The organism is Microbacterium aurantiacum (assembly GCF_002872075.1).
GTDB classification, from domain to species: Bacteria; Actinomycetota; Actinomycetes; order Actinomycetales; family Microbacteriaceae; genus Microbacterium; species Microbacterium aurantiacum_A.
The window spans coordinates 105,137-161,456 of the sequence record NZ_PGGU01000025.1 but is presented as its reverse complement, the minus strand read 5'-3'; the positions used below and the strand labels follow the sequence as shown (position 1 = coordinate 161,456).

The window sequence follows — 56,320 nt, the reverse complement described above, 5'->3', positions numbered from 1 at the left end:
GATGCCGCGGTGAGTTCGGCGACCTCGGCGGTGTTCAGTTCGATGGCGGCTGCTCCCGCGTTCTCGTCGAGGCGATGGATCCTCGTCGTGCCGGGGATCGGGACGATCGATGGATGCCGGGCCAGCAGCCACGCGAGTGCGATCTGCGCGGGCGTGGCATCGCGGCCCTTCGCGACCCGCGTGAGCGCATCGACGAGCTGCCGGCTCGACTGCAGGTTCTCCTGGCTGTACCGGGGAAGAGTGCTGCGCGTGTCATCGTCGCCGAACGTGGAGGACTCGTCGATGGCTCCGGTGAGCACGCCGCGGCCGAGCGGGCTGAACGGCACGAGCCCGATGCCGAGCTCGTCGAGGGTTGGCAGGATCTCCGCCTCGGGCTCGCGCCACCACAGCGAGTACTCGCTCTGCAGTGCGCTGACCGGCTGCACCGCATGCGCGCGCCGGATCGTGGCGGCGCCGGACTCGGACAGTCCGAAGCGCGACACCTTGCCCTCGTCGATGAGACTCCGGACGGTACCGGCGACGTCTTCGATGGGCACTTCGGGGTCGACGCGGTGTTGGTAGAGAAGGTCGATTCGCTCGATGCCGAGCCGTTGCAGGGAGGCATCCACGGTGGCGCGGATGTAGTCGGGCCGGCTGTTCAGACCCGACGAGGTCGAACGTTCGAAGTCGAAGCCGAACTTCGTCGCGATCACCACCTGGTCGCGCACGGGGGCGAGTGCCCGGCCGACGATCTCTTCGTTGGTGAAGGGCCCGTACACCTGGGCGGTGTCGAAGAACGTCACGCCCAGGTCGACCGCATGGCGGATCACCGAGATCGCGTCGGCCTGGCCGATGTCCTGTCCGTAACTGTGACTGAGGCCCATGCATCCGAAGCCGATCGCGGACACCTCCAGGCCGGGAGCGAGCGTGCGAGTGATCATCTGTCTCTCCTTCTGCGGATCTGCTTCGGGTGTGCGTTGTCTTCGAGCCTACGCATGCCGGCGGAGCCGGGACCGGCGACGCAAGGCTTCGTCCGGTGTTCCTAGACTGGGGCGATGCGAGCGCTCACCGAAGCCGACGTCCGTGCGTCGTTCGTCAACGCGGATGCCGACGAGCAGCGCGTCATGGCGATGCCGCACGACTTCGTGCTGGTCGACTGGGACTACCTCGACTTCTTCGCCTGGCGCGATCCCAGCGCCGGACGCCGCGGCTACGTGCTGATCGAGCATGACGGGCGCGTCGTCGGCGTGGTCCTGCGCGCCTCCGACCCGGGTCGAGGGCACGCGGGCATGTGCAACATCTGCCACACGATGCAGCCGGGCAACCAGGTGGCGTTGTTCTCCGCGCGCCGCGCCGGAGAAGCCGGAGCGCGAGGAGGCTCCGTCGGAACCTACCTGTGCACCGACCTCTCGTGCCACGAGAACGTGCGGCTCGCGCATCCGCTCGCTCCGAACGAGATCCGCCCCGCCGGCCAGGTCGACATCCGGCTCGACGGCACGCGGAGGCGGATGGAGGCCTTCGTCTCCCGTGTGCTGGAGCAGGACTGATCGGCGATTACGCTGAAGACATCCGTCCTGTGCTCGAAGGAGAAGCCATGAGCGATGCCATCCTGTTCTCGGTGACCGACGGGATGGCGCGACTCACGCTGAACCGTCCGGCCCGGCTCAACGCCTTCAACGCCGACCTGGCGCACGCCTGGCGCGATGTCACCGCCGAGGCGACGTCGAGAGCCGACGTCAAGGCGATTCTGCTCGACGCGGCGGGCCCGGCTTTCTGCGCCGGCGGTGACGTCATCGACATGGCGTCCTCGATGGGTTCGGGCGCCGACATCACCGCGCTCGCCGAGGTGATCAATGCCGGCATCCGCTCGCTCACCGGGTCGACGATCCCGGTCGTCGTGGCGGCCCATGGCACCACCGCCGGCGGCGGGCTCGGCATCCTGCTGTGCAGCGACTACGCCGTCGTCGGCTCGCGCTCCCGCCTCGGCAGCCTGTACGCGAACATCGGGCTGACACCCGACCTCTCCGTCTCGGCGCAGCTCGCACGGGCCGTCGGGGAGCGTCGTGCGCTTCAGCTCGTGCTCCAGGACCGCCTCCTCACAGCCGACGAGGCCCAGGACTGGGGCCTCGTCGCCGAGGTCGTCACCGGTGCGGATGCCGCGAGCGAGGCCGAGCAGGTGCGTGCGCGCGCCGAGGAGATCGCCCGCTTCTGGCTGGCCGGCGCGGCCGACGCCTACGGTCAGGCGAAATGGCTCGTGCGCTCGCAGCCGCAGCGGAGCTTCACCGAGCAGCTGAGCGAGGAAGCCCGCTCGATCGGAGCCTTCATGGAGACCGCCGAGGCGCAGGCGAGGATCACCGCGTTCGCGGCGGCATCGACCAAGGCCCGCTGAGCCAGGACGCGTCCGGCGCTGCCCTGACATCGGAAGAACTTTCCACAGCCGGGACGGCGGCCGTGGTTCCGCGGCCTCTGCGTGCGAGGATGAAGGCAACGCCGCTCAACGAGAGGATCGCCATGTCCCAGCCGGATGCCGCGAAGGCCGAGAAGAAGAACACGTCCCTGCTCATCAGGGGCGCCATCTGGATCGCGATCGGCGCGCTGATCGCTGCGGCCATCGTCTGCGTCATCTGGGTGCTGATCGGAGATCAGGACGGACTGATCGGCCGCGCATTCCTGACGATCCTCCTGCTGGCCGGGTTCGCCGGGATCGCGATCCTGGAGGCGGGGCTCGCCCCGAACCGTCCGGACTGGCTGGCCTTGTCGAGCATGGTCACCTGGATCGTCGCGCTTCTTGTGGGGGCTGTGAAGATCTGGCTTCCCGAAGACGGCGAGGACTTCGGGGGAGCGGAGCGCTTCTTCCAGCTGCTGCTGGTCGTCGGCATCCTGCAGCTGGCGTTGCTGCACGTGCGCATCTTCACGCCGGCCGCCGAGCGTCATGTCACGACCTTCACCCGGGTGATCTACATCCTGACGATCGTCTTCCTCGCAGCTCTCGTGGGCATGCTCGTCTTCTTCCTCACGTTCCCGCACTCCTTCGACTACGTCGAGCTGTACTGGCGCATCGTCGTGGCGCTCACGATCCTCGCCGCCGTCGGCACCACGCTCATCCCGCTGCTGAACGCGCTGTTCGCGCCGAAGAAGCGCCCCGCGTTCACCCATTCCGCACCTGCTCAGGCGCCGGCGTGGCCGACCTACGCCGACGGCTTCACGCCGCTGCCCGCTCTTGCAGACGGCCAGCCCGACTGGAACGCGTACTACACCGGCTACCCGACCGCCCAGCCGCAGCAGGCGCTCGCGATCGCTCCGGCCGGTCAGTTCCCGGTCGTTCCGGCAGCGGCGACGAGTGTCCCCACCCCGCCCGCACCCGAGGCGCCGGTTGCGCCCCCGGTGCCGGTCGCATCCGACGTGCCCGCCGTTCCCGAAGCGCCGGCGGCGCCCCCGGTTCCGCCCGCTCCTGAATCGCCCCCGGTTCCCCCCGTTCCCCCGACTCCTCCGGCGCCGGGCGATCACATGGCGTTCCCGCCGCCTCCTCCGCAGGCGCCGCAGGCTCCCCAGTGAGCCTCGAGCTCGACCTCGGAGAACTCGCGGCCGACATCGCCCGCGAAGCCGGCGCACTCGCGCGGCGTCGTCGCCAGGAGGGCGTGAACCTCGCGGCGACGAAGTCGACGCTCGCCGACATCGTGACGGATGCCGATCGCGAGGTCGAAGCGCTGATCCGTGCCCGCCTGCGCGCCGAGCGTCCGGGCGACGGCTTCCTCGGTGAGGAATCGGGCGCGGAGGCCGGCGAGACCGACGTGACCTGGGTCGTCGACCCGATCGACGGTACCGTGAACTACGCCTACGGCATCCCCGCGTACAACGTCAGCATCGCGGCGGTCCGCGGCAGCGCCGACCCCACTACCTGGGAGGCGCTCGCCGGTGCGGTCTTCGCTCCGGCGCTCGACGAGCTCTTCACGGCGGTGCGCGGGCGCGGCGCATGGCTTGGCTCGGCGCGGCTCGCGGTCACGACCGACAGCGCAGCCGGAGCTCTGCTCGGCACCGGATTCGGGTACGACCCGGCCACGCACGACGGAGATCTGGCGACGGTACGGCGGGTGATGACCATGGCACGGGATCTCCGGCGCATGGGCGCGGCCGCTCTCGACCTCGCCTACGTGGCGGCCGGCCGGCTCGACGGATACTTCGAGCGAGGGCTGTCGCCCTGGGACTTCGCCGCCGGTGCTCTGCTCGTCAGCGAAGCCGGCGGAAAATTCTCCCGGCTCGACGTCGATTCGGCTCGGCCGATGGTGATCGCCGGCGGAGCCGATGTGCACGACCGTCTGCGGACCCTGGTCAACGACATGGCGGCGGTGACAGGCACGTGAACAAATTCATGGCATTCCCAGGCGGAGCACGATAGTGTTTATCCGATCGTTACTTTCACCCGCCCGAACAGGTGAGAGTTGAGTAAGCGCCCCCGAGCTTGACGCACGACCCGAGAGAATCAGTTTTGCCCTTCGAGAATCCCCAGGCTGCCCCTGCGCCCACGCGCCGTTCCAGCCGACTCCGCAACGCGGCCGTCGAGGCCTCTGCGGTTCCAGCGACCGAGGCCGCCTCCGCTGGGCCGGAGAGCGTTCCCGCCGTGCCGGCGCCGCCGGCACCCGTGGCGATCTCCCGTCGCGCAGCGCGTCAGCGCGTGACCGCCGAGACCGTCGACACGACCACCACTTCGCCTCTCGAGCCCGCCGTTCCGGTCGAGAGGCCCGCTGAAGCCCCCGCCGCCGAGACGATGTCCGACGAAGACGTCGATGTCTTCGAGCAGGCGGCTCGCGCGTTCCGCATCAAGCAGACGACGGATTCCGCGGCATCCGCCCCGCGTTCCACCGACGACGAGCCCGTCGCGGTCACGCACGTCGCGTCCCGCCGTTCTCACACCATGCGTCGCGTCGTCACCATCGGCGCGACCGTCGGCGTGATGAGTCTCGCCGGACTCCTCGCCGTCTCGATGACTCTTCCGACCGAAGCTGTCGCCGCCGTGCAGGCCCCGCAGGCCGCCGCGGCGACTTCGCTCGTCACTGCATCCAAGGCTGCGAAGGACGACGCACCCGAGGACGAGATCCAGGCGTACGTCGCCTCCTCCGATGTGCAGAACGAATCGCTGGCACGCGCAGAGGACTTCTCGACGGTGTCGTACCTCGACATCGCTGCCGAGCAGGGCATCCGGTACTCCGGTGAGGTCTTCACCAACGACCCGGATGCGGCGATCCAGTGGCCGTTCCTCGTCGGCGTCGGCATGACCTACGGCTACGGCATGCGCGACGGCCGGATGCACGAGGGCATCGACTTCGTTCCCGGCGACGGCGCTCCCATCCAGGCCATCGCCGACGGCACCGTGCGCCTGGCGACCGAGCAGGGCGGCGGCTACGGCGTCACGGCCTACATCGACCACGTCATCGACGGCAAGGTCATCACGAGCCACTACGGCCACATGCAGTACGGCTCCCTGCGGGTCAAGACCGGCGACAAGGTGAAGGTCGGCGACATCGTCGGTCTCACCGGCGACACCGGCCAGTCCTACGGTGCGCACCTGCACTTCGAACTCATCGTCAACGGGGCGACAATCGACCCCATGCCGTGGCTCAAGGCGAACGCCGGTCGAACCTCGTATTGACCGCCTCAGTTTCATGAGAACGCCACAGTGATGGTAGTCTCGTGTGGTTGCCCCGCGAGGGGTGGCACGCTCCGATAGCTCAGTGGTAGAGCACTTCCTTGGTAAGGAAGAGGTCGTCAGTTCAATCCTGACTCGGGGCTCGCAAAGCATCTTCTCACGTGACGGATGCCTCGCGGCAGGGTAGCTCAGCTGGTTAGAGCGCACGACTCATAATCGTGAGGTCGCGGGTTCAAGCCCCGCTCCTGCTACAGACGAAAGCCCCCGAGAAATCGGGGGTTTTGTCGTTTACCAGAGTGTCCCGGGGTATGTCCCTGCCGCGACGGAGTGCAGTCAGCCATCCGCCGCACCTCGACCTCCTCACTTCGTCTCACGTCTGTGGCTGACTCGGATGCCTATAACAGCAGGACGACTTGGCGGTGGCGCTGATCCGCTGCTTGAACTCGGCATGATCTACGCGTCGGGTACATTGACTTGACTGCTGATGTCGGCCAGGTGGGGGAGCCATGACGGACAAGAATGTGAACACGCTCGGCGACTGGCTCAAGCGGCCCATCACATGGGTTGTGCTCGCGGTCGCGGGTGTCATCTTCGTTGTGCTGCAGGTGTTCGCGCCGGGAGTGTTCAGCGGTTCCGACCGTGAGGCGGCGACGGGAACGGAGATTCGCGTGGAGCGTGCTCCCGGCGTCGAGGTGCCGCAGGGGGCCGACGTCGTCGCGGTCTATCTGGCGGAGAATCGCGAGGACACCGCCGTGGAGATCTCGTCGGCAGAGATCACCTACCTGCGCGTCGAGGGCGGCGGTCCGGAGTGCACGGGGGCGAGCCGCGCCGGTGTGCAGGCCAAACTCGAGAACCATCTCGTCGGCAAGCGGATCGACCGCAGGAGCGGGTACGAGTTCGAAGTCACCTACACCGGGCGCGACGAGCCGGTGCCGGACTGCGTCGGGGCGACGATCCAGGCCGAAGTCGAGATCCGAGTCGTCCCCTACAAGTGACAAAGAGACGGAGCTCCGTTCGTTCCCGTTCGGCCGAGTCAGTAGCGTCCGCTCGCCGCGTGCGCAACCCCTTGCCTCAGGACAGGATCGGGGGCGTATGTTCCCGGCATGGGTTCGGTGCAGACGACGATGCGAACGTACGCGATGATCGATGGTGTCCCCTATGCGCTCGCGCAGGGGCAGGATCTGGCTGAACTCAAGCGCACTTTCGAAGCGGCGATGAAGTCGGGAGGCGCCTTCGTCGATTTCACCGCCGAGGGCGACCGGAAGATCAGTGCACTGGTTTCGGCTGCGACTCGCGTGGTGTTCGCGGTGGCGACCGTCGAACACGACGAGCGCGACGCTGGAGTTCCGGACTTCCCGAACGGCGACCCCTATGAATTCTGGGATGCGACGTGACGGAACTCCTGACCATCGGTCGCAATGAGAAGGGTGCACACCATGGGAACACTCGAGTACAACAGCGGGCGGCCCCCGATTGAAGTCGATGACGAAACGCTCGCATATCTGAAGATCGTGATCGGCACGAAGCTCCGCCGCCACGAGAGCTTCATGATGACGTGGCTGCCCGATGAGAAGAGCCCCACAGGTCGCCTCACCATCTGGATGCATCCCAGCATCCCGCTTGTCTTGGAGTTCAAGGGCTCGTCGATGCCGCGAATCGACCCGAAGCGGATCGAGCGCATGATGGAGCACCTCAGCGCTCGCGGAGAACTCATCCTCGACCAGATGCCGAAATGAGTCTCATCGTTCAGGTGGCGGACGGGTGGCCCGCGAACGGCTACGGGTGACGGGAAGTTCTGGTGGGCGATAATGAAGACCCCGGGATCCCGGGGGTTTCCGTCCTGTCCGGGTTCTCCTCGAGATCGCCCCGGCAGCCGATCCGGAGGAACGCGATGACCGCCGCCCACGATCTCGCCCTGCACCTCGCGGACGACGGACTCCTCGTGCTCGACGGCGCCCTCGCGACCGAGCTCGAACGTCGAGGGTGCGACCTCAACGACGCGCTCTGGTCGGCGAAGGTGCTCCTGGAGCAGCCCGAGGTCATCGAGGCCGTGCACTGTGACTACTTCGCCTCCGGCGCCCGCATCGCCACGACGGCGAGCTACCAGGCGACTCCCGAAGGATTCGCCGATCGCGGGCTCGATGAGGACGCCGCGCTCGACCTCATCGCCCGCAGCGTCGACCTCGCGGCATCCGCTCGCGCAGCACAACCGACCGCTTCCGCACCACTCGCCATCGCCGGCGCGATCGGTCCCTACGGGGCGTTCCTCTCCGACGGTTCGGAGTACCGCGGCGACTACGACCTGACGCGTGACGAGTTCCTCGCGTTCCACCGGCCGCGCGCGGCCGCACTGGTGGCGGCCGGCGCGGACCTGCTCGCGTTCGAGACCCTACCGAAGCTCACCGAGGCCCTCGCGCTCGCCGACCTCTCCGACGAGCTCGGCACCCCCGCGTGGTACTCGTTCTCGCTGCGCGATGCGCGGCACATCAGCGACGGGACTGCGCTCGCCGATGTCGCCAGAGCTCTCGACGGCCGCCCTGGTGTGGTCGCGATCGGCGTGAACTGCGTTCCGATGGGCCTCGTCTCCCCAGCGCTCGACGAGTTGGCCGCGCACACCACGCTGCCACTCGTCGCGTACCCGAACTCGGGCGAGGTCTACGATCCGGTGACGAAGACGTGGGGCGCGGGGGAGAGCGCGTCCGCGAGGCTCGCCGACCTCGCGGACGACTGGCGCGATCGTGGCGCGCGCCTCATCGGCGGATGCTGCCGCACGACGCCGGCCGACATCGCCGAGTTGGCGGATGCGCTGGGCCTATAGCGCCTGTGAGATGCAGAGGAAGTTGCCCTCTGTGTCCCGGAACCAAGCCGCCTTGGAATCGTCCATCGTGGCAACGCCGTTCTCCGTCTTCATGCCGGGGATGTCATAGTCCTCGAAGACTACGCCGCGCTCGCGCAGGCGTGCCATCTCGGCGTCGAGGTCGTCTGTCATCCAGACCATCTGGGTGTTCTTGGCGGTGCCGGCGTTGCTCGTCTCGTAGATCTCGAAGGCCGAACCTTCGGCTGCGTGGTACATGAGCATGCCGTCATGCATCTCGTCAGGGTCGAGGTCGAGCTTGTCGTGATAGAAAGCCCGTGCGCGTTGCAGGTCTGCAGCAGGCAGGACGGGGTGGAGTTCCTTCAACATTGTGGCTCCTCCTTTGGAGCGCGTGAAAGGGAGGTGAAACGGGTGGGAGTGCCGTACACCTGAGCTGATCGCGCGACCGGTGGCCGGTATCCTCGTCCGCCGAACGGCGGGAGACGCATCAGCGGGCGGTGGCTATCGCATTCCCTGACACTCTACGCCTGGTGCACTCTGCGAGAAAGGGCTCGACGTCGGAGCCGGTCAACCCTTCGTCGTCGGCGGGTGGCTCCCGGCATCGAGCGGATCGAACGCGGCGCCGGGGCACCGGGTCTCAGAATTCATCGGCCCGAAACACCGTGCCGTCGTCCCTTCAATAGGGTTGTGGCAATGTAGGGCGCCCAGCTCGGCATTGAAAGGCATCCAGTATGAGTGAATCCTCGAAATCCTCATGGGACCGTCCGGTTTCGCCGGAGACGACGGCCGGCTTCGTTCCCGTGGAGAGACCGCAGGCGAAGAAGCTGCGATCGCGCCACGTGACGATGATCACCCTCGGGGGCATCATCGGAGCGAGTCTCTTCGTGGGCTCCGGGAACGTCATCCGCACCGTCGGTCCGGCGGCGGTGCTCTCCTATCTCATCGGCGGGCTTCTGGTCTTCCTGGCGATGCGGATGCTGGGAGAGATGGCGGCCTCGCGACCTGCGATCGGCTCCTTCATGGAGTACGCCAGGGTCGGCCTCGGCGACTGGGCCGCCTACCTCGTGGGCTGGCTGTACTGGTACTTCTGGGTCGGCGTTCTCGCCTACGAGGCCGTGCTCGGTGGCGAGACCATGCACCTCTGGTTCGACGCCGTGCCCTCCTGGGCGTGGTCGCTCATCCTGCTCGCGATCTTCGTCGGTACCAACGTCATCTCGGTTCGCACGTTCGGCGAGGTCGAGTTCTGGCTGGCGAGCATCAAGGTCCTCGCCATCGTCGTCTTCCTCGGCGCAGGTGTGCTGTTCGCCTTCGGTCTCTGGCCGAACGCCACGAACTCGATCTCGAACCTCTGGGAGCACGGCGGGTTCGCCCCGAATGGCTACGGTGCGGCTTTCACCGGGGTGGCACTGGTGATCTTCTCCTACTTCGGGACGGAGATCGCCGTGATGGCGGCCGCCGAATCCGAGAACCCCGCGAAGGGCATCCGGCAGTCGACGACCACGATCATCTGGCGCATCCTGCTGTTCTTCGTCGGCTCGGTGCTCATCATCGTCACGATCGTGCCCTGGAACGAACTGCCCGCACCGACGGACGTCGCCACGGCACCGTTCACCTACGTGCTGTCGCTCTTCGGCATCCCCGGTGCTGCCGTCATCATGCAGCTCGTGATCTTCACCGCCGTGATCTCGGTGCTCAACTCGGGGCTCTACTCCGCGTCTCGCATGTTCTCCGCCCTCGCCGAACAGGGCTTCGCTCCTCGCGCCGTCGCCACGAAATCCAAGTCCGGCGTACCGGTGGTGGCATTGCTCGCGTCGACAGTGGGCGGTCTGATCGCGACCCTGGTCAACTTCCTCACGCCGGAGTCCGGAATCTTCGATTTCATCATGAACTCCGCCGGACTCGTCGCGCTGTTCGTGTACCTCTTCATCGCCGTGACCCAGATGCGACTGCGTCAGAAGATGACGCCCGAAGAGGTCGCCGGCCTCAAGATCAAGGTCTGGCTGCACCCCTGGCTGAACATCCTGCTGATCGCCTGCATCGTCGGAGTGATCGTCGTCATGATGTTCAGCGAAGGCGGACGCACTCAGGTCTGGACGAGCCTCATCGCCACCGGAGTGCTCGTGCTGTTCTGGCCGCTCGTGCGTCGCAACCTCAAGCGCCGCAGGGCCCGGGACACGGATGCAGCGGAGGACGACGTTCTCAGCCCCGTCAGTCCGGTGTGAAGCCAGGCCTGTTAGCTGTCGCATCGCTGAGGGGCCCTGGCGACGCTGACCGCCGAGGACGGATCTCGCCCCGCCGGGCTCGGGTCTCGATAGAGTGCTGACCATGTCTGCGACAAGGGTGTTGTTCATCGGCGGAACCGGAATCATCTCCTCGGCAGCGAGTGCTCTCGCGGCGCAGCGAGGCATGCAGGTGACGCTGCTGAACCGCGGTCGATCGCGTCGTGCTCCCGCCGAAGGCGTGGAGGTGCTCACCGCGGACATCGCGGACGCCGCTGCCGTCGACGCTGCTCTAGCGGGGCGTGAGTTCGACGTCGTCGCCGACATGATCGCGTTCACGCCGGAGCAGGTGCAGCGCGACATCGACCGCTTCGAGGGACGCACCGGCCAGTACGTCTTCATCAGCTCCGCCTCGGCTTATCAGAAGCCGGTGGCCCGGCTGCCGATCACCGAGTCCACGCCGCTGCGCAACCCCTACTGGCAGTACTCGCGCGACAAGATCGCCTGCGAGGATCTGCTCTCCGCAGCGTACCGGGACCGGGGTTTCCCAGTGACGGTGCTGCGGCCGTCCCACACGTACGACAAATGGACCATCCCCGCGTTCGGCGGCTGGACGGCGATCGACCGCCTCCGGCGAGGTGAGGAGATCATCGTCCATGGCGATGGCACTTCGCTGTGGACGCTCACGCATTCGCGCGACTTCGCTGTGGGATTCGTGGGCCTGCTCGGCAATCCGCTCGCCTATGGCGACACGTTCCAGATCACCAGCGATTTCGTCTATACCTGGAACGAGATCTACTCGATCCTGGCGCACGCGTCCGGCGTCGAGCCCCGGATCCGCTACGCCACCAGCGCTGCGATCGACCAGGCGGCACCGGAGCGCGCCGGTCAGCTCACGGGGGATATGGCGCATTCCGTCGTGTTCGACAACACCAAGATCCGGAGGATGGTGCCCGACTTCAACCCGACCACGGCACTGCACCACTCGGCCCGAGAGATCATCGACTGGCACGACGCGCATCCGGAGCTTCAGCGCGTCGACCCGGAGATGGATGCGCTTCATGAGCGGTTGCTCGCGCAAGCCTAAGCGCCCGCTCGCCTCGGAACGGACTGGTGATCCGCGAGCCGCGCCGCGGCCGGGGTCCCGGCGTCAGCGCGCGGGTGCCGCCACCGATCCTCGCTCCACGAGTCGTTGCTCGAGCACGGTGGTCGCCGCCGGCCGGCCGTCGCCGGCGATCCGACGCAGCAGCAGCCGAGTCGCCTGAGCGCCGATCTCGTGGATCGGTTGCTCCACGACGGTGATCCCGGGCGTGGTGAGGCTCATCCAATCGGCGTCGTCGAAGCCGACGAGCGAGAGCTGGTCGGGGATCGATACGCCGCGCTCCTGCGCCGCGCGGAACGTCGCGAGGGCGATCAGGCTGTCGGAGGCGATGATCGCGGTCACCGGCTCGGAGCCGTCCAGCAGGCGGGAAGCGAGCACCTCCACGCCTTCGCGCCGGGCGTTGAGATAAACGAACGACTCCGGTCGTGGCACTCCCGCCTCGGCGAGGGTTTCCACGAAACCTGAAACGCGGTCGGCGACCGCCGAGGAGAAGAGCACGTCGTGCAACCGGAACTCGCCTTCGTGGACGAGGGTCGAGATGAACGCGATGCGCCGATGGCCGGCGCGCAGCAGCAGTTCGGTGAGCCGACGTGCACCGGACCGGTTGTCGGTGATGACGGCGTCGGCGTCGACTCCGGGCACTGTGCGGTCGAACAGCACCAGAGGCCGGCGCGCATCGAGGACGGGCTGCAGGTTGCCTGGCGCGAGCGAGGAAGCCGGCGCGATCAGCAGGCCGTCGACCTGCTTCGCCAGCTGGACGGCGATCGCCTTCGCCTCCGTCGACAACTCCTCGTCCGAGTTCGAGAGGATCAGGTCGTACCCGGCATCGGCGGCGACATCGGCGGCACCGCGGGTCGCCTTCGCGAAGAACGGGTTCTCGATGTCGCCGATCACGATGCCGAGGGTGTGCGACCTGCCTGTGCTCATGGTGCGCGCCAGGGCGTTGGGGCGATACCCGAGTTCGTCAGCGGCCTTCTGCACCCGGTCGCGTACGGCATCGCTCACCGCACCGTAGTCGCCCAGCGCCCTTGCCGCCGTGGCCTTCGAGACTCGGGCAACCCGAGCGACGTCGCTGACGGTGGCCTCTCGGCGGCCGGTTCCCGTCTCGCTCATATGACCTCTTTCGATGTTCTCCGCCGGCGCGGAGGATGGCAGAGTCGAACCTATCGGTTGACGCGGTGCTCGGAGGCGTGTATCGTCCGTTGAAACACATTGAGACCGGTCTCAATCTAGCATATTGAGACCGGTCTCACCACAGCCCCGCCCTGCCAGACACCCCTTGCATCAGTAGTCAGAGAGGAACACCATGAGCATCCGCTCTACACTCCGCCGCACGACCTTCGCCGCCGTGGTCGCCGCCGCCGCGATCGCGCTCGCAGCCTGCTCGCCGACCGCCTCCAACGCCGGTGGCGAGGATGCGGCGACCGACAACCCGTACGGCCTCATCACCCCCGGTGAGATCCGCGTGGCCAGCCTCGGCGACTCCAAGCCGTACACGTTCACCGACGAGTCGGGTGAGTTCACCGGCTTCGACGTCGAACTGTTCACCGACGTCGCGAACCGCATCGGCATCGAGAAGGTCGTCTTCACCGGACAGGACTTCTCCGGCCTGCTCGCCGCGGTCGCGAACGGCCAGTTCGACGTCGGCGTCGCCGCGATCGGCATCACCGAAGAGCGCAAGGAGACGGTCGACTTCTCCGACGGCTACCTCGCCGGGTACCTGACCGTGATGGCCAGCCCGGACAGTGACATCTCTGACGAGGACAGCCTCGCGGGCAAGCGCCTCGGCGTCGTGCAGGGCACCCTCCAGGAGGCATACGCCGTGAAGAACTTCGCCGACACCGAACTCGTGCGCTTCCCGGACAACAACTCGGCGATCTCCGCAGTGAACAGCGGCTCCGTCGACGCGCACTTCCTCGACTACGAGGCGGCCAAGGAGTACGCCGCGCAGTACGGCCTGGAGAATGCGATCGACATTCCGTCGTTCGACGCTCCCGCAGGTTTCGCGATCGCGCAAGGCAAGGACGAGTTCAAGGATGCCCTGAATGAGGCCCTGCACGCCGCGATGGAGGACGGCACGTGGAAGGAACTCTACGAGAAGTGGTTCCCGGGATCCCCGATGCCGGACCAGTACCTGCCCAGCGACGAGCAGGGCGAAGGCGAGTAGTCGCCTCGCCGGATGCGGGGCCCGGCCCCGGCTGCGGCCCCGCATCCCCGAACAGGAGATCCCATGGACTGGCTAGACAAGATCATCAAGACATTCCTCGATTTCGAGGCGATGTGGAAAGTGCTTCCGCAGCTGCTCGGAACGGGGCTGGTGAACACCCTCATCATCTCGGTGGCCGCCACGGTGCTCGGCATCGTGATCGGCATGATCCTCGCGGTCATGGGCGTCGCCCGCACCCGCTGGCTGCGCATCCCGGCGCGCATCTACACCGACATCTTCCGCGGCCTGCCGGCGATCCTCACCATCCTGCTCATCGGACAGGGCTTCGCCGCCATCAGCCGGCAACTCTTCGGTCCGTCGCCCTACCCCCTCGGCATCCTCGCACTGAGCCTCATCGCGGGTGCGTACATCGGCGAGATCTTCCGCGCCGGCATCCAGAGCATCGAACGAGGCCAGCTCGAAGCCTGCCGCGCCCTCGGCATGACGTACGGCAGCGCGATGCGCCTGGTCGTGGTTCCGCAGGGCATCCGACGGGTCCTGCCCGCGCTGGTGAACCAGTTCATCGCGATCGTGAAGGACTCTTCCCTGGTCTACTTCCTGGGCCTGCTCGTCAGCGAACGCGAGCTGTTCCGCGTCGGCCAGGACGCCGCAGTCCTCACCGGCAACCTGTCGCCGCTCGTCATGGCGGGCGTCTTCTACCTCGTGATCACGGTGCCGCTGACGCACCTGGTCAACTACTTCGACGACCGCTTCCGCACCGGCCGGCGCAAGGCCGCACCGCCCAAGAGCGGCCTCGAAGAGGTCGCCGAGCAGTCCCTCAGCCCGGTCTACACCCGTGGAGAGAACACATGACCTACACCTCGCCCGTGCCTGTCACCGAGGGCCGCTTCTACGAGGGGTCTCGCTTGCAGCTCGAGAACCTCCAGATGGCGTACGGCGACATCGACGTCATCAACGGCGTCTCGATCACTGTCGAACCCGGTACCACCACCTGCATCATCGGACCGTCGGGATCCGGCAAGTCCACGCTCCTGCGCGGTGTGAACCGCCTGCACGAGCCCAAGGGCGGCAGCGTCCAGCTCGCCGACGACGACGCACTCGCGCTCAAGCCCGACGTGCTCCGCCGCCGCGTCGGCCTCGTCTTCCAGCACTTCAACCTCTTTCCTGACCACACCGCGCTGCAGAACGTGGCTCTCGCGCTGCGCAACGTGAAGCGGATGTCGAGGGGCGAGGCCGAGCGCATCGCTCTGGCTCGGCTCACCGAGGTCGGTCTCGCCGAACGCTCGGACCACCGCCCGCGCGATCTCTCGGGCGGTCAGCAGCAGCGCGTCGCGATCGCCCGTGCGCTCGCGATGGAGCCCGAGGTCATGCTCTTCGACGAGGCCACCAGTGCCCTCGATCCCGAGCTCGTGAAGGGCGTGCTGAATCTGATGGCCGAACTCGCCCAGCGCGGCATGACGATGCTCGTCGTCACACACGAGATGGGCTTCGCCCGCAAGGTCGCCGATCAGGTCGTCTTCATGGATGAGGGTCGGGTTGTCGAAGCGGGCACCCCGGACGACATCTTCGACAACCCGCAGAGTGACCGGCTCCGGCTGTTCCTCTCGGAGGTGCTGTGATGGCGGATGCCGAGCAGCGGCCGATCCGAGCTGCCGTCGTCGGATTCGGCGTGTCGGGCAGAGTCTTCCACAGCCCCTTCCTCGCGGCGGACCGGGCGTACTCGCTCGACCTGATCGTCACCGGCGACCCGGAGCGTGCCTCGGAGGCCGCGAAGCGGTACCCGTCAGCATCCGTCATCGGATCCGTTGACGAGATGTTCGACCGCGCGGACGACTTCGACCTCGTGGTGATCGGCACTCCGCCGGCCACCCACGCAGACATCGCCACCGCTGCGCTGGAGGCCGGACTCGACGTCGTCGTCGACAAGCCGTTCACCGTGACATCGCAAGAGGGCCGCGACCTGATCGCGCGCGCCGAGCGGCTCGGTCGTCGCCTCACGGTCTTCCAGAACCGACGGTGGGACGGTGATTTCCTCACGATCCGCGACCTCGTGAGGACCGGACGGCTGGGTGCCGTCCGTCGCTTCGAGTCGCGGTTCGAGTGGCACAGGCCTGAGATCCGCGCGAGCTGGAAGGCCGAGGCGACCGCCGCGCAGGGCGGCGGCATCCTCTTCGACCTCGGCACCCACCTCATCGATCAGGCGGTGCAGCTGTTCGGCCCGATCGCGGAGGCGAGCGCCGAGCTCGCCGTGAACCGGCCGGCCGGGGTCGCCGACGACGATGCGTTCGTCGCGGTGCGCCACGCGTCCGGCACGATCTCGCACCTGTCGATGAACTCGCTCGCCGCCCAGTTCGGTCCGCGCTTCCGCGTACTGGGCTCTGAGAGCGGCTACACCTCCTATGGACTGGATGGGCAGGAGGCCGCGCTCGCCGCCGGCGCCTCGCCCACGGACGACGACTACGGTGTCACCCCGCCCGAGCGCTGGGGCGTGCTCGGCGTCGAGGGCTCGCTCGCGCCGCTCCCCACTCTCCGTGGCGACTACGGAGCGTTCTATCGCGCGCTCGCCGACAGCATCCGCAGCGGTGCCCCGCTGCCCGTCGACCCGGCCGACTCCGTCGCGGTGCTCGAGCTCATCGAGTGCCTGCACGCCGAGACGCCCCTGCGTCGACACGATTCCCACCTGAACGAAGGACAACGATGAGCAACCCGCAGCCACTCCACGTCGCCGTCATCGGCGCAGGCATCCTCGGCGCTTCCACTGCCGCGCATCTCGCACGTGCTGGTGCCCGCGTGACCCTCGCCACGTCCGGCAAGCCCGCCGACGGAGCCTCCGGACGTTCGATCGCCTGGCTGAACTCCTCGGGCGCCCGCTCGACCGAGTACCGGTACCTGCGTCTCATCGGAATCGACCGCTACCGTACTTGGAGGGAGCGTCACGAGGAGAGCGCGAGCTACCTGCGCTTCGACGGCGCGCTGAAGTGGGGAGGCGAGGACGAGAGCTTCGCGGACACCTTCGCCTACGAGCGGGAGGGCGGGTACGACTCCGTCTGGCTCTCTCGTGAACAGGTGGCGTCGCTGACTCCTGACGTCGCCGCTGACGCCGTGGCCGACGAGGGTGCCATCTACAACAGGGGAGAGGGCTGGGTGAACCTGCCCGACCTGATCGCCGCGCTTCTCGCGGAGGCCGTCGCCGACGGCGCCGAGCTCATCGAGGACGCCGGAGACGTGCGCGTCGACGTGCAGGACGGTGCGGCCGCCGGGGTCATTCTCGGCGACGGCACCCGTCTGGCTGCCGATCGGGTCGTGCTGGCGACCGGCGGGCATGTACCCGCGCAGCTCGCAGCTCTCGGCGTGCACGTTCCGGATGCCACGCCCGCCGCCTTCGTCGTGATCACCGAGCCCGTCGATCCGCGGGTCCGGACGGTGCTGAACACGCCGCGTGTGGCTGTGCGGCCGATGCCGGACGGCCGGCTCGTCCTCGACGCGGACTGGGCCGAGAAGTCGGTCGTCGTGGGCGAGGACGGCTCGCTCACGGTGCCGGATGCCTCGGTGCAGGGGCTGCTGGAGGAGGGATCGCGGGTTCTCGCCGGTCGGCCGAAGCTGACGGCTCAGCGCGTTGCAGCGGGCCTCAAGCCGATCCCCGGCGACGGCGAGCCCGTCGTCGGTGCGGTGTCGGCGATCGACGGGCTGTACACGCTGTTCACTCACTCCGGAGCGACCCTGGGTCTCATCCTCGGCGAACTCGTCGCGGAGGAGATCATGACGGGGCAGCCCTCGCCCGTGCTCGACGCGTTCCGCCTGGACAGGTTCGACGCCGATGCCGAGCTCGGCGAGGTCGCCATCGGCGCCTGGGCGCCGGTCACGCAGTAGCCGCACGGTTCCGGGGCCGGCCCCGATGCTCTTCCCACCTCGTGTCGCCAGCCCCGAGTCGGAACCTTCCGGGCGCAGTTCGTGCCGTTGCCGCGGCGGTCCCGAATGTTCCGGGTGCAGTTCGTGCCGTCCGCTTCGAGAGTCGGCGGCACCAACTGCACCCGGAACGGACCGGATGCGGAGTCCGCTTACGCGATCGAGCGCAGTCCCTCGACGAGCGGCGTCGTCGGACGCCCGATGAGGCGGGAGAGCGTGCCGTCGGTGTCGGCGAGTGCGCCGCCGCGGATGCCGGCATCCAGAGCCGTCACGAACCCGACCGTTCCTGCGTCGAGGCCGGCGTCCGAGAGCGCGGCCGCGTGCTCCTCCGCCGACAGCGCCTGGTAGGCGACGGGTCGGCCGGAGACCTCGGCCATCGCCGCCGCGAGGTCGTCGAAGTTCCACGCCACGTCACCACCCAGCTCGTACACGGCGCCGGTGTGGCCGTCTTCGAGGAGCACGGCGGCTGCGGCATCGGCGAAGTCGCGGCGGCTGGCCGAGGCGACACGACCCTCGCCGACGCTCGCGGCGAGAACGCCCGACCCGGTCGCCTGCGTGAAGGTGTCGGCGTAGTTCTCGGTGTACCAGTTATTGCGCAGGATCACGGAGGGGATGCCGGATGCTGCGATGAGCTCTTCGGTGGCCTTGTGCTCCGGCGCGAGGACGAGATCGCTCGTGGTCGCCTTCGGCGCGCTCGTGTACACGAGCTTCGCCACACCGGCCTGCTTCGCGGCGTCGATGACGGCCTGGTGCTGCGCGACCCGCTGGCCGACCGCGGAGCTGGAGATCAGCAGCACGGAATCCGCTCCCTCGACTGCGGCCTGCACGGTCGCGGGGACGTCGTAGTCGAGTTCGACGACGCGGATGCCGCGTGCGGCGAGGTCGGATGCCTTCGCGGTGTCGCGCGCCCCTGCCGCGATGCTCTGCGGCTCCGCGCCGCGCTCGAGGAGGCTGTCGATGACGAGGCGGCCGAGCTGACCTGTGGCGCCGGTGATGAGGATGGTCATGAGAAGTCCTTTCGTGGATGGATCGTCCGTGACAACCGGCTTCCCGTCCCAAACCTTCCGCCCAGCAGGTACCCACTTTGAAGTAAGGTACCTACATGACGGTTAGTTTCGCGCAGATAAAGGAATCGTCGCCGATGGTGTTCGATCCGGGATGCAGCACGCGGGTCGTCCTCGACCACATCATGAGCAAATGGGGAGTGCTCGTGCTCTCGTCGCTGTCGGACGGCACTCGACGCTGGGGAGAGCTCCGCCGAGAGGTCGGGGGCATCAGCGAGAAGATGCTCGCGTCGACGCTGCGCACACTCGCGGAAGACGGCCTCGTGCGACGGGAGTCGTTCCCGTCGGTGCCTCCGCATGTCGAATACAGCTTGACTCCGCTCGGCCGCGATCTCATGGAGCGGATGCTGCCGCTCGTCGAGTGGGTCGCCGAGAACTCAGACGGGATGCTCGGCCGCGCATCCTGACCACCAGCCGCGGATTTCGTCGTTCAAGTGCTGATTGACCCACGAATTCCGTTGTAGTCGTCAATTGCTTGACCCGAGAACAGTGGTGGCTCTACTGTTCACAACATGGTTGCAACGACGCCTATTCATCTGGAACGACCCGAGGGCAAGGGACTGGCGGCGGGCACGCTGGGGCTCTGGGGATCCACCGTCATCGGTCTGGCCTCCACCGCGCCGGTGTACTCGCTGGTCGCGACCCTCGGCTGGGTGGTGCTCGCTGTCGGTGCGCAAGCCCCGATCGCGTTCATCATCGCCTTCATCCCGATGCTCCTCATCGCCTTCGCGTACCGCGAACTCAACAATGCGGTGCCCGACTGCGGCACCACCTTCACCTGGAGCACCAAGGCCTTCGGCCCCTGGGTGGGCTGGACGGGCGGCTGGGGCGTCGCGGTGGCAGGCATGGTCGTGCTCGCGAACCTCGCGCAGATCGCCTCGGTCTACTTCTGGGCCCTGATCGGCCAGGACCTCGAGAACAACGACCTGCGCGTGGTGATCGTCGCGGTGATCTTCATCGCCGCGATGACCTGGGTGAGCTGGCGCGGTGTCGAGATCGGCGAGCGCATCCAGAACGTGCTGCTCGGCATCCAGTACCTGGCACTGGCCGTGTTCGTCATCGCCGCCTTCTGGCAGTTCGCCGCCGGCACCGCGCCGAACCCGACACCGTTCGAATGGGAGTGGCTGAACCCGTTCGCGTTCACGGACTGGTCCGCCTTCACGGAGGCGATCCTGCTCGCGCTCTTCATCTACTGGGGCTGGGACACCTGCCTCGCCCTGAACGAGGAGACGAAGGATCCGAAGCGGATCCCCGGTCGAGCCGCGCTGCTGACCACCGTCATCCTGCTCGTCACGTATGTCTCGGTCACGATCGCGGCGATGATGTACGCCGGGCTCGGCGATGATGCCACCGGGCTCGGCAACGAGGCGAACGCCGACGACTTCTTCCTCGCGATCAAGGACGGCCTCCTCGGCCCCTTCGGCTGGGCGCTCGTGGTCGCGGTGATCCTCTCCGCCATCTCGTCGACGCAGACGACGATCCTGCCGACGGCCCGCGGAACTCTTGCGATGGGGGTCTACCGGGCGCTGCCGGCGAAGTTCAAGGACGTGCACCCCGAGTACAAGACGCCGTCGTTCTCGACGCTGGTCATGGGAGTCGTCGCCATCGCGTACTACGTCGGCATGACCCTCATCAGCGACAACATCCTCCAGGACTCGATCCTCTCGCTCGGGCTCGCGATCGCCTTCTACTACGCCATCACCGGGTTCGCCTGCGTCTGGTACTTCCGCGCGGACCTGTTCCGCTCCGCGAGCGCCTTCTTCTTCAAGGGGCTGTTCCCGCTGCTCGGCGCCCTCATGCTCACCGGCGCATTCGTGCAATCGGCGATCGACATGTGGGACGTCGACTACGGCTACACGGTGCTGTTCGGGATCGGCGGCACCTTCGTCGTCGGCATCGGGTCGCTCGCCGTCGGCGTCGTGCTGATGTTGGTCTGGTTCCTGTTCCCGCGCTCGAAGCGGTTCTTCCGCGGCGAGAGCCTGAACCGCGACACCGAGGTCATGGTGCCGGACGAGCCGGGAGAATTCACGCGCTCGATCGACGGAGGCATCTGAGGATGCCGGTCGCCACAGCCGATCTGTACGACGAACGCGGCGAGAGCCTGCAGTCGCTGTCGATGCAGTTGCGCTCCTTCGGCGGTCGGGCTGCGTTCGACGGTCCCATCCGCACGGTGCGCTGCTTCGAGGACAACGCCCTCGTGAAGACGATCCTCGCCTCGCCCGGGGGCGGGGCGGTGCTCGTCATCGACGGAGGCGGTTCGCTGAACACGGCACTGATGGGCGACCTCATCGCCGGATCGGCCGTCGCCGGCGGCTGGGCCGGCGTCGTCATCCACGGTGCGGTCCGCGACAGCGTGGCCATCGGCTCGCTCGATCTCGGGGTGAAAGCGCTCGGCACCAACCCGCGCAAGAGCGCCAAGGAGGGGACGGGCGAGGCCGACGTCACGCTCGAGTTCGGCGGTGTCGTCTTCCGTGTCGGTGCACATCTGTACAGCGACGAGGACGGCATCCTGGTCGAACGGTGAGCCCCGGCCGCCGGTGCCCGGTGTCCTAGGCTGGATCTGTGCGCATCCGGCTCGACATCGCCTACGACGGCACCCACTTCCGCGGTTGGGCGAAGCAGCCGACGCTGCGCACCGTGCAGGGCACCCTCGAGGCGGCGCTGGCGAGGATCGTGGGTTCCGACGTGCAGTTCGTCGTCGCCGGACGCACGGATGCCGGAGTCCACGCCTCGGGGCAGGTCGTCCACGTCGATCTCGACGACGAGCAGTGGTCGCGCGTCGAGCGGCGGCATGGGAAGGCCGCGCACGACCCGGCCGGTTCGATCGCGGGGCGCATGCGCGGCGTGCTCGGCGCCTACCCCGATGTCACGGTGGTGCGATCGTCGCTCGCACCGGAGGGGTTCGATGCCCGTTTCTCCGCGGTCTGGCGCCGGTACCGCTACCGCCTCGCCGACGACGGCGCCGGATACGATCCGCTGCGCAGACACGACACCACCGGCATCCGCGGTGATCTGGATGAGCAGGCGATGGATGCTGCCGCCCGTTCCCTCATCGGACTGCACGACTTCGCCGCCTACTGCATCCCCCGCGAGCGCGCCACGACCATCCGCACGCTTCTCGACTTCCGCTGGGAGCGCGACGCCGAGGGCGTGCTCGTTGCGGAGGTGAAGGCCGACGCCTTCTGCCACAGCATGGTCCGGTCGCTCGTCGGTGCGTGCGCAGCCGTCGGCGAAGGGCGCCTCGGCATCTCCGACCCCGCGATGCTCCGAGACGCTCTGGAGCGCACCAGCGAGTTCAAGGTGCTCGCCGCGCGCGGACTCACGCTCACAGAGGTCGGATACCCGGCGGATGACCTGCTCGCCGTGCGCGCCAGTCAGACACGCGCTCGCCGCGATGCCGGGGCGTCCAGCGAGTGAACGCACTCTGACCAGTTCCACGGCGTGTGTCAATGCCCAGGTCCGGCGCGTGGCGACCGGGTAGCGTTGAAGCACGATGAAGGTCATCTCCTACAACCTCCGCAAGCACAGGGCGGCGACCGAGCTCGTCGCCCTCGAAGAGGAGCACGCTCCCGACATCCTGTGCCTGCAGGAGTGCGACGTGCAGGGGCTGCCCGAGAGCATCGGCGATCTTGCGATGGCGCAGGCCACGCAGGGCAACCGGCTCGGACTCGCCGTCTACTACCGGGCGAACACGTTCCAGGTGAAGAGCATCCGCACCATCGGGCTGAAGAAGTCGCTGCACGACATCCTGCTGCGACCGGCCCACGAGCGAGTGCTCGGGGTGCGTCTGCACGACATCGATCAGGGGCGCGACGTCATCGTCGCCTCGTTCCACGCGGCGCCTCTCACCGCGTTGAACAGACTGCGCCGTCACCAGATCCGTGCGGCTCTCACAGAGCTCCAGACTCTCGGGGAGGGGTTGCCGGTGCTGATGGTCGGCGACTACAACTACCCCGTGTTCAAAGAGAACCTCAGCCAGACGGTGCGCGATCACGGCTACACGCTGAGTCTCAGCGACGATCACACCTACACGCGCTACCGCGTCTTCCGCGGGCACTACGACTTCGCCACCTCGGTCGGCTTCGACATCGAGCGCATCACGACGCTGCCGCAGAAGTCGAGCGATCACCGGCCGATCCTGATCACGGCGCAGCCGGACTGACTTCGACGGAGCTGCGCGAGGGCCCCGAGTTTGAGAGAAGCACGCCGGATGGCGTATGCTGACTCTTTGGTGCCCTTCTCTGTGCGCTCTTCGGAGCTGCAGGATCGGGACATCCTCCGAACGTGAGCCCTCCACTGGCGTGTTCCCCCGATTCACAAAGGGAAGAACCACCCCGGAGTGGGATTCACGAACTCCTCCGTTCGAAAACAAGAAAGCAGCACTATCGTGACGCGCACTTACACCCCGAAGGCCGGCGAGGTCCAGCGTGACTGGGTCGTCATCGACGCCACAGACGTCGTTCTCGGCCGTCTCGCCTCGCACGCCGCAACGCTCCTGCGTGGCAAGCACAAGCCGACCTTCGCAAACCACATCGACTCGGGTGACTTCGTCATCATCGTGAACGCAGAGAAGGTCGCGCTCACCGGTCAGAAGCTCCAGAAGAAGCTGGCTTACCGTCACTCGGGTTACCCGGGCGGCCTGAAGTCGGTCACCTACGCCGAGCTCCTCGAGAAGAACCCGGTCCGCGCTGTCGAGAAGGCCATCCGTGGCATGCTCCCCAAGAACAGCCTGGGCCGTCAGCAGCTGTCGAAGCTCAAGGTGTACGTCGGTGCCGAGCACCCGCACGCCGCGCAGCAGCCCCAGCCGTACACCCTCGACCAGGTCGCCCAGTAAGCGCCGTAAAGACTTAAGGACATACTCGTGGCTGACATCCAGGACACCACCGAAACCCCCCAGAGCTTCTCGACCTCGACTCCGGAGACCGAAGCAGTCGAGGCGGCTCCCCGCCCCGTGCTCAGCGTCCCGGGCGCCGCTGTCGGCCGTCGCAAGCAGGCCATCGCCCGCGTGCGCATCGTCCCCGGCTCCGGCACGATCACGGTCAACGGCCGTACGATCGAGGACTACTTCCCGAACAAGCTGCACCAGCAGCTGATCAACGACCCGTTCACGGTGCTCAACCTCACCGGCGCGTACGACGTGATCGCCCGCATCTCCGGTGGCGGCCCCTCGGGCCAGGCCGGCGCGCTGCGCCTCGGCATCGCCCGTTCGCTGAACGGCATCGACGAGGAGAACAACCGTCCGACCCTGAAGAAGGCCGGCTTCCTCTCGCGCGACGCTCGCGTCAAGGAGCGCAAGAAGGCCGGACTCAAGAAGGCCCGCAAGGCGCCTCAGTACTCGAAGCGTTAAGGTCCGCTGCTCCGATGCCGATCTTTGGCACGGACGGCGTGCGGGGACTCGCCAATGGCGTCCTCACCGCCGACCTCGCGCTCTCCCTGGCCCAGGCGACTGCTGTCGTCCTGGGCCAGGGCCGTACTGCGGAGGCCCGCAAGGCCGAAGGCAAGCGGCTCACCGCCGTCGTCGGCCGTGACCCCCGCGTGTCCGGTCACTTCATCTCTGCAGCCGTCGCCGCCGGCCTCGCCTCCTCGGGTGTCGACGTGCTCGACGCGGGAGTCATCCCGACCCCGGCGCTCGCGTTCCTCGTGGCCGACCGTGATGCCGACTTCGGAGTCATGATCTCGGCTTCGCACAACCCGGCTCCCGACAACGGGATCAAGATCTTCGCCCGCGGCGGCGTGAAGCTCCCCGATGTCGTCGAGGCGCGTATCGAAGCCGCGATGTCCGGGGAGAAGCTTCTGCCGACCGGCGCAGGCGTCGGACGGATCAGCCGCTTCTCGGATGCTGAGGACCGCTATGTCGTGCACCTGCTCGGCTCACTGCCGAACCAGCTCGACGGCATCCACGTGGTGCTGGACTGCGCCCACGGCGCGGCGTCCGGCGTCTCGCCGGAGACGTTCAAGGACGCCGGCGCGGAAGTCACCGTGATCGGCGCCGACCCCGATGGCCTGAACATCAACGAGGGAGTGGGTTCCACCCACCTCGACAACCTCGCGGAAGCCGTCATCCGCCTCGGTGCCGACATCGGCATCGCGCACGACGGCGATGCCGACCGCTGCCTCGCGGTCGACGCCGCGGGCAAGGTCATCGACGGTGACCAGATCATGGCGATCCTCGCCGTCTCGATGAAGGAGCGCGGTCACCTCACCGACGACACGCTCGTCGCCACCGTCATGAGCAACCTCGGCCTGCACGTCGCGATGCGCGAGCACGGGATCACGGTCCGTCAGACCGCGGTCGGCGACCGCTACGTGCTCGAGGACATGAACGCCGGCGGTTATGCGCTCGGCGGTGAGCAGTCCGGCCACGTCATCATGAGCGAATACGCCACGACCGGCGATGGCCTGCTGACCGGCCTCCACCTCGTCGCGGAGATGGCCAGGACGAAGAAGACGGCCGCCGAGCTCGCCTCGGTGATGACGGTGTACCCGCAGGTGCTCATCAACGTGCGCGGTGTCGACCGCACCCGGGTGAACGACGACGACGGACTGCTCGCCGCGGTTCGCGAGATCGAGTCCGAGCTGGGCGACACCGGTCGCGTGCTGCTGCGCGCTTCCGGTACCGAGCAGCTCGTGCGCGTGATGGTCGAGGCCGCCGATGCGGAGTCCGTGAAGCGGCACGCCGAGCGGCTCGCAGACCTCGTCCTCGAGCGTCTCGCTCTCTGACAGCCGAACAGGCAGGGAAGAGCCGGTCGGTCGCCGAAACACAGCGGCCGGCCGGTTCTATCGTTCGGCGGCGCCGCCCCAGGTCAGCCGCTCGATGTAGCGCAGCAGCACACCCTCGCGCAGTGCCCACGGCGACACCTCGAGTTCGTCGAGGTCGAGCGCGCGCATCGTGGTGTGCAGTGCGACGGCTGCGGCGACGATCTGGAACGTCCGGTCGGGTGTGATCCCCGGGAGCTCCTGACGCGCGGAGGCCGGCAGTCGGGCCAGCCGCGGGATCCACGAGCCGAGTGCGGCGCGCGGCAACAGCATCCGGTCGCTGCCCGACCAACCGGGCGCGGGGTAGCCGACGAGGCGTGCCAGGGAGCGGATGGCCTTGGAGGATCCGACCACGTGGTCGGGCTTCGGCAGCGCGGCGAAGCGGGGGAGGATCGGCGCCAGCGTCTCCGCGGCGTGCTCGCGGAGACGCTCGACGTCGTCTTCGCCGGGCGGATCGTTCGGCAGGAACTGCACGGTCATGCGCCCGGCTCCCAGCGGCACGGATGCGGCTGCCGCCGGCACCTCCTCGGCGCCCGCGGCGATCTCCAGAGAGCCCCCGCCGATGTCGAGAAGAAGCAGCTGCCCGGCCGACCACCCGAACCAGCGCCGCACGGCGAGGAAGGTGAGCTCCGCCTCGGTTTCTCCGTCGAGCACCTGGAGGGGCTGCCCGAGAGCCGCCTCGATGCGGGCGATGACGTCTTCGCCGTTGCGTGCCTCGCGCACCGCGCTCGTCGCTGTGGCGAGCAGGGCGTCGACCTTCTCCGCCTCGGCGACGGCCCGCGCCTGAGTGACCGCCGCGATCAGCGCCAGAACGCCGTCCTCGGTGATCGCGCCATCGGGCGTGAGATAGCGCATCAGCCGCAAGACCGTGCGGTCGCTCGTCTTCGCCAGCGGACGGCCCCCGGGGCGGACGTCGGCGGCGAGCAGATGGACGGTGTTCGAACCGATGTCGAGAACTCCCAGGCGCACCATATGAGACTATTCCTTGTGAAGAGCGACGGTGGACCGGGTATGGACGACGAGCGGCGGCAGAGGCCGTGGTGGCGTCGGGTGTCGACGTGGGCGCTCGTCTACGTTCCGGTCGTGTTCTACATCGTGTTCTGGCCGGACCCTTCGGACTTCGGGATCTCGCCGTGGCTGAGGGAGATCCGCGAGTTCGCTCCCATGCTGACCTCGGTGCGCGTCGAGTTCGCGGCGAACATTCTGCTGTTCGTGCCGCTGGGGGTCGGGCTGGCGCTGATGCTGCCCCGACACCGCTACCTGGTCGCTCCGCTGGGCCTCCTCGCGACTTTGGCCATCGAAGGCATCCAGGCGCTGCTGCTCGCGGGCCGCAGTCCCACCGTGATCGACCTGGTCGCCAACTTCGCCGGTGCGTGCGTCGGACTCGTCGGGGTCGCCGCGTTCGAGGCCCTGTTCCGCCGTCGCACCGACTGATCCGCCGGCTGAAGCGAAGAGATCAGGGAGCGGCGCAGACCCGGTACACCGGGCCGTCCACGAGCACTTCGGTCGTGCACGCCTCGAGGGTGAGCCGTGGCACGCCTGCCATCTCGGGAGCGTCGAACAGCCCCAGATGCGTCCCCGACAGCACCACGGCCGACGTGGCTCCTCCCCAGGGCTGGGCAGCGAGCCAGCGGATGTCGTTCTCGGCGGCCCAGGCTCGAATCGGCGCGACCGCCGTGCGCTGGGTCTCCAGCGTCTCCCATCCGGGAGAGAACATCGCTGCGGCGTGCAGTGCGCCGCCCGCGCCCAGAGCGATGGCGAGCAGCGCCGAGGCTGCCGCGGTGGCGACGCGGATGGGACGGGCGGGGGAGCGCCAGAGCATCTGCAGACTCCAGACCGCAACGGCGGCGAGGATCGGCAGGAACGCGTAGACGCCCGGAGCGGGGTGCCGCACCCAGAGCGGGAGGTGGGATGCTGTCGTCCACCAGCCGACGTACGCGGCGAGGCCGGTGATGGCCGCGAGCCCGAGGTACTGGACGGTGGTCGGAACGGTGTGAGCGCCCGCGGGAGCCGGGACGCCGGCGTCGCTCGGCATCGCATCGTCGGGCTTGCGGCGCGAGATCAGGACCGCCCCGATGATGAGCGACGATGCCGCGAGCACGACGACCAGGGTCACCCACCACGGCAGGAACCAGGCGTCGAGCAGCGTGCCCACCTTCTGCGTGACCGTGGTCGGCGCGTAGTGCTGTCCGCCGCTGCGGAGGAAGCCGGCGAGCGAGCGGAGATGGTCGATGAAGCCGTCCAGTCCGAGAGAGAGGAGGGCGGCGACCTCGACGAGGAAGGTGGGGATGGCCACCAGTGCGAGGGGCAACCAGGAACGCCGGACGGTTGCGCGGAGGCGTTCCATCCCGCTGCCCGGTGCAAGGATCCAGAGCGCGACCGCGAAGGCGGGCAGCGCGAGCAGCGCGATCAGCTTGGCCTGCACGGCGAAGCCGAGGAGCAGCCCCGCGAGCCAGGCGCGGCGGGGCAGTACGACGAGGGCCCACACGATGAGCGCCGCAGCGGGGATCTCACCGAGCAGGTCGGCGGGGCCCTGGATCGGCGAGATCGTCAGTGCGGAGTTGAACGCCAGGGGCACCGCCACGGCCGTCAGCGCTCCCCAACGGCCGGCAATGCGGCTGCCCAGCACGGCGAGGCCGGCGAGGAGAAGCACCCAGTACGCGAGCGGGATGAGCCGAGCTCCGATGACGGGGTCGATACCGGTTGCGACCACCGCAGCCGCTGGAAGCAGCACGGACACGCCGGTGGAGATGCGCGGATCGAAGGGGGTCAATGTCGACCCGGAGAGGGCCCCGTCGCTGGTGTAGCCGAGGCCGGCGACCAGGTTCAGCGGCACGGTGAGGTTGAACGCCTCATCCTCCCAGAACCGCATGACCACCAGGCTGTGCCAGGCCACGATGACGTGCGCGATGATGAGGCAGGCCGCGAGCAGCCAGAACATCGCCGTGCTCAGGTTCTTCATGGGCGTCCTTCGGGCAGTCGGGGCGTCTTCGCAGGCTATTGCTGACCGTCAGCTGCGGGGATGCTGCGCAGCGGTGCGCCCGGCCTGAGCGACCAGGCCCAGACCTCGCTGAGCGCCGCGCGCGCGAAGCGTCGCAGCCGCTGGGGCGGGAGGCTCGGGCGTGGCGCGCCGCCCCACATGGTTCCGGTCTCGGATTCGCCGCGCCGTGGGATGCTCAGCACTCGCAGATAGCGCACGGTGAGGCCGGCTCGGGCTTCGGCGAGGGAGAAATGAACGTGGGGCACGAGAGCATCGGACGGAACCGCGTCGAGCAGCCGGCCGATCGTCTCTGGGCGGTAGGCACGCAGGGGAGTGTTCACGTCGGGGATGCGGCGTCCGGCAGCCAGCGCGATGAGCACGCCGACGCAGGCGGTGAGCACCTTGCGGAACCAGGGATCGGTGCGCCCGTCGCGCACGCCGTGCACCACATCCGCGTTCTCCTCCACGAGCGCGGCGACGAGCCGGGAGAAGTCCCGGCCGACGAACTGTCCGTCGCCATCGACGTGAACGAGCACATCGGGTGCGAGAGCCAATCCGGCGCGATACGCGGCGAGGGCGGTGGGGCCGTGACCGCGATTGGCGGGCTGGCGCTCGACATGGACACCGTCGACACCGGCGAGAGCCGCTGCCGTGCCGTCGGTGGACTGATCATCGGCGACGACGAAACTGATCCGCTTCGCGGCGGACGCGAGATGCTCGCGGATCTCGTCGATGAAGCCGCGGATGCCCTCGGCCTCGTTGTAGGCGGGCATGACGACGACGAGATGGGCTACTGGCACGGGGAACCTCACTGCGATGCGTCGAGAGTGAACGATCGCACTCCCTCCTAGACTAATGGAGACATGGATATTCGCTCACGCCTGCGCCGACTCGCCTCCGTCGGCGGCCGCTTCCTCATCGTCGGCGGGGTGAGCACCCTGATCGAGGTGGGTGTGTTCAACCTGCTCGTCTACGTCTGGGGCACCGACCTCGTCTGGGCCAAGGTGATCGCCTCGCTCGTGGCGCTGGTGAACGCGTACATCGGGAACCGCGAGTGGACCTTCCGTCATCGCGACCGGCGCAGCCGGGTCAACGAGCTCGTGCTGTTCGTGCTGGTGAACGCGGCCTGCACCGCACTGGGGGCGGCACTGGTGTGGGTCGGCGTGCAGATGCTCACCGCCGTGCTGGAGCGCACACCGGGTCCTCTCGGCGTCAACGTCGTGAACCTCATCAGCATCGTGATCGTCGTGCTGCTGCGGTTCGTGCTGTACCACAAGGTCGTCTTCCGCACGGCCGCGCCGGCCGTCGTTCCCTCCGACTGATCGGCTGCGACGCGATCAGGCGCTGGCTTTGGCCTTCGCGCGACGCTTCGGCTTCGCCTGGGCGGCGCTCAACTCGGTCGGCGCCTGCTCGAGCGTGTGCGTCGACCCGTAGGTGTAGGCGCCGTATGCGTAGCTGTCGGGGCCCTTCGTCGGCAGCATGGTGACGACGACGCCGAGCATCGAGACTCCGGCCGTCTCCAGGGTGCGGATCGCGCCGGCGAGCTCCTGCTTCTTCGTCTTGCCCGATGCGGCCGCAAGGATGACGCCGCGCGCCTTCTTGCCGATCACCGCTGCGTCGGTCACCAGCAGCAGAGGCGGCGCGTCGATGAGCACGTAGTCGAAGTACTCGCCCAGGGGCTTGAGCACCTGATCCATCGCAGCCGAGCCGAGCAGCTCCGAGGGGTTCGGCGGGATGCGCCCGCTGGCCAGCACGTAGAGGTCGTTCGTGCCCCACTTCTGCAGGGCATCCGACACGTCGATCCTGCCGATGAGCACGTCGGTGAGTCCGACGCCGCCTTCGATGCCGAGGTACTCGGCCACGCGCGGCAGCCGGAGGTCGCCGTCGATCAGGGCGACCCGAGCGCCGGTCTCGGCGAGAGCGATCGCCAGGTTCGCCGTCGTCGTGGACTTGCCCTCGCCGGGTCCGGAGCTCGAGACGACGAAGACGCGGGGGCCGGACTCGACGTTGAGGAACTGGAGGTTCGTACGCAGCGTGCGGAAAGACTCCGCACGGGGGCTGCGGGGGTCGGCGTGCACGATGAGCGGACGCTTGGTCGCATCCGGGTCGTACGCGATGCCGCCGAGCATCGGCTTGTCGGTGATGTGCTCGATGTCGTGCAGCGTGTGGATGCGGGTGTCGAGCACCGTGCGCAGCATCGCAATCCCCATTCCGGCGGCAAGACCCAGAACTCCGCCGAGCAGGATCAGCATCCGCACATTCGGGCTCGTCGGCGCCGTCGGCGGCACCGACGGCTCGGTGATCGTGATCTGCACCGGGCTGGTGGCGCCCTCGGCGGCGGGCTGCTCGAGGGTGTCCTGCACAGCAGTGGCGAAGCTCTTCGCGACCTCGTTGGCGATCTTCGATGCCATCTCCGCGTCGGTGTCGGTCGCGGCGATATCGATGAGGACGGTGTTGAGCGGAGTGCTCGCCGTGATGCGCGAGCTGAGCGCAGCCACCGAGGTCTCGAGGTCGAGCTCCTCGATGACCGGCTCGAGCACGAGGGCTGTGCCGACGACGTCGACGTAGCTCGTCACCATCTGGCGAGCGAAGGTGGTGCCCTGCACCAGGTCGCCGGTCGCGGCACCCTCGGTGCGCACGGAGACGTACAGCTGCGTGGAAGCCACGTACTTCGGCTGCTGCAGCAGCGCGTATGCGGTGCCGCCGCCGAGTCCGAGCAGCAGAAGAACCAGGATGAGGATCCAGTTCTTATGCAGGATGCGCACGTAGTCGCGAAGTTCCACGGGAGATCTCCTGAGTTTTTGGTTCAGTTCGTCGGAAAGAGCGTCGCCCTCAGCCAGGCTGAGAGATTCCCCGTGCGCTCACCTGCGCGCCCCATACGCATAGGTTCCATAGGCCGTCTTGTCCGCTCCGCTGGTGGGGAGCATGGTTACAACAGTACCGAGCACACGCGAATCGGCCGCTTCGATACGCTGTGTGGCTTCGGCGAGGCGTGGCTTCGTCGTCGATCCCGCCGCGGCGACGACGATGGCACCCGTGGCGAAACGAGACACGACTGCGGCGTCGGTGACGAGCAGGACCGGTGGCGTGTCGATGATGACGACGTCGAACGCGGTCGTGAGGGTGGTGATCAGAGTCTCCATGCTCGGCGACCCGAGAAGCTCGGCGGGGTTCGGAGGGATCGTGCCCGCAGGAAGCAGGAAAAGCGCGCCGCGCCCCCAGCGCTGGATGACGTCGGTCACGGCGACGCGTCCGACGAGCACGTCGCTCAGGCCGATGCCTCCCTCGATGCCGAAGCGCTCGGCGACCCGAGGCAGGCGCATGTCTCCGTCGACGAGCACGACGCGCATCCCGGACTCCGCGAAGGCGATGGCGAGGTTCGCCGCAGTGGTCGTCTTGCCCTCGCCGGGACCGGAGCTCGTGATCACGAACACACCCGGTTCGCCGGAAGGAAACAGGAAGCGCACGTTAGTGCGCAGACCACGGAAGGCTTCCGCGAGCGGATCCAGTGGGTCGGATGCGACGATGAGCGGCCGAGACGCGGCATCCGGATCGTGCGCGATGCCACCGAGCACGGGAGCTTGGACGGTCGTCTCGAGATCGGCCAGGGTGCGGATGCGGGTGTCGAGCACGGTGCGCAGCATCGCGATTCCGATACCGGATCCGAGGCCGAGCACTGCGCCGAGGATCAGCGACATGCGCATGTTCGGGGCGACGGGCTCGAGTGGCACCTGCGCGGCCTGGAGCGGGACGATGCGGATGCGGAAGGCGGCGTCAGCCGTGCGGTTCTCGAGCTGTTCGGTGACCAGAGTGGAGAAGCTGTCGCCGACGGCGTTGGCGATCCGGGCGGCTTGCCCCGGATTCGTGTGGGTCACCGATATGGAGATGATGGTGCTCCGAATCCCGACGCTGGCGCGCACACGCTCCGCGAGTTCCGGGGCCGTCGTCGGCAGCCCGAGGTCGTCGATCACCGGGTCGAGGACCAGAGAGCTCGTGATGATGGAGCGATACGTCTCGACGACCTGCTGCGCGTAGCTCGTGCCCTGCGTCAGCTCCACGGCCGTCGCGCCGTCGCGGGCATTGACGGAGATCATCAGTTCCGCTGATGCTTCGAACCGCTGCGGCGTGAACATGGCCAGCAGCGCGCCCCCCGAGACGCCGATCATCAGACATGCGATCACCAGCACCAGCTGGCGTCGCAGAAGGCGCACGAAGTCGGGAAGATCCATGGGCGCTCCTGATGGCGGGACGGGAGGGCGAACAGCACGCAGGGGTATGTTCGTCTGAGACAAAACTATAGGTACGCCCACGACACCGCCGAAACCCGCCATGACCACACTCGCACAGCTCTTCCCTCAGGGCCCTCGCATCGAAGAGGCGTCCTCGACGTTCGACGACCATCACACCGTGCGCCGGCTCACCGAGATGTTCGGCGATCCGAGTGAGGATTTCGACATGACGCGGCCGCGCGCGAGCGCGCAGCGTCTGTCACAGCTCGTCGAGGAGGCGGTGGCCGATGCTGCGCCGGCTGTCATTCCTGCGCCGCCCGTTTCGGCCAGGAAGCGCCGCCGCCGCCGCTTCGACGGACTCGCCATGGTCGCCGCATCGCTCGCGGTCGTGGCCGTATCGGCTGCGGCGATCGTCGGTGGAGTGCAGATCGCGAACGCGAGTCCCGCTGACGGGGCCATGCAGTCGTTGCGTGCCGATGAGGCGATGATCCAGAATGCCGAGCAGGCATTCACATCCGCCCATGAGCGGCTGGCGGCAAGAGTCGCGACCAGCTCTGCGAACGGGGCGGCGCTGCGGACCGCGATCGACGCCGCACGGCAGGCGCCGGATCCCCGGTCGACGCAAGCCACCGCCACGATTCCGGTGCTGGATGCGGCGCTGGCCGACGGGGTCATTGCGGAGATCGATCGGCACGCCGCCGCCCTTCAAGGCATCGTGCTGCCTGAATCCGTGGACCCGTACGTTCGCGGCGACATCGACGAGGATTCGTTGTCGGAGGTCGGGGTCGCGATCGATGCGGCCCAGGCCCAACTCGCTTCGCTCGACGAGGTGACGGCGGAACTGCGTGATGACAGGACGGCACTCGACGCACTCGATGCCCAGCATGTCGCGAACCTCGAGGCACTTGCCGTCTCGTTCACGGCCCTCGGCGCGAAGGCGATCGAAGACAATCCGGATGCCGATGCGGTTCTGCGCGACGCGGTGTCCAATGCAGCGGCGCACGTGGTGAGTACCAAGCTCAGCGGCGTCGAGGGTGCAGCCGCCGTCACGGCTTTCCGTGACGCCGTCGTCGCGCTCGTCACCGATCAGGCGGTCGCCGACGAAGACCGTGCGGAGGCCGAGCGCCGAGAGCGGGAGAATCGGCAGCAGAACCAGCAGCCGGCGCCGACCCCGACCGAGGAGCCGGTACCGCCGCCTGTGGATCCGACCACTCCACCTGTGGAGGAGCCTCCTCCGGCCGAGGGCGGCGAAGGGGTCCTCTGACCCTCTCCGCTCGTCCGGCGAGCGAACCGACGGAACGCCCTGATCGGCCCGGTTGACACGCAACCCGCACAACGATCGGGGTCTTATTCCGCGCACATCGTGCACTGATTCGTCCACTGGGTGTGGAATCATAGGTTTCGGTGCTGGGGGAGCGCAGAGAGAGTTGATCCGTGTGGACCCCAGACCTGATGTGCCATTGATGACCGGAGAGATTTCTACGATGCAGACCATGTCAGTGGCCCAGAAACGCCGTCGTGCATTCGCCGCGACTGTGGACGGCGCGGCATGGGCGCTCGGCATCTTGCTCGCTGTCGCCCTGCGATTCGAGTTCATGATGGAAGTGCGAGGCTGGACCTCCACGCTGCTGCTGGGCCTTGTCGCAGCGGGGCTGCATGTCGGTGCGGGGTACTACCTCGCGCTGTACCGGGGTCGTTACACGTACGGTTCTTTCGAAGAGGTGCGCACACTCGGGCTGCTCGTGCTGGCCGAGACGATTGTCATCGCACTGTTCATCATTCCGCTCGGTCCGCTGATCGGCGTGCCCCGCGGTACCTCGTTCCTGGCGGCTCCCGTCGTGCTGCTGCTGATGTTCGGCGTGCGATACGTCGCCCGGCTCATGCTCGATCGCGCACGCAAGCCCGGCGCCGATGCAGAACCGGCGCTCATCGTCGGCGCCGGTTACATCGCCGACCGGCTGCTGCATCAGGTCAACACCGATCCGACATCACCCTTCCGCCCTGTCGGTTTGCTCGACGACGACCCTGCGAAGGCCAATCTGCGCCTGCGGGGCGTTCCGGTGATCGGCCGCACGAGCGACATCGAAGCTGCTGCCCGCGACACCCGCGCGACGATGCTCATCATCGCGGTCGGCCAGGCCGACAGCGCGCTGATGCGCAAGCTCAGCGACCAGGGTGAGAAGGCAGGGCTCCGCGTCGCCGTCACCCCGACGCTGGCCAGCCTGAAGTCTGGGGCCGAATCGCCGTCCGACGTGCGCGACATCAGCATCGAAGACCTCATCGGCCGCAACCCTGTCGACACCAACGTCGAGCAGATCGCCGGGTACATCACCGGCAAACGCGTGCTCGTCACCGGCGCCGGCGGATCGATCGGATCCGAGCTCTGCCACCAGCTGGCGAAGTACGGTCCCAGCGAGCTGATCATGCTCGACCGCGACGAGACCGGCCTCCAGATGGCGCAACTGGGTACGAAGGGGCACGGCCTCCTCGACACGAACGAAGTCGTGCTCGCCGACATCCGCGACGCGGACCTGATGAACGATCTCTTCGACGAGCGGCGCCCCGAGGTCGTGTTCCACGCGGCGGCGCTCAAACACCTTCCGATGCTCGAGCAGTACCCGGATGAGGCGTGGAAGACGAACGTCCTCGGTTCGCTCAACATCATCCGTGCCGCTCGGCGGGTCGGGGTGACGACGTTCGTCAACATCTCCACAGACAAGGCGGCGAACCCGACGAGCGTGCTCGGGCACTCCAAGCGCGTCGCCGAGAAGCTCACCGCATGGGCGGGCGAAGAGACCGGGATGCGCTACCTGTCCGTGCGCTTCGGCAACGTCATCGGCAGCCGCGGATCGATGCTGCCGACTTTCCAGTCGCTGATCGCCCAGGGCGGGCCGATCACGGTCACGCACCCCGAGGCGACGCGCTTCTTCATGACGATTCCCGAGGCCTGCCAGTTGGTCATCCAGGCGGGCGGCATCGGTCGTGCCGGCGAGGTGCTCATCCTCGACATGGGCGAGCCGGTGTCGATCCTCGACGTCGCCAAGCGCATGATCGCGATGTCCGGGCAGAACATCGAGATCGTCTTCACCGGTCTTCGCCCGGGCGAGAAGCTGCACGAGGAGCTCGTGGGGCACAAGGAGAACCTGGCGCGACCGTTCCATCCCAAGGTGTCGCACACGCGCGCCGACGTGATCACTCCCGAGCGGCTCGACAAGGCGGGCTGGGAAGCGCGCATGAAGTCGAACCCGCGCAACAACGACACGGCCATCATCGAGCCGATAAACCTTGAGAGGGCACCGAAGGCGTGAGCGAACGCATCTACATGTCGTCACCTGATGTGACGCAGCTCGAAGAAGACGCCGTCGTGGCGGCCATGCGCTCCGGCTGGATCGCGCCGCTGGGCCCGGATGTCGACGCTTTCGAGCGGGAGCTCGCGGAACGGGTCGGTGTGGCGGAGGGTGTCGCACTGAGCTCCGGCACCGCGGCGCTGCATCTCGGATTGATCACTCTGGGCGTTCAGCCGGGTGACATCGTCGTGACGTCGACGATGACTTTCGCAGCCACGACGAACGCGATCATGTACACGGGGGCCGAGCCGTACTTCGTCGATGCCGACGCTTCAACGGGGAACATGAACCCCACCCTGCTCCGCGCGGCGCTCGAACGGCTGCGCGCGGATGGCGAGCGGGTGGGGGCGATCGTGCCGGTCGACCTGCTCGGCAAGGCGGTCGACTACACGGAGATCCTCGCGATCGCGGGGGAGTTCGGTGTGCCGGTCCTGGCGGACGCGGCGGAGTCGCTCGGCGCGAGCCATGGCGGCAAGGCGGCCGGCTCATTCGGCCGCGCGTCGATCGTGTCGTTTAACGGCAACAAGATCATGACGACGTCAGGCGGCGGGATGCTGCTGACAGACGACGCCGAGTTCGCGCAGCACGTGCGCTACCTGGCCACGCAGGCGCGTCAGCCGGTCGTCCACTACGAGCACACCGATGTGGGCTACAACTACCGCATGAGCAATCTCCTCGCGGCACTAGGGCGGGCTCAGTTGTCGAGGCTCGACGAGATGATCGCCAAGCGTCGCGAGATGCGCGAGGAGTACAAGCGGCTCTTCGCCCGCGTCGACGGCGTCGAGGTGTTCGGCGGCGCCGACGATGAGAACGACAACGTCTGGCTGACCTCGATCCTGGTCGATTCGAGTGTCACCGGCTGGACGCCGCAAGATCTCTCTGCTGCGCTCGCCTCCGGCAACATCGAAAGCCGGCCGCTGTGGAAGCCGATGCACAGGCAGCCGGTATTCGCGAAGTACCGCGGCGAGATCGACGGCACGTCAGAGGCGTTGTTCGAGCGTGGTCTGACGCTTCCCAGCGGATCAGCGCTGAGCGATGATCAGCGTGGGCGAGTTCTCGGGGCGATCTCCGAGTACCTGGCGGTTCGTTGATGGCAGCTCAATCCGAGAAGGCGGCCTGGCTGCTGTCGAGCGCCGGGCGTCGCGGCTCACTCGTCACGCTGCTGCAGAAGCAGCCGATGCACGGCGCTCGGTCTCGCGTGATCGCGACTGACCGGTCGGAGTTGTCTGCGGCAGGGCGACTGGCCGATGCCTTCGAGCTGGTTCCCTCGGTTCGTGACGCGGCATTCATCCCGCGAACGCTGGAGATTGCGCGAAAGCATGATGTCGGGGTCATCATCCCCACCATCGATCCTGAGATCGAGGTGTACGCGAATCATCGGGACGAGTTCTCCGCGCACGGGATCGATGTCTGGGTGTCGAGTCCCGAGGTGTCCCGACTGGGCTGGGACAAGTGGTCGCTGTACAGATGGCTGAGAGAGCAGGGCCTGCCGACCGTCGAGACTTTCGAGGTCTCCGATCTGCCTTCGGGGGGCCTGCAGGGCCCCGTCGTCGCGAAGCCGCGCTCGGGCTCGTCGGGCATCGGCGTCATGCTTGCCGAGTCTTTCGACATGCTGGGCGTGCAGAACCTCGACGAGAGCTACATCGTCCAGTCCCGAGCTCCGGGCTTCGAGGTGACGGTGGACTTCGCGGTCGGGCGCAGTGGTCGAGTCCTGGCGATCGTGCCACGGCGGCGCATCGAAGTGCGCGGTGGTGAGGTGTCCAAGGGGGTGACAGTCGACTACCCTGCCGTGATCGAGGTGGCTCGCGAGGTCGCAGCACGCCTGCCCGGCGCCTACGGTGCTCTCAATGTGCAGGTGTTCTACGATCCCTCCACCGGAGAGATCAACATCATCGAGATCAATCCTCGCTTCGGTGGCGGATATCCTCTCGCCCATCTCGCCGGCGCGAACTTCTTCGACGCCCTGTTGCGAGACGGCCGAGGTGAGCACGTCCCGGAGTTGGAGTGGGATGCGGGAACTCTCCTCCTGCGCTACGACACCGAGGTGATCGTGTCAGGGTTCGACACACGGAGCCTTGATGCCTGACCGTGTCTACGTGTTCGATCTGGACGACACGCTCTACCTCGAGCGCGACTACGTTCGGAGCGGGTTCGCGCACATCGGCGACATCGCGCGAGACCTCTACGGCGTGGACGGTGTCGGTGATCATGCGTGGTCGCTCTTCGAGCAGGGGGTTCGGGGCAACACGTTCGATCTCATCGTCGACCGTTTCGCATTGCCTGCAGAAGCGACTCGGGTCTTCGTCGAGGAGTATCGGGACCATCCTCCTGCGATCGCCCTCCTGGCAGACGCCGAGTCGTACCTGCGCAATCTCCCGGATGATGCCGTGGGCACCGGCGTCATCACGGACGGGTATGCCGCCGGTCAGTGGCGGAAACTACGCGCGCTGAAGCTCGATGAGGTTCTCGAAAACATCGTCGTGACCGGTGACCATGGACCCGAGTGGACCAAGCCGAGCGAGAACGCCTTCCGCCTCATCGAATCGAAGTTCCCGCTGCGGGGCATCGAATTCGTGTACTTCGGAGACAACCCGAAGAAGGACTTCAATGCCCCGCGGCAACTGGGGTGGCGTACCGTCCGCGTCCGCCGCCCGCTCGGTCTGCACTACGCCGTCGACGACGCTTTCGACGTCGACGAGACGATCTCGACTTTCCCCACGACCGGTGCGACCGCACGAACCCCGGCGGGCGCTCCGTCCAGCCGTGAGAGAGGAAGACTGCCGCAGTGATCGGATTCACAGGGCCCTACTCGGATGTCAACTTCGGTGACTACGCGATGCTCGTCAACAACGTGTACTCGCTCGAAGCCCAGGACGCGACGATTTTCGTCTACGACAGGCCGTTCGTCGAGAAGATCCGCGACGACTACTTCGGGGGGCGCAACGTGCGCCTTGTCGAGGTCGCGCTTCGCGCCGGTGCATTCACGGAGGGTCGGGACACTCGGTACCTCACTCCGATGGAGATCCTGCGTGAGATCGAGAACCTCGACGAGGTGACCGCAGCAGTGGCAGAGATGGATACTCTCTACGTCAACGGAGGGGGCTACTTCAATTCGCTGTGGACCCAGCCCCACCGCATCGAGCGGCTGGTTCAGATCATCGCGCCGACGCTCGTCGCGGCGACGATGAACATCCCGGTCGTCTTCACTGCCAACGGCTACGGACCGTTCCGTGGTGACACCGAGTTCTTCGCGAGCTTCTTCGGTTCACTGCCGAACGCCCGATTCGGAGCGCGGGACACGATTCTCTCGCCGCACTGGCTGAACCAGGCAGGTGTCCAGCCCGGGCGGATCCACACCTTGCCGGACGATCTTCTCTTCATCGACGAACGTCTCACCCCGGACCGGGAGCCGCGGGTGGGCAAGTACGTCGTGATGGAGACCTACCTGCCCACCGATTTCATCGCCGAGAACTTCACACACTTCGAACGATTCGCTCAGCGCATGGCGGACGATCATGGATTGGGGGTCGTCTTCCTCCCGTTCAACCTGGGACACGGCGGTGTCGATCAAGGGCGGCTTCTGGCGGAACGACTCGGCGACGTGGAGATGTTCGACATCACCGGGCGCGGATACCTGCCGATCGAAGACGCTGTCGCGCTCGTGCGCGACGCGGAGCTGGTCATTTCCAGTCGATACCACGCGGTGATCCTCGCCCTGTCCGTGGGAACGCCATTCGTCAGCGTGCTGAAAGACGTCCTCGGGGACAAGCAGTACTACTACGGCAAGAACGTGGGAGCACTCGAGGGAGTGCTCGAAGGGCAGCCCCACGATCTGCGGGACTACTTCTTCATGGACTACGTCGAGGCGCTGGATGCCGTCGTCGACGATTTCGAGGGCATCATCCGGCGCCAACGCGAGACGTATGCCGCCGCGTTTCCTCGCACCGGCGTGAAGCTGCGCTCGGCCCGCGATGCATATCTGAATGGAGACAGCTGAGATGGGCACCTCCTCATCCGGAACGGCCGGATCGCGTTTCTACGCTCGCTTCGGCAAGCGGATTCTCGACCTCCTCGGAAGCGCGATCGCCATCATCGTGCTCTCACCCGTCCTGGTCGTCAGCGCGGTCCTGGTCAAGACGACGTCGCGCGGTCCGGTCTTCTTCTTCCAGGAGCGGCCTGGTCTGCGGGGGCGAACTTTCCGCATCATCAAGTTCCGCAGCATGCTGACCTTCGAGGACAGCTACGACGAGCAGGGGAACGAGTTCACCAATGACCAGCGCGTGACGCGGGTCGGAGCGTTGATGCGGCGGACGAGCATCGACGAGCTCCCGCAGCTGTTCAACGTGTTCCTCGGTGACATGTCGCTGGTGGGACCGCGGCCGGCGTTGCCCTACCAGGTCGAGCGCTACGACGCGACGCAGCGGAAGCGAATGGACGTGCGCCCGGGGATGACCGGCCTCGCCCAGGTCAAGGGTCGCAACTCTCTGAGCTGGGAAGAGAAGATCGCCATGGACCTGGCTTACGTCCGCAACGTGAGTCTCGGCCTCGACCTGAAGATCATGGTCAAGACCGTCAACGTCGTCGTGTCGGGCTCGGGCCTTCGCTTCGAGAAGCATGACGAGTTGAGCGCGCACAACGGCGATCTCCGCCGACACATCGGCGAGAAGAAGGATGGCGAATGAAGATCGCCATCGTTTCGCAGTACTTCCCACCGGACAAGCCGGGACGAATCGCAGACGAGCTTTCGCAGGAACTCGCTCGCCGGGGTCATTCGGTGAGGGTGCTGACCGCCTTCCCGCACTATGACACCGGAAGGATTCCCCCCGGGTTCCGGCAGCGGTGGCGGCACGTCGAATCGCGCGGGGCCGTCAGCGTCAGGCGGGTTCCGATCTTCGCAAGCCACTCGCGGAACGCGATCGGCAGAATCGCCAATTACCTGAGCTTCCCGTGGTCCGCCCGTTTCGCCGCATCGTTCGTGAAGGACGCGGACGTCATCTACGTGCACGGCACGCCCGCGACCTCGGCGCACGCCGCGTACGTGTGGTCGAAGAAGTTCCGCATCCCGTACCTGTTCCATGTGCAGGACATCTGGCCGGAGTCCGTGACCGGGTCAGGGTTCCTCCCGGCCCCCGTGGCGAGATTCGCCAACGGCGTCATCACCCGCTGGCTGCGCAAGGTCTACTCCTCGGCATCCGCCGTCGTCGCGATCGCCCCCAGTGCCCAGCAGCTCTTCGTCGAAAGAGGCGCAGCAGCCGACCGCGTCCACCTCGTGTACAACTGGGCCCGGGACACGGAGCGGAGAGCCGCCGCGCCCACCGCAGAGCGCCCCGGATTGACGCTGTTGTATGCGGGCAATCTCGGTGCCCTGCAGGACCTGGAGACTGTTCTGAGGGCAGCGGGACGGGTGAGAGACCTTGAGGATTTCCGGCTCCTGATCGCTGGGGGCGGGGTGCTGGAGGGCCGGCTCAGGGAGCTGGCGGACGAGCTCGACCTCCGGGACACGGTCGAGTTTCTCGGCAAGTTGAGTCCCGAGGATGTCGTCGGCGCGTATGAGCGAGCGGACTTCCAGATCGTGTCCCTCAAGCGGCTGGACATCTTCGAGGGCAACATCCCCTCGAAGTTCCAGGCGGGACTGGCCCACCAGGTCCCGGTCATCACGACCGTGGCGGGAGATGTATCACGGCTGGTCGTCGAGAATGGCCTCGGCTTGGCCGCGAGCCCCGAAGACGTCGAATCGCTCGCCGGTGCGTTTCGCGAGGCGCACGCGACGACCTTCGCCGAGAGGCAGGCCCTCCGCGAGCGCGCACGTGCCTTCTACGATGCGCACCTGACGAAGGAGCGGGCGGTGAGCGCGATCGAGACGATCCTCGCGGCGATCGCGAAGCCTGACGACCGCATATGAAGCACTCAAGAAATCAACGGCGAGCGTGAACGTTTCGCGACCTCACGGAAGAAGAGAAGAATGACGACGTACGCAGGCACGAAGATTCTCGTCACCGGTGGAACCGGTTCGTTCGGTCACACGGTGGCACGCAAACTCCTCGATCGGGACGTTGAAGAGATCCGCGTGTTTAGCCGCGATGAGGCCAAGCAGGACCTCATGCGCCACGAGATCAAGGACAGCCGACTGCGGTTCTACGTCGGCGATGTCCGTGACTACGAGAGCGTGGAGCGCGCCAGTCGCGATGTGGACTTCGTATTCCACGCGGCGGCGCTCAAGCAGGTGCCCTCGTGCGAGTTCTTCCCGATGGAAGCGGTGCGCACGAACGTGACCGGAAGCGAGAACGTCGTTCGCGCCGCAGATCGGAGCGGTGTGAAGTCGCTGGTGTGCCTCAGCACGGACAAGGCCGTGTACCCGGTCAATGCCATGGGCATGTCGAAGGCGCTCATGGAGAAGGTCGCGCAGTCGCACGGACTGAACAATCCGAACGCAGTGACGACGGTCTCCTGCGTGCGGTATGGAAACGTCATGTACTCACGCGGGTCGGTGATTCCGCTGTTCATCCGTCAGCTCAAGGCGGGGAACAACATCACCGTGACGAATCCCGACATGACGCGCTTCATGATGTCGCTGGCGCACTCGGTCGACCTCGTCGAGTTCGCGTTCCAGAACGCGCAGCAGGGCGACCTCTTCGTCCGCAAGGCGAAGGCGTGCTCGATCGGCTCGCTCGCACAGGCGGTGCTCAATCTCTTCCAGTCCAGCGCATCCGTCGAGGTGATCGGTACACGGCATGCGGAGAAGCTCTCAGAGGCACTCGCCACGCGCGAAGAACTCTCCCGCGCTCGCGACATGGGCGACTACTTCCGGGTCGAGGCGGACAAGCGCGACCTCAACTACAGCGTGTACTTCGAAGAAGGAGACGTCGCACAGAACAAGTTCGAGGACTACGACTCCCACACCGTGGCACAGATGTCTGTCGAGGAGGTCGAGCAGCTGCTGCTGACTCTGCCCGAAGTGCGAGACGAACTGCGCCTCGCAGGGATCGCGACGGAAGAGCCCGGGGCATGACGCGATTCGCGGTCTCCGGTGCCGGCGGCTTCCTGGGCTGGCACACGAGAGCAGCGCTTCAGGAGTCCGGGGTGGCCGTGGATGCGGTCGCAGTCGGCGATGGTTTCGACCTGCAGCGCGCGATCGCCGCGGTCGACGGCAGCGCACGTGCCGTGCACATCGCCGGTGTGAATCGCGCGTCGGATGAAGAGGTGATGGCGGGAAACGTCGGGTTCGCCGAACAGTTGGCATCCGCGCTCCGCGTCGCCGACAACCCTCCGCCGGTCGTCGTCTACGCGAACACGACTCAGGTCGGCAACGGATCCGTCTACGGCGACGCGAAGGCACGTGCCGCGGAGGTGCTCGCCGCGGCAGCGGAACATGTGGGCGCCGAGTTCGTGAACGTGCAGCTGCCGAACCTGTTCGGCGAGCATGGCCGTCCCTTCTACAACGCGGTCACAGCGACCTTCAGCCACCTGATTGCGCAAGGCGACACCCCCACGGTCGAGAATGACAAGGAGCTCACGCTGCTCCACGCGCAGAACGCCGTGGATCTGCTCACGGGAGCGGTTTCCCTCGACCGGCAGTCAGAGCTCGAGGTGGCCGAAACCGTGACCGGGCTGCTCGCCCGTTTGCGGGGCTACGCCGCCCTCTATCGCAACGGTGAGATCCCGAACGTCGACAGTGACTTCGATCGGGACCTTTTCAACACCTATCGTTCGTTCACCTTCCCTGAGCAGGCCCCGATCTCGCTGACCCGGCACGCGGACGCACGCGGATCGTTCTTCGAGATCATCCGTTCCCATGGCGGCCCGGGGCAGTCGTCCTTCTCGACGACGGTGCCCGGAGTGACGCGCGGCGACCACTTCCATCGACGCAAGATCGAGCGATTCACCGTGTTGCAGGGAAGTGCTCGCATCTCGTTGCGGCGGCTGTTCTCCGATGAGGTGGTCTCCTTCGACGTTTCCGGCGATGCGCCCGGTGCCGTCGATATGCCCACGATGTGGGCTCACAACATCACGAACGTGGGGAGCGAGACTCTCTACACCTCCTTCTGGACGAATGACATCTTCGATCCCCAGAACCCCGACACGATTGCCGAGGTAGTGTGACATGTCCGACAAGCTCAAGGTGATGACGGTGGTCGGCACCCGACCCGAGATCATCCGACTCTCTGCAACGATCAAGCTGCTGGATGAGCACACCGATCAGGTTCTGGTGCACACCGGTCAGAACTACGACTACGAGCTCAACGAGGTCTTCTTCGAGGATCTCGGTCTGCGGAAGCCGGATCACTTCCTCGAGGCGGACACCTCCTCTCTCGGCGCGGCCCTCGGGTCCATCCTCGCGAAGACCGAGCAGGTGCTCGTGACTGAGCGTCCGGACGCTTTCCTGGTTCTCGGCGACACGAACAGCTGCATCTCCGCGGTCATCGCCAAGCGCATGAAGATTCCGGTGTTCCACATGGAAGCCGGCAACCGGTCCTTCGACGAGAACGTGCCGGAGGAGACGAACCGCCGACTCGTGGATCACGTCGCGGACTACAACCTCGTCTATACGGAGCACGCCCGCCGCAATCTGCTCGCTGAAGGTCTCCACCCGTCCCGGATCCTCCTCACGGGCTCGCCGATGCGTGAAGTGCTCGAACAGAACCGTGAGCAGATCGAGGCGAGTGCCGCCGTCCAGCGGATGGAACTCACGCCGGGCGAGTACTTCCTGGTGAGCCTGCATCGTGAGGAGAACGTTGACAGCCCTGCGCGCCTGCGATCCGCGATCGCGTCCCTTCAGGCACTGCGCAACGAGTATGGAATTCCGATCCTCGTCTCCACCCACCCTCGCACGCGGAAGCGCATCGAAGCCCTGGAGGATGCCGCTGCGACAGAGGGGATCATCTTCCACCCTCCGTTCGGATTCCACGACTACATCAAGTTGCAGATGGACGCGAAGCTGGTGCTCTCCGACAGCGGCACGATCAGCGAGGAATCCAGCATCCTCGGTTTTCCCGCGGTGACGATGCGCGATTTCATCGAGCGCCCCGAGTCTCTGGACGCGGGCGCGATCATCACGACCGGGTTGGTTCCCGAGAACGTGCTTCAAGCTGTGGGAGTGCGTCTGCGGATGGCAGACGACGCGATCTCGATGCCCAACGGGTACGAGATCGCCAATACATCCTGGCGCGCGACTTCGTTCATCCTGTCCTCCGCGCACTCGCACAGGAAGCGGTTGGGTCTTCATTCGTGAAACCCGACCGGTCACGTCGATGAATCTGTGGAGAAGGGGCACCGCGCCGATGGCCGCTGTCCTGCGCGTGCGAGGATGTGCGCGTGACTGAATGGGTCGCCGTGAGCTTCGGTGCGCTGGACATGCGGGGCCACGAGCTGGGCGCGCAGGGGTACGACCTGGTCGCTGTGCCGATTCGTCCTGGAACCCCCCACTTCCTGTTCGGGCACGGAACCGATGTCTGGCTGCGTCTCGTCGCCGGCCCTGTGCAGGACGGTGACCTCACTCCGGAGGAACGCGAGATCGTTCGCGACATGGAGCAGATGGGAATCGCCTCGCGGGACCCGCAGCATCCTGCGCGCATCCGTGAAGTCAACGCTCCCTGGATGAGTTCGATGGTTCACGAACTCGTCTACGCTCTGCTCGGCAACGTCGCGGCCAGAAACGACATCGACCTGATCTTCCTCAAGGGCCCGACCCTGCACGCTCAGGGCTTGAGAAGGCGAGAGCACTCCGGGGACGTCGATTGCTGGGTCGCCCCGGGGAACGACTCTCGGCTGGCGCGCGCGATGGAACCGTGGGGTTGGGTCCCCGCCTTCTCCGCCTTCACGGGAACGCGTGTTCTCCATTCGCTGACCCTGCGGGCAGGGGAGTGGGGATGTGCAGTGGACGTGCACTCGTTCTTCCCGGGGATGGCAGTCGGCAGAACCGCGTCGTTCGCCACGGCGCTGTCCACGTCGGATGTTCGGGCGTTCGCCGGGCAGACGGCTCGTACGCCGTCGATCGAACTCCACGCGATCATCAGCGCTCTCAACGAGATCAGGCCCTTTCGCGGCCAGCATCCGGGTGCAGCGAGTGTCCGCGCTGCGGCACACAGCCTCAGCGTCGCCGGCGAAGCGACGATCGAAATGGCAAAGAGGGTGGGCGCGGAGTTCGCTCTCAAGGACAGCCTTGTCGAAGCGTTCCCGGAGGCCGGGTTGAGTTTCGAGGATGCCGCCGTGCCGGAGGACTGGTCCTGGCGTCTCCAGACCTCGACTCTTGGGGTCTACTATCAGGCGCTCAAGCTCATCCCGTGGCGCGACAGGGTGCGGGTCCTGTCACGGGTGGTCTGGCCGTCGGCAGAGAGCCTCCGTTCTGGGCCGGTCGCGGCAGCGCACCCGGACGCCGGCGTCTGGAAACTGCGTGCGCTCCGTGTGGCCGCAGGCCTTCGACAGCTGAGGAAATTCCGCGACTAGTAGGATCGCAGTCGTGCCATCGACCGCCGATCCCCATGATCGATCTCGCAAGAGCGAAGCAAAGAACATCACGTCATCCGATCGGAGCACAGTGTGAGCATGGCCGCGTTCTGGGGCCGTCTTCGGTCTCGCGGATCGAAGGGTGCGATCACCCTCATCTTCGGCACGGCATTCGGCCAGCTCATCACGCTGGCGATCACGCCGATCCTCGCGCGGATGTATTCCGACACCGATTTCGGATATCTGTCCCTGGTGTTGTCCTCCGCGTCGATCGCCGCACCCGCTGCCGCCCTGCGCCTGGAATCGGCGCTCATGCTTCCGCGGTCGTCGCGCGATGCGACAGCGTTGCTGAGCGCAGGCCTGTGCAGCGCTGTCGTCATCAGTTCGTTCTCCGCCGGGCTCCTCACCCTGCTGTTCTCCTTCGGCCTCCTGGAGAACATGGCGCGCCTGCCGTGGATTTCGCTCTGGGTTGCCGCGATAGTCTTCCTCACTGCGGCGTTCACGCTGCTCAGCCAGTTCGCGCTTCGCGGACATCGGTATGGGCCGGTGGCCAGGCGAAGCATCTACCAGTCCGGGTTGGCGGCGGGTGCACAGTTGGGTCTCGGGCTGATGGGCCCCTCGGCGACGGGTCTCATCGGTGGGTACGCGATCGGGCGGTTGGCCGGAATCGCCCCTCTGACTCTCGCGCTTCGATCCGAGCTGGAGAGATTCACTCGGCGGGACATGCGAAGAGTCGTACGCGAGTATTGGCGTTTTCCCGTTCTGTTCGCGCCTTCCGCGGTTCTGAACTCAGCGGGCTTGGTGCTTCCGATCCTCTTCGTCGGCACGTGGTTCACGGTCGCCGACGCCGGGCAATGGGGGATGGCAGATCGTCTTCTCGCGGCACCGCTGGTCTTGGTGGCGACGAGCATCGGGCAGGTGGCTGAAGCCCACATGTCCGAGACGTACCGCGAGTCGCGGCCGGGACTGGCTCGGTACTACGTGTCGGTCTCGGGAGTCCTCGCGGCGATGTCTGCATTGATGGTCGTGGTCATCGTCTTCCTCGGCCCGTGGATCGTTCCGATCTTCCTGGGAGATGGGTGGGACAAAGCAGTCCACATCATGATCGCTCTGTTGCCGATGCTGGCGACGCGACTCATCGCGAGTCCGATGAGCAAAGTGCTGATCGTGCTGCAGCACGGTGCGTGGAATCTGGTTCTCGACGTAATGAGAGTCGTCATGGTCGTCACCGCGGTCATCGTGGCGATCTCCCTTGACCTCGACGTCGTCGAGGCCGCGTGGTGCACATCCATCACACTGAGCCTGGTCTACGTCGTGACGTGGATCGTGGGATTGCAGCTCGCGAGGCGGTACACGCCGGCGTCGCCGCAGCCGGTCACGGCCTGAGCCGCGCGAAGGACGGTCGAGGCGGCGCCTGCGTGCGTCGGAGCCGACGGTCGCCGGTTACCGACCTGAGAACAGTCCGAAGAGTACCGATCGCAGCTTGAACAGCCACGGGGTCGCAGTGGAAGCGGCGCGCGCGCGACTGATGAAGCTGGTATTCGGTGTCATCAGGACCTTCAGGAGCCTGCCTGCATAGCGGCGCTCATCGAGTTCCTTCATGCCTTCGAGCCGACGTGTCTGCTGCTCGGTGAGCGCCACTGGAGGGCTGTCCAGGATGAGCGTGTACGGAAGAGCCCTGACGTGCATCTGCTCGCGCATGATGGCGAAGGGCTTGTTGCGCGGGTTGGAATTTCCGTCGTGGATGCGGTAGTTAAGGACGACATCGGAGCGCTGCTCGATCTGCTGAGCCAACAGGCGCACATTCTCCGCGAGCCAGACATCCTCGGCGACGAGCTGACCAGGTATCGGAAACACGAGTTCCGCGAGTTCACGGCTCACGATTCCGGTTCCCCCTGAGAAGTTGCCCTTTCCGCTCTTGGGGATGATCAGGCCGTCGTGACGTGGTGATTCAGACATCGTCCGGAGCGCGAAGTAGGCGGCGACCCGAGTCCCGGCAGCACCCGAGAGCGCCTCGGCGCGCAACGCCAACGAGGTCGGCGGAAGGGTGTCGTCACCGCCGAGCAGCACGATCGCATCGCCGGAGCTCTGGGCGTACGCCTTGTTGAATGCGGCGACCTTGCCCAGCTTCGTCGCCGGTCGGATCGACTGGACTCGCCGGTCGCGGGCCGCAAAGGAATCCGCGATGTCCGCGGTGCGGTCGGTCGACCCGTCATCCACGATGATGAGTTCGAAGTCCTCGTGCGTCTGGGTGAGGACACTGTCGATCATCTCTGCCAGGTGATCTTCTTCGTTGTACACCGGGGAGAGAACGGAGATCTTCATATCTGTCAAGCCTTCGTGGTCTGCTCGCCTGAGCGGCGGTGAGGCGAGTCGGTCGTTCTGACAGCGGAGGTCAGGCTCGACTCGGGGTTGTGGGCTGTGCTCGAGCCGGTCTCGGAATCCGCGCCGGCGTCCGCGGAATCCGCGTCGGCGTCCTCGGGGATGGAGATGACGCTGCGCACCGCAGTGAGGAAGCCCAGCGTGAGCATGAAGAAGAAGGTGCGTGCGTTGAGATCGCCGGAGACGTTCACCGAGACCAGCTCACCGACGAACAGTGCGAGTACGACCAGCGCCACGGGATCCTTCCCCGAACGGCGGATGAGGCCGAGCAGCACGGCGAGTACGACGACCACGAAGATCACGCCGACGATGATGCCGAACTCGCCGAAGATCTCGAGAAAGATGTTGTGGGGGTAGAAGAACTGTGCGGGCGCGTGGGCGTGTGCCGCCCAGTTGCCGAAACCGACGCCGCCGGGATACTCCTCGATGACGGGCAGCGTGATTCGCCAGAACATCTCGCGGGCCTGGTCGGAGAAGCCTTCCGACAGGAGCGACTTGAATCGGCTCTCCGCGAAGAACGGGAGTTCTGCCACAGCCCAGTAAGCGAGGCCGCCGGCTCCGCTGATCGCGAGAACCTTCGCGATCCGGCGGCGGCCGGAGAACAGCGCCATGACGATCGCGGCCGCGGCGACGGAGAGAAGAGGGCCGCGTGACCCGGTGGTGATCAGCCCGACGGCCAGGATCAGCACCGAAGGGATCGCCCAGACGAGTCGGATGTGCCGCTGCCACATCATCCAGATGATGGCGATGATGGCGAAGGAGATCGCCCTGCCGAGCCAGATCGGGTTGGAGTCGAAGGTCTCGGCGCGGCCGCCCTGGAATCCGGCGATCGACAGCGCGGACAGGATCAACGCCGCGCACAGCCAAGCGCGTGTAAACGTGAGGAGCGCGGCCTTGTCGCGGATCAGGCAGGCCGCAACGGCCGAGATGAGGGTCGCGGTGATCCACTTCTCGAACTTGTCCTGCCCGTAGAGCGATGTCGGCGCGACGACCCATGCATGCACCGCGATGATCGCGAAGAGCGGCACGACGAAGAGGACCACGGGATGGAATCGTGGGAGCCAGCGGATCAACTCGTAGACGACCACGGGGGCCGCGAGCACGGTGCTGATCAGGGCGATGCCGATGCCCCCGACGGTCGGGAACAGATTGCCGACGAGCATCCCGACGAGAATGAGTGATCGCGTGACCCGTCCGAACTTGGACAGCGGGACCACGGGAGAGAACTTCACGAGGTCGATCCTACTTGCAGGCCGCGATGGCCGCCCTGCTATCGCAGCGCATCGGCGAACACGTCAGCGATCTTCTCGCTGTAGGTCGGAGTGATGTGGAGACCGTCCCGGTAGAGCCAGGTCCCGGCGCGGTAGGTCTCGCACCAGCCTGACTCGCATACCTGACCGGTGAGGTCGATCTCCTCGGCCCCGGAGCTGGCGATGCCGCGCTGATCGCCCCGTACGATCGCCGCCATGCCTTCCTGCATGTCGGGCGTCGACACCCGAGCAGAGCACAGCGATGGGTCCGTGAACAGGTCCGCATTCTGGCACTGCACCGGGTGCCACCATGCACGGGATGTCCCTGCGAAATGCGGCATCGTGGGAACGACGAACACTTCGTGACCCGCCATCTCAAGTTCGGCGACCCGCGCGGCCATGGCGTCGCCCCATTGTGCTGCTTTCGAGCTCGAGTCGTTCAGGAGTTCCTGTCCAGTCCGGAAAACGATCCCGTCGTCCATGATCATCTCGCCGGCAGCCGCCATGACGACGGTCCCAGCTGGTTGCTGAGCGAGCCACCTCCCGCCTTCCTCCGCGTACAGGCTGCATTCCGCACCCTTATTGGGGTCGTTCCTATCGACCCGTCCGACATCGAAGAAAGGGCACCCGCCCCACGTTGCAATCGTCAGAGGCCGATCGAGCGTCTCCGACGCCGATATCAACGCCTCCGTGAACTGCTGGGCGTTGGAGTCGCCGACCAGGTAAATGGGCTCTCCTTCGCCCTCCCACGTGCACGGACCCAGATCGCGCTGGGAAACGGGCGTGGTCGAGAGGCACTGGTTGTACCCGATGGGCCGCTCGAGCAGTTGATCCGCGGCCGCCTCCACGTTGGCGTTACCCCAATTCGACTGCGCACCGACCAACATCGAGCCGGCGGCCAGAAGCGCGACGCCGACCGCAACGGCCGGCATCCTCAGCGTGCGCCAGGTCCAGGACTTGGCCCTCCCACGGAACGGAGTCTCTACGTAGCGGTACGTGAGGTAGGCGGCTATATAGGTCAGGATGAGTGCGCCGATCACGGCGACGACGCTGTCCGGCCAGAGCCGTCGCGCGAAGACGAGCAATGGCCAGTGCCACAGGTACAGCGAGTACGACAGATCGCCGATATGCGCGAGCGGCCGCCACGCGAGGACGCGGGAGCCGCGATTGGGGGTCAGCCCGCCGAAGATGACGAGCGCGGCGCCGAGAACGGGGATGATCGCGACGAGCCCGGGGAACGGCACAGAGTTGTCGATGAAGATCGCGCTGAGCAGGACGAGGGCGAGTCCAGTCCATGTCGCGAGTGCATGGCCCTTGAGTGACGTGAGCCACACGGCACCACAGGCGATCAGTGCTCCTGCGGCGAACTCCCACGCGCGGGTCGGCATCATGTAGAACGCGAAGATCGAGGGGCTCTTGATGATCGGCAGAACCGCGGAGTACGACGCGACGAGCGAAAGCGCGAACGACACGACAGTGACGATGGTCAATACCACCGCGGCCGCGCGCGCGCGATGCCTGGCCACCTTCCGTACCAGGAGCAACACCAGCGGGAAGAAGAGGTAGAACTGCTCTTCGACTCCCAACGACCACGTGTGCAAGTAGGGATTGGACTGCGTGTGCTCACTGAAGTAGTCCGACGAGATGGCGTAGAGCGCGGTGTTGCTGACGCCGACGGCCGCGGCGCCTCCCGTCACGGCGGCCTGCTGCTGTGTCCCCAGCGGCGAAAGGAGCAGCATTCCGACGACCGCGGTGAAGACGATGACCACCACGGCGGCGGGTATGAGACGGTAGCCACGGCGGATGAAGAAGCGGCCCAAGCGGACGCGACCTTGAGCCCGGACTTCGCGGAGGAGCATCGCTGTGATGACGAAACCGGAGATGACGAAGAAGACGTCGACGCCGATGAACCCGCCGCGCAGCCCGAAGTGGGCATGATCGATGATCACGAGCGCGACTGCTACCGCGCGCGGCCCTGGATATCCCCGCGAAATCGAGGTGACGGAGCTCCGGACACCGCCACATCCTACCGATCAGGCGCGGTGCTAGTGACCCGAATGTTGGCGCGCGGGACCGCGGTCGGTAAGCAGCAGCCGATTCGAGGGTTCCCGTTCCGATACTGATCGGCGGCTCGGGCCTGTCGGACCGACTTCGTAAACCGAATCGCGAGAGGTGGGGAGCGCCGACGTCGCATCGTGGCTCCAATAGACTCGATATCATGCGTATCGCCGTCGTGGCCCTCGGAAAGATCGGCCTGCCACTTGCCGTCCAGTTCGCCGACTCGGGTCATGAGGTGATCGGCGTCGATGTGAATCAGAGGGCGGTCGACATCATCAATCAGGGAATTGAGCCGTTCCCCGGCGAGGCGCAGTTGCAGGAGAAGCTCTCCGAGCTCGTGCCGGCGGGCCGCTTGCGCGCGACCACGGAGTACGCCGATGCGATTCCTGGAGCGGATGCCGTCGTGATCGTGGTTCCGCTCTTCGTCGACGACGAGACGTGGGAACCTGACTTCGCGTGGATGGACGCCGCGACCAGGTCGCTCGCTGAACACCTCACGCCGGGCACACTGGTGTCATACGAGACCACTCTTCCGGTCGGGACCACTCGCGATCGCTGGAAGCCCATGCTCGAAGAAGGATCGAAGCTGAAGGAAGGCGTCGACTTCCACCTCGTGTTCTCCCCGGAGCGCGTCCTCACCGGACGCGTGTTCGCCGACCTCCGCAAGTACCCGAAGCTCGTCGGCGGACTCTCCGAGGAGGGCGCTCGCCGCGCACGGGAGTTCTATGAAGCAGTGCTGCAGTTCGATGAGCGCCCTGACCTCGCTCGCCCGAATGGCGTCTGGGACCTCGGCTCGGCGGAAGCAGCTGAGATGGCGAAGCTCGCCGAGACGACCTATCGCGACGTGAACATCGGCCTGGCGAATCAGTTCGCGCTGTTCGCCGCAGACAACGGCGTCGACGTCTATCAGGTGATCGAGGCCTGCAATTCTCAGCCGTACAGCCACATCCACCGCCCGGGCATCGCTGTCGGCGGGCACTGCATCCCGGTCTACCCCCGTCTGTACCTGTCGACCGACAAGGACGCCGACATCGTCCGGACCGCGCGTCTCCTCAACGCCTCCATGCCCGAGCGACTCGTGGCCCAAGCCGAGGGCGTTCTCAGCTCGCTGAACGGACTGCGCGCGGTGGTCCTCGGCGCCGCGTACCGCGGCGGTGTCAAAGAGACGGCATTCTCGGGGGTCTTCCCCACTGTCGACGCGCTCAAGTCGCGGGGCGCTCAGGTCTTCGTGCACGACCCGCTGTACAGCGACGAGGAGCTCATCCGACTCGGATTCGAGCCCTACGAAATCGGCGCCGACATCGACCTCGCGATCCTGCAGACCGACCATGCCGACTATCGCCGGATACGCCCGGCAGATCTGCCTGGCGTGAAGCTCCTCGTCGATGGCCGCGCCGCGACGGACGCGGCGCTGTGGGTTGGAACTCCGCGCATCGTCATCGGCACTCCGGGGGTTCTCGCGTGAGCTTCACGGATGTGCGGATCGTGGACTCCGCTGATGTCTCGCCGGAGGCGGTGATCGGCGCCGGCAGTTCGATCTGGCACCTGGCGCAGGTGCGTGAGGGCGCTCAGCTCGGTGTGAATTGCATCGTCGGGCGTGGTGCGTATGTCGGCACGGGTGTCGTCATGGGTGACAACTGCAAGGTGCAGAACTACGCGCTGGTCTACGAGCCGGCGAAGCTCGCCGATGGCGTGTTCATCGGTCCGGCCGTGGTGTTGACGAATGACACGTATCCGCGTGCGATCAACGCTGACGGCTCGTTGAAGAGCGCCCATGATTGGGAGCCCGTCGGGGTGACGATCGAGCGTGGTGCGTCGATCGGTGCGAGGGCGACGTGCGTGGCCCCGGTCACGATCGGTGCGTGGGCGACGGTGGCGGCTGGTGCGGTCGTGGTGAAGGATGTGCCCGCGTATGCGCTGGTCGCGGGTGTCCCGGCGCGACGCATCGGATGGGTCGGCGAGGCCGGTGTGCCTCTCACGGCCGGTGGGAGCGAAGGTGTGTGGGTGTGCCCGGTGTCGGGTGCCCTGTATTCAGAGATCGATGGATCATTGACCAAGGAGATCGTGTGAGCGAGTTCATTCCCCCGGCGAAGCCCATCATCGGTGATGAGGAGCGGGAGGCCGTCGATCGAGTGATGCGCAGCGGCATGATCGCTCAGGGTCCCGAGGTGGCGACGTTCGAGGAGGAGTTCTCCGCGCACTTCGTGCCGGGTCGGCCCTCCGTTGCGGTGAACTCCGGCACCGCAGGCTTGCACCTGGGGTTGCTTGCTGCTGGTGTGGGTGCGGGCGATGAGGTCATCGTGCCGTCGTTCACTTTCGCGGCGACGGGCAACTCGGTGGCGTTGACCGGGGGGACGCCGGTGTTCGTCGATATCGAGCCGGATACGTTCACTCTGGATCCTGCGGCGGTGGCCGCCGCGATCACCCCGAACACGAAGGGCATCCTCCCGGTGCACCTGTATGGGCACCCGGCGCGGATGCGGGAGCTCGAGGCGCTGGCTGCGGAGCGCGGTGTCGCTCTGTACGAGGATGCGGCCCAGGCGCATGGGGCGTCATTGGACGGGCGTCCGGTGGGCTCATTCGGTGAGTTCGCGATGTTCAGCCTGTATCCGACGAAGAACATGACCAGTGGTGAAGGCGGGATGGTCACCACGGCGACCGCGGAGATCGCGCGTCGGGTCAAGCTGCTGCGCAATCAGGGTATGGAGCGTCAGTACGAGAACGAGGTCATCGGGTTCAACGCTCGGATGACGGACATCCACGCGGCGATCGGCCGCGTCCAGCTCACCAAGGTCGACGCGTGGACGAAGACCCGGCAGGACAATGCGGCGTTCCTGGACGCGAACTTGCAGGGTGTCGTGGTGCCGCCGGTGGCCGCCGGTGCGGTGCATGTCTACCACCAGTACACGATCCGGGTTCCCGAGGATCGGGACGGGTTCGTAGCAGCGCTGAAGAGCGAGTACCAGGTCGGTGCGGGCGTGTATTACCCGATCCCGAATCACCGGTTGCCGTCGCTGGCGCATTTCGCGCCGGGCCTGGACCTGCCGGAGACGGAGCGTGCGGCGCGTGAGGTCGTGTCCCTGCCCGTGCACCCCTCGTTGACGCAACAGGATCTGGAACGCATCGTGACCGCGGTGAACGCGCTCGCCGGGGCGGGCGCCTGATGGTCGCTCTGCGGGCCGGGCTCCTCGGCGTCGGAATGATGGGCCGCCACCACGCCCGTGTGCTGCGTGAGGTCGACGGTGTCGATCTTGTCGCGATCGCCGACCCCGGCGGAGACCCTCACGGCGTCGCCGGCGACCTCGCCGTCTTGCCTGATATCGACGCGCTCATCGATGCGGGTATCGATATCGCCGTCGTCGCCGTCCCGACCAGGTTCCATGAAGATGCCGCGTTGAAGCTGGCCGCTGCCGGCGTGCACACGCTCGTCGAGAAACCCATCGCGGACAGCATCGACGCGGGACAGCGGATGGTGGACGCATTCGCGGCCGCCGGACTGGTCGGAGCCGTCGGACACATCGAGCGCTTCAACCCCGCACTGCAGGAGATGCGCCGCCGGATCGAGGCGGGCGAGCTGGGGGGCGTCTATCAGGTGGTCACCCGCAGGCAGGGGCCGTTCCCTTCGCGGATCGCCGACGTCGGGGTCGCGAAGGATCTCGCATCGCATGACGTCGACCTCACGGCATGGGTCGTGCAATCCGACTACGAGGTCGTGTTCGCGCAGACGGCGTTCAAGAGCGGTCGTGAGCATGAAGACATGATCACCATCACCGGGCGCACCGCGTCGGGCGTGATCGTGAACAACATCGTGAACTGGCTCAGCCCGATGAAGGAGCGGCTCACGGTCGTCACCGGCGAAAAGGGCGCGTTCGTCGCCGACACGTCCACGGGCGACCTGACGTTCTACGCCAACGGGACGATTCCGCTGGAGTGGGAATCCGTCTCCAGCTTCCGCGGAGTGTCAGAGGGCGACGTCACC

Annotated in this window: 55 protein-coding genes and 2 tRNA genes (2 of these 57 cut by a window edge); 45 read left to right on the top strand and 12 right to left on the bottom strand. The window is 66.7% G+C overall.

Annotation, left to right across the window (positions count from 1 at the left end):
• On the bottom strand, positions 1 to 920 hold the 5' portion of the coding sequence (locus tag CUR96_RS16485) for an aldo/keto reductase (protein WP_102194411.1). The gene continues 64 nt to the left of window position 1, outside the view; the window shows 920 of its 984 coding nt (coding positions 1-920); its start codon is at positions 918 to 920; its stop codon lies off the left edge, out of view.
• A 114-nt stretch (positions 921 to 1,034) separates the two neighbouring features.
• Between CUR96_RS16485 and CUR96_RS16480 the strand changes: the two genes are divergently transcribed.
• The 11 genes from CUR96_RS16480 (at position 1,035) to mmuM (ending at position 8,441) form a co-directional block, all read left to right on the top strand.
• On the top strand, positions 1,035 to 1,526 hold the full coding sequence (locus CUR96_RS16480) for an FBP domain-containing protein (RefSeq protein ID WP_102194410.1): 492 nt from the start codon (positions 1,035 to 1,037) through the stop codon (positions 1,524 to 1,526).
• Between the two features lie 47 nt (positions 1,527 to 1,573).
• On the top strand, positions 1,574 to 2,368 hold the full coding sequence (locus tag CUR96_RS16475; RefSeq protein ID WP_102194409.1) for an enoyl-CoA hydratase/isomerase family protein: 795 nt from the start codon (positions 1,574 to 1,576) through the stop codon (positions 2,366 to 2,368).
• Positions 2,369 to 2,490: 122 nt separating this feature from the next.
• Positions 2,491 to 3,534, top strand: coding sequence for a hypothetical protein (locus CUR96_RS16470; protein WP_180969082.1), 1,044 nt, complete (start codon positions 2,491 to 2,493; stop codon positions 3,532 to 3,534).
• Complete coding sequence (locus tag CUR96_RS16465; protein ID WP_102194408.1) at positions 3,531 to 4,340, top strand: inositol monophosphatase family protein; 810 nt, start codon at positions 3,531 to 3,533, stop codon at positions 4,338 to 4,340. The genes CUR96_RS16470 and CUR96_RS16465 overlap by 4 nt, the downstream gene beginning before the upstream one ends.
• Positions 4,341 to 4,465: 125 nt before the next feature.
• Positions 4,466 to 5,626 carry a M23 family metallopeptidase gene (locus CUR96_RS16460; RefSeq protein WP_102194407.1) on the top strand — a complete coding sequence of 387 codons (1,161 nt, stop codon included), beginning with the start codon at positions 4,466 to 4,468 and terminating at the stop codon, positions 5,624 to 5,626.
• Between the two features lie 68 nt (positions 5,627 to 5,694).
• A tRNA-Thr gene (locus CUR96_RS16455) sits at positions 5,695 to 5,766 on the top strand.
• Positions 5,767 to 5,800: 34 nt separating this feature from the next.
• Positions 5,801 to 5,874: transfer RNA gene (locus CUR96_RS16450), tRNA-Met, on the top strand.
• A gap of 255 nt (positions 5,875 to 6,129) precedes the next feature.
• The gene (locus CUR96_RS16445) at positions 6,130 to 6,618 is read left to right on the top strand and encodes a hypothetical protein (protein ID WP_102194406.1); all 489 of its coding nucleotides are present in this window, start codon (positions 6,130 to 6,132) and stop codon (positions 6,616 to 6,618) included.
• A 108-nt stretch (positions 6,619 to 6,726) separates the two neighbouring features.
• Positions 6,727 to 7,017, top strand: coding sequence for a hypothetical protein (locus CUR96_RS16440; RefSeq protein WP_245861395.1), 291 nt, complete (start codon positions 6,727 to 6,729; stop codon positions 7,015 to 7,017).
• A gap of 42 nt (positions 7,018 to 7,059) precedes the next feature.
• Complete coding sequence (locus CUR96_RS16435) at positions 7,060 to 7,359, top strand: hypothetical protein (protein WP_102194405.1); 300 nt, start codon at positions 7,060 to 7,062, stop codon at positions 7,357 to 7,359.
• Between the two features lie 155 nt (positions 7,360 to 7,514).
• The gene (gene mmuM / locus CUR96_RS16430) at positions 7,515 to 8,441 is read left to right on the top strand and encodes a homocysteine S-methyltransferase (protein WP_102194404.1); all 927 of its coding nucleotides are present in this window, start codon (positions 7,515 to 7,517) and stop codon (positions 8,439 to 8,441) included.
• Here mmuM and CUR96_RS16425 read toward each other — a convergent pair.
• Complete coding sequence (locus tag CUR96_RS16425; protein ID WP_102194403.1) at positions 8,436 to 8,807, bottom strand: VOC family protein; 372 nt, start codon at positions 8,805 to 8,807, stop codon at positions 8,436 to 8,438. The genes mmuM and CUR96_RS16425 overlap by 6 nt on opposite strands.
• A gap of 362 nt (positions 8,808 to 9,169) precedes the next feature.
• Here CUR96_RS16425 and CUR96_RS16420 point away from each other — a divergent pair, with 362 nt between their 5' ends.
• The gene (locus CUR96_RS16420; RefSeq protein WP_102194402.1) at positions 9,170 to 10,660 is read left to right on the top strand and encodes an amino acid permease; all 1,491 of its coding nucleotides are present in this window, start codon (positions 9,170 to 9,172) and stop codon (positions 10,658 to 10,660) included.
• 103 nt (positions 10,661 to 10,763) lie between these two features.
• Complete coding sequence (locus CUR96_RS16415; protein ID WP_102194401.1) at positions 10,764 to 11,744, top strand: NAD-dependent epimerase/dehydratase family protein; 981 nt, start codon at positions 10,764 to 10,766, stop codon at positions 11,742 to 11,744.
• A 63-nt stretch (positions 11,745 to 11,807) separates the two neighbouring features.
• On the opposite strand, the gene CUR96_RS16410 is transcribed toward CUR96_RS16415, so the two are convergent.
• Complete coding sequence (locus CUR96_RS16410; RefSeq protein WP_102194400.1) at positions 11,808 to 12,872, bottom strand: LacI family DNA-binding transcriptional regulator; 1,065 nt, start codon at positions 12,870 to 12,872, stop codon at positions 11,808 to 11,810.
• Positions 12,873 to 13,065: 193 nt separating this feature from the next.
• Between CUR96_RS16410 and CUR96_RS16405 the strand changes: the two genes are divergently transcribed.
• From CUR96_RS16405 to CUR96_RS16385, 5 genes are all read left to right on the top strand, one after another.
• On the top strand, positions 13,066 to 13,926 hold the full coding sequence (locus tag CUR96_RS16405; protein WP_102194399.1) for an ABC transporter substrate-binding protein: 861 nt from the start codon (positions 13,066 to 13,068) through the stop codon (positions 13,924 to 13,926).
• A gap of 63 nt (positions 13,927 to 13,989) precedes the next feature.
• Positions 13,990 to 14,778 (top strand): amino acid ABC transporter permease, encoded by a 789-nt coding sequence (locus CUR96_RS16400; RefSeq protein WP_102194398.1) that lies wholly within the window; start codon positions 13,990 to 13,992, stop codon positions 14,776 to 14,778.
• Entirely contained in the window at positions 14,775 to 15,545 is a 771-nt protein-coding gene (locus CUR96_RS16395; protein ID WP_102194397.1) for an amino acid ABC transporter ATP-binding protein, read from the top strand. Before CUR96_RS16400 ends, CUR96_RS16395 begins: the two co-directional genes overlap by 4 nt.
• Positions 15,545 to 16,627 carry a Gfo/Idh/MocA family protein gene (locus CUR96_RS16390; protein ID WP_102194396.1) on the top strand — a complete coding sequence of 361 codons (1,083 nt, stop codon included), beginning with the start codon at positions 15,545 to 15,547 and terminating at the stop codon, positions 16,625 to 16,627. Before CUR96_RS16395 ends, CUR96_RS16390 begins: the two co-directional genes overlap by 1 nt.
• The gene (locus tag CUR96_RS16385; RefSeq protein WP_102194395.1) at positions 16,624 to 17,796 is read left to right on the top strand and encodes an NAD(P)/FAD-dependent oxidoreductase; all 1,173 of its coding nucleotides are present in this window, start codon (positions 16,624 to 16,626) and stop codon (positions 17,794 to 17,796) included. Before CUR96_RS16390 ends, CUR96_RS16385 begins: the two co-directional genes overlap by 4 nt.
• Positions 17,797 to 17,984: 188 nt before the next feature.
• On the opposite strand, the gene CUR96_RS16380 is transcribed toward CUR96_RS16385, so the two are convergent.
• Complete coding sequence (locus CUR96_RS16380) at positions 17,985 to 18,839, bottom strand: SDR family oxidoreductase (RefSeq protein WP_102194394.1); 855 nt, start codon at positions 18,837 to 18,839, stop codon at positions 17,985 to 17,987.
• A gap of 95 nt (positions 18,840 to 18,934) precedes the next feature.
• On the opposite strand from CUR96_RS16380, the gene CUR96_RS16375 reads away from it, so the two are divergent.
• From CUR96_RS16375 to glmM, 8 genes are all read left to right on the top strand, one after another.
• Entirely contained in the window at positions 18,935 to 19,303 is a 369-nt protein-coding gene (locus CUR96_RS16375; RefSeq protein ID WP_102194393.1) for a winged helix-turn-helix transcriptional regulator, read from the top strand.
• A gap of 105 nt (positions 19,304 to 19,408) precedes the next feature.
• Positions 19,409 to 20,950: an APC family permease gene (locus CUR96_RS16370; RefSeq protein WP_102194392.1), complete on the top strand. Its 1,542-nt coding sequence runs from the start codon at positions 19,409 to 19,411 to the stop codon at positions 20,948 to 20,950.
• Between the two features lie 2 nt (positions 20,951 to 20,952).
• A complete protein-coding gene (rraA, locus tag CUR96_RS16365) occupies positions 20,953 to 21,420 on the top strand; it encodes a ribonuclease E activity regulator RraA (RefSeq protein ID WP_102194391.1) in 468 nt (155 codons plus the stop codon).
• 38 nt (positions 21,421 to 21,458) lie between these two features.
• Entirely contained in the window at positions 21,459 to 22,313 is an 855-nt protein-coding gene (gene truA, locus CUR96_RS16360) for a tRNA pseudouridine(38-40) synthase TruA (protein ID WP_102194390.1), read from the top strand.
• Positions 22,314 to 22,389: 76 nt separating this feature from the next.
• The gene (locus CUR96_RS16355; protein WP_102194389.1) at positions 22,390 to 23,058 is read left to right on the top strand and encodes an endonuclease/exonuclease/phosphatase family protein; all 669 of its coding nucleotides are present in this window, start codon (positions 22,390 to 22,392) and stop codon (positions 23,056 to 23,058) included.
• A gap of 225 nt (positions 23,059 to 23,283) precedes the next feature.
• The gene (rplM, locus tag CUR96_RS16350) at positions 23,284 to 23,730 is read left to right on the top strand and encodes a 50S ribosomal protein L13 (RefSeq protein ID WP_102194388.1); all 447 of its coding nucleotides are present in this window, start codon (positions 23,284 to 23,286) and stop codon (positions 23,728 to 23,730) included.
• 27 nt (positions 23,731 to 23,757) lie between these two features.
• Positions 23,758 to 24,243: a 30S ribosomal protein S9 gene (rpsI, locus tag CUR96_RS16345; RefSeq protein WP_102194387.1), complete on the top strand. Its 486-nt coding sequence runs from the start codon at positions 23,758 to 23,760 to the stop codon at positions 24,241 to 24,243.
• 14 nt (positions 24,244 to 24,257) lie between these two features.
• Positions 24,258 to 25,616, top strand: a complete 1,359-nt coding sequence (glmM, locus tag CUR96_RS16340; RefSeq protein WP_102194386.1) for a phosphoglucosamine mutase — start codon at positions 24,258 to 24,260, stop codon at positions 25,614 to 25,616.
• A 57-nt stretch (positions 25,617 to 25,673) separates the two neighbouring features.
• Here the strand turns inward: glmM and CUR96_RS16335 are convergent, their stop codons facing one another.
• Positions 25,674 to 26,621 carry a Ppx/GppA phosphatase family protein gene (locus tag CUR96_RS16335; protein WP_102194483.1) on the bottom strand — a complete coding sequence of 316 codons (948 nt, stop codon included), beginning with the start codon at positions 26,619 to 26,621 and terminating at the stop codon, positions 25,674 to 25,676.
• A 3-nt stretch (positions 26,622 to 26,624) separates the two neighbouring features.
• On the opposite strand from CUR96_RS16335, the gene CUR96_RS16330 reads away from it, so the two are divergent.
• A complete protein-coding gene (locus CUR96_RS16330; protein WP_180969081.1) occupies positions 26,625 to 27,086 on the top strand; it encodes a VanZ family protein in 462 nt (153 codons plus the stop codon).
• 22 nt (positions 27,087 to 27,108) lie between these two features.
• On the opposite strand, the gene CUR96_RS16325 is transcribed toward CUR96_RS16330, so the two are convergent.
• Together CUR96_RS16325 and CUR96_RS16320 are read right to left on the bottom strand one after the other, a co-directional pair.
• Positions 27,109 to 28,614, bottom strand: coding sequence for a hypothetical protein (locus CUR96_RS16325; RefSeq protein WP_102194384.1), 1,506 nt, complete (start codon positions 28,612 to 28,614; stop codon positions 27,109 to 27,111).
• A gap of 35 nt (positions 28,615 to 28,649) precedes the next feature.
• Positions 28,650 to 29,432: a glycosyltransferase family 2 protein gene (locus tag CUR96_RS16320; protein ID WP_146008173.1), complete on the bottom strand. Its 783-nt coding sequence runs from the start codon at positions 29,430 to 29,432 to the stop codon at positions 28,650 to 28,652.
• Between the two features lie 63 nt (positions 29,433 to 29,495).
• Here CUR96_RS16320 and CUR96_RS16315 point away from each other — a divergent pair, with 63 nt between their 5' ends.
• Positions 29,496 to 29,954, top strand: coding sequence for a GtrA family protein (locus CUR96_RS16315; RefSeq protein ID WP_102194382.1), 459 nt, complete (start codon positions 29,496 to 29,498; stop codon positions 29,952 to 29,954).
• Between the two features lie 15 nt (positions 29,955 to 29,969).
• Here the strand turns inward: CUR96_RS16315 and CUR96_RS16310 are convergent, their stop codons facing one another.
• Together CUR96_RS16310 and CUR96_RS16305 are read right to left on the bottom strand one after the other, a co-directional pair.
• On the bottom strand, positions 29,970 to 31,415 hold the full coding sequence (locus tag CUR96_RS16310) for a polysaccharide biosynthesis tyrosine autokinase (protein WP_102194381.1): 1,446 nt from the start codon (positions 31,413 to 31,415) through the stop codon (positions 29,970 to 29,972).
• Between the two features lie 78 nt (positions 31,416 to 31,493).
• Positions 31,494 to 32,861, bottom strand: coding sequence for a polysaccharide biosynthesis tyrosine autokinase (locus CUR96_RS16305; protein WP_180969080.1), 1,368 nt, complete (start codon positions 32,859 to 32,861; stop codon positions 31,494 to 31,496).
• 100 nt (positions 32,862 to 32,961) lie between these two features.
• On the opposite strand from CUR96_RS16305, the gene CUR96_RS16300 reads away from it, so the two are divergent.
• From CUR96_RS16300 to CUR96_RS16240, 13 genes are all read left to right on the top strand, one after another.
• Entirely contained in the window at positions 32,962 to 34,125 is a 1,164-nt protein-coding gene (locus tag CUR96_RS16300) for a hypothetical protein (RefSeq protein WP_102194379.1), read from the top strand.
• Between the two features lie 229 nt (positions 34,126 to 34,354).
• The gene (locus CUR96_RS16295) at positions 34,355 to 36,169 is read left to right on the top strand and encodes a polysaccharide biosynthesis protein (RefSeq protein WP_245861393.1); all 1,815 of its coding nucleotides are present in this window, start codon (positions 34,355 to 34,357) and stop codon (positions 36,167 to 36,169) included.
• A complete protein-coding gene (locus CUR96_RS16290; RefSeq protein WP_219722010.1) occupies positions 36,166 to 37,299 on the top strand; it encodes a DegT/DnrJ/EryC1/StrS family aminotransferase in 1,134 nt (377 codons plus the stop codon). Before CUR96_RS16295 ends, CUR96_RS16290 begins: the two co-directional genes overlap by 4 nt.
• Complete coding sequence (locus CUR96_RS16285; RefSeq protein WP_102194377.1) at positions 37,299 to 38,294, top strand: ATP-grasp domain-containing protein; 996 nt, start codon at positions 37,299 to 37,301, stop codon at positions 38,292 to 38,294. Before CUR96_RS16290 ends, CUR96_RS16285 begins: the two co-directional genes overlap by 1 nt.
• On the top strand, positions 38,287 to 38,997 hold the full coding sequence (locus tag CUR96_RS16280) for an HAD family hydrolase (RefSeq protein ID WP_102194376.1): 711 nt from the start codon (positions 38,287 to 38,289) through the stop codon (positions 38,995 to 38,997). The genes CUR96_RS16285 and CUR96_RS16280 overlap by 8 nt, the downstream gene beginning before the upstream one ends.
• Positions 38,994 to 40,205, top strand: a complete 1,212-nt coding sequence (locus CUR96_RS16275; RefSeq protein WP_102194375.1) for a polysaccharide pyruvyl transferase family protein — start codon at positions 38,994 to 38,996, stop codon at positions 40,203 to 40,205. Before CUR96_RS16280 ends, CUR96_RS16275 begins: the two co-directional genes overlap by 4 nt.
• A gap of 1 nt (position 40,206) precedes the next feature.
• On the top strand, positions 40,207 to 40,890 hold the full coding sequence (locus CUR96_RS16270) for a sugar transferase (RefSeq protein ID WP_102194374.1): 684 nt from the start codon (positions 40,207 to 40,209) through the stop codon (positions 40,888 to 40,890).
• Complete coding sequence (locus CUR96_RS16265) at positions 40,887 to 42,110, top strand: glycosyltransferase family 4 protein (protein ID WP_102194373.1); 1,224 nt, start codon at positions 40,887 to 40,889, stop codon at positions 42,108 to 42,110. Before CUR96_RS16270 ends, CUR96_RS16265 begins: the two co-directional genes overlap by 4 nt.
• A 60-nt stretch (positions 42,111 to 42,170) precedes the next feature.
• Positions 42,171 to 43,217, top strand: a complete 1,047-nt coding sequence (locus CUR96_RS16260; RefSeq protein ID WP_102194372.1) for a polysaccharide biosynthesis protein — start codon at positions 42,171 to 42,173, stop codon at positions 43,215 to 43,217.
• Complete coding sequence (locus CUR96_RS16255; RefSeq protein ID WP_102194371.1) at positions 43,214 to 44,308, top strand: NAD-dependent epimerase/dehydratase family protein; 1,095 nt, start codon at positions 43,214 to 43,216, stop codon at positions 44,306 to 44,308. Before CUR96_RS16260 ends, CUR96_RS16255 begins: the two co-directional genes overlap by 4 nt.
• A 1-nt stretch (position 44,309) precedes the next feature.
• A complete protein-coding gene (gene wecB, locus CUR96_RS16250) occupies positions 44,310 to 45,437 on the top strand; it encodes a non-hydrolyzing UDP-N-acetylglucosamine 2-epimerase (RefSeq protein WP_102194370.1) in 1,128 nt (375 codons plus the stop codon).
• Between the two features lie 83 nt (positions 45,438 to 45,520).
• Positions 45,521 to 46,651, top strand: coding sequence for a hypothetical protein (locus CUR96_RS16245; protein WP_102194369.1), 1,131 nt, complete (start codon positions 45,521 to 45,523; stop codon positions 46,649 to 46,651).
• A gap of 99 nt (positions 46,652 to 46,750) precedes the next feature.
• Positions 46,751 to 48,037 carry an oligosaccharide flippase family protein gene (locus tag CUR96_RS16240; protein ID WP_102194368.1) on the top strand — a complete coding sequence of 429 codons (1,287 nt, stop codon included), beginning with the start codon at positions 46,751 to 46,753 and terminating at the stop codon, positions 48,035 to 48,037.
• Positions 48,038 to 48,094: 57 nt separating this feature from the next.
• Here CUR96_RS16240 and CUR96_RS16235 read toward each other — a convergent pair whose 3' ends face one another.
• From CUR96_RS16235 to CUR96_RS16225, 3 genes are read right to left on the bottom strand one after another with little or no spacing between them, the layout of a single operon-like run.
• Positions 48,095 to 48,976, bottom strand: coding sequence for a glycosyltransferase family 2 protein (locus CUR96_RS16235; protein WP_102194367.1), 882 nt, complete (start codon positions 48,974 to 48,976; stop codon positions 48,095 to 48,097).
• 5 nt (positions 48,977 to 48,981) lie between these two features.
• Entirely contained in the window at positions 48,982 to 50,265 is a 1,284-nt protein-coding gene (locus CUR96_RS16230; RefSeq protein WP_102194366.1) for an O-antigen ligase family protein, read from the bottom strand.
• Positions 50,266 to 50,303: 38 nt separating this feature from the next.
• Positions 50,304 to 52,277 (bottom strand): acyltransferase family protein, encoded by a 1,974-nt coding sequence (locus CUR96_RS16225; RefSeq protein WP_102194365.1) that lies wholly within the window; start codon positions 52,275 to 52,277, stop codon positions 50,304 to 50,306.
• Positions 52,278 to 52,501: 224 nt separating this feature from the next.
• Here CUR96_RS16225 and CUR96_RS16220 point away from each other — a divergent pair, with 224 nt between their 5' ends.
• The 4 genes in view from CUR96_RS16220 to CUR96_RS16205 are tightly spaced (each overlapping or abutting the next) and all read left to right on the top strand, a layout consistent with a single transcriptional unit that may run on beyond the window.
• Positions 52,502 to 53,806, top strand: coding sequence for a nucleotide sugar dehydrogenase (locus CUR96_RS16220; protein WP_102194364.1), 1,305 nt, complete (start codon positions 52,502 to 52,504; stop codon positions 53,804 to 53,806).
• Positions 53,803 to 54,411, top strand: a complete 609-nt coding sequence (locus CUR96_RS16215; RefSeq protein WP_245861390.1) for an acyltransferase — start codon at positions 53,803 to 53,805, stop codon at positions 54,409 to 54,411. The genes CUR96_RS16220 and CUR96_RS16215 overlap by 4 nt, the downstream gene beginning before the upstream one ends.
• The gene (locus CUR96_RS16210) at positions 54,408 to 55,505 is read left to right on the top strand and encodes a DegT/DnrJ/EryC1/StrS family aminotransferase (RefSeq protein WP_102194363.1); all 1,098 of its coding nucleotides are present in this window, start codon (positions 54,408 to 54,410) and stop codon (positions 55,503 to 55,505) included. The genes CUR96_RS16215 and CUR96_RS16210 overlap by 4 nt, the downstream gene beginning before the upstream one ends.
• Positions 55,505 to 56,320, top strand: the 5' portion of a protein-coding gene (locus CUR96_RS16205; RefSeq protein ID WP_102194362.1) for a Gfo/Idh/MocA family protein. It continues 183 nt past the right edge of the window; only the first 816 of its 999 coding nucleotides appear in the window; the start codon lies at positions 55,505 to 55,507; its stop codon lies beyond the right edge, outside the window. The genes CUR96_RS16210 and CUR96_RS16205 overlap by 1 nt, the downstream gene beginning before the upstream one ends.

What these genes read in the sequence shown, in the direction of transcription:
- CUR96_RS16480 (WP_102194410.1), top strand. Translation starts at nt 1,035, where the DNA reads ATGCGAGCGCTCACCGAAGCCGACGTCCGTGCGTCGTTCGTCAACGCG.
- CUR96_RS16475 (WP_102194409.1), top strand. Translation starts at nt 1,574, where the DNA reads ATGAGCGATGCCATCCTGTTCTCGGTGACCGACGGGATGGCGCGACTC.
- CUR96_RS16470 (WP_180969082.1), top strand. Translation starts at nt 2,491, where the DNA reads ATGTCCCAGCCGGATGCCGCGAAGGCCGAGAAGAAGAACACGTCCCTG.
- CUR96_RS16445 (WP_102194406.1), top strand. Translation starts at nt 6,130, where the DNA reads ATGACGGACAAGAATGTGAACACGCTCGGCGACTGGCTCAAGCGGCCC.
- CUR96_RS16440 (WP_245861395.1), top strand. Translation starts at nt 6,727, where the DNA reads ATGGGTTCGGTGCAGACGACGATGCGAACGTACGCGATGATCGATGGT.
- CUR96_RS16435 (WP_102194405.1), top strand. Translation starts at nt 7,060, where the DNA reads ATGGGAACACTCGAGTACAACAGCGGGCGGCCCCCGATTGAAGTCGAT.
- mmuM (WP_102194404.1), top strand. Translation starts at nt 7,515, where the DNA reads ATGACCGCCGCCCACGATCTCGCCCTGCACCTCGCGGACGACGGACTC.
- CUR96_RS16425 (WP_102194403.1), bottom strand. Translation starts at nt 8,807, where the DNA reads ATGTTGAAGGAACTCCACCCCGTCCTGCCTGCTGCAGACCTGCAACGC.
- CUR96_RS16420 (WP_102194402.1), top strand. Translation starts at nt 9,170, where the DNA reads ATGAGTGAATCCTCGAAATCCTCATGGGACCGTCCGGTTTCGCCGGAG.
- CUR96_RS16415 (WP_102194401.1), top strand. Translation starts at nt 10,764, where the DNA reads ATGTCTGCGACAAGGGTGTTGTTCATCGGCGGAACCGGAATCATCTCC.
- CUR96_RS16410 (WP_102194400.1), bottom strand. Translation starts at nt 12,872, where the DNA reads ATGAGCGAGACGGGAACCGGCCGCCGAGAGGCCACCGTCAGCGACGTC.
- CUR96_RS16405 (WP_102194399.1), top strand. Translation starts at nt 13,066, where the DNA reads ATGAGCATCCGCTCTACACTCCGCCGCACGACCTTCGCCGCCGTGGTC.
- CUR96_RS16400 (WP_102194398.1), top strand. Translation starts at nt 13,990, where the DNA reads ATGGACTGGCTAGACAAGATCATCAAGACATTCCTCGATTTCGAGGCG.
- CUR96_RS16395 (WP_102194397.1), top strand. Translation starts at nt 14,775, where the DNA reads ATGACCTACACCTCGCCCGTGCCTGTCACCGAGGGCCGCTTCTACGAG.
- CUR96_RS16390 (WP_102194396.1), top strand. Translation starts at nt 15,545, where the DNA reads ATGGCGGATGCCGAGCAGCGGCCGATCCGAGCTGCCGTCGTCGGATTC.
- CUR96_RS16385 (WP_102194395.1), top strand. Translation starts at nt 16,624, where the DNA reads ATGAGCAACCCGCAGCCACTCCACGTCGCCGTCATCGGCGCAGGCATC.
- CUR96_RS16380 (WP_102194394.1), bottom strand. Translation starts at nt 18,839, where the DNA reads ATGACCATCCTCATCACCGGCGCCACAGGTCAGCTCGGCCGCCTCGTC.
- CUR96_RS16375 (WP_102194393.1), top strand. Translation starts at nt 18,935, where the DNA reads ATGACGGTTAGTTTCGCGCAGATAAAGGAATCGTCGCCGATGGTGTTC.
- CUR96_RS16370 (WP_102194392.1), top strand. Translation starts at nt 19,409, where the DNA reads ATGGTTGCAACGACGCCTATTCATCTGGAACGACCCGAGGGCAAGGGA.
- rraA (WP_102194391.1), top strand. Translation starts at nt 20,953, where the DNA reads ATGCCGGTCGCCACAGCCGATCTGTACGACGAACGCGGCGAGAGCCTG.
- CUR96_RS16355 (WP_102194389.1), top strand. Translation starts at nt 22,390, where the DNA reads ATGAAGGTCATCTCCTACAACCTCCGCAAGCACAGGGCGGCGACCGAG.
- glmM (WP_102194386.1), top strand. Translation starts at nt 24,258, where the DNA reads ATGCCGATCTTTGGCACGGACGGCGTGCGGGGACTCGCCAATGGCGTC.
- CUR96_RS16330 (WP_180969081.1), top strand. Translation starts at nt 26,625, where the DNA reads ATGAGACTATTCCTTGTGAAGAGCGACGGTGGACCGGGTATGGACGAC.
- CUR96_RS16325 (WP_102194384.1), bottom strand. Translation starts at nt 28,614, where the DNA reads ATGAAGAACCTGAGCACGGCGATGTTCTGGCTGCTCGCGGCCTGCCTC.
- CUR96_RS16315 (WP_102194382.1), top strand. Translation starts at nt 29,496, where the DNA reads ATGGATATTCGCTCACGCCTGCGCCGACTCGCCTCCGTCGGCGGCCGC.
- CUR96_RS16305 (WP_180969080.1), bottom strand. Translation starts at nt 32,861, where the DNA reads ATGGATCTTCCCGACTTCGTGCGCCTTCTGCGACGCCAGCTGGTGCTG.
- CUR96_RS16300 (WP_102194379.1), top strand. Translation starts at nt 32,962, where the DNA reads ATGACCACACTCGCACAGCTCTTCCCTCAGGGCCCTCGCATCGAAGAG.
- CUR96_RS16295 (WP_245861393.1), top strand. Translation starts at nt 34,355, where the DNA reads ATGTCAGTGGCCCAGAAACGCCGTCGTGCATTCGCCGCGACTGTGGAC.
- CUR96_RS16285 (WP_102194377.1), top strand. Translation starts at nt 37,299, where the DNA reads ATGGCAGCTCAATCCGAGAAGGCGGCCTGGCTGCTGTCGAGCGCCGGG.
- CUR96_RS16280 (WP_102194376.1), top strand. Translation starts at nt 38,287, where the DNA reads ATGCCTGACCGTGTCTACGTGTTCGATCTGGACGACACGCTCTACCTC.
- CUR96_RS16270 (WP_102194374.1), top strand. Translation starts at nt 40,207, where the DNA reads ATGGGCACCTCCTCATCCGGAACGGCCGGATCGCGTTTCTACGCTCGC.
- CUR96_RS16265 (WP_102194373.1), top strand. Translation starts at nt 40,887, where the DNA reads ATGAAGATCGCCATCGTTTCGCAGTACTTCCCACCGGACAAGCCGGGA.
- CUR96_RS16260 (WP_102194372.1), top strand. Translation starts at nt 42,171, where the DNA reads ATGACGACGTACGCAGGCACGAAGATTCTCGTCACCGGTGGAACCGGT.
- CUR96_RS16255 (WP_102194371.1), top strand. Translation starts at nt 43,214, where the DNA reads ATGACGCGATTCGCGGTCTCCGGTGCCGGCGGCTTCCTGGGCTGGCAC.
- wecB (WP_102194370.1), top strand. Translation starts at nt 44,310, where the DNA reads ATGTCCGACAAGCTCAAGGTGATGACGGTGGTCGGCACCCGACCCGAG.
- CUR96_RS16240 (WP_102194368.1), top strand. Translation starts at nt 46,751, where the DNA reads ATGGCCGCGTTCTGGGGCCGTCTTCGGTCTCGCGGATCGAAGGGTGCG.
- CUR96_RS16235 (WP_102194367.1), bottom strand. Translation starts at nt 48,976, where the DNA reads ATGAAGATCTCCGTTCTCTCCCCGGTGTACAACGAAGAAGATCACCTG.
- CUR96_RS16220 (WP_102194364.1), top strand. Translation starts at nt 52,502, where the DNA reads ATGCGTATCGCCGTCGTGGCCCTCGGAAAGATCGGCCTGCCACTTGCC.